The organism is Actinoplanes cyaneus (assembly GCF_016862095.1).
GTDB classification, from domain to species: domain Bacteria; phylum Actinomycetota; class Actinomycetes; order Mycobacteriales; family Micromonosporaceae; genus Actinoplanes; species Actinoplanes cyaneus.
In genome coordinates this window covers 1-57,671 of sequence record NZ_BOMH01000016.1, presented here as the reverse complement: position 1 = coordinate 57,671, position 57,671 = coordinate 1, and the positions used below count along the sequence as shown (strand labels likewise).

At 71.2% G+C, this 57,671-nt stretch carries 47 protein-coding genes (1 of these 47 running past the window's edge); 22 read left to right on the top strand and 25 right to left on the bottom strand.

Annotation, left to right across the window (positions count from 1 at the left end; all coding sequences use genetic code 11):
- From Acy02nite_RS10145 to eno, 5 genes are all read right to left on the bottom strand, one after another.
- A protein-coding gene (locus Acy02nite_RS10145; RefSeq protein ID WP_203739690.1) for a Ppx/GppA phosphatase family protein crosses the window boundary here: on the bottom strand, positions 1-188 show its beginning. It extends 727 nt beyond the left edge of the window; the window shows 188 of its 915 coding nt (coding positions 1-188); the start codon lies at positions 186-188; its stop codon lies beyond the left edge, outside the window.
- The gene (locus tag Acy02nite_RS10140; RefSeq protein ID WP_203739882.1) at positions 185-676 is read right to left on the bottom strand and encodes an amino-acid N-acetyltransferase; all 492 of its coding nucleotides are present in this window, start codon (positions 674-676) and stop codon (positions 185-187) included. Before Acy02nite_RS10140 ends, Acy02nite_RS10145 begins: the two co-directional genes overlap by 4 nt.
- The gene (locus Acy02nite_RS10135) at positions 676-1,173 is read right to left on the bottom strand and encodes a DUF501 domain-containing protein (RefSeq protein ID WP_203739689.1); all 498 of its coding nucleotides are present in this window, start codon (positions 1,171-1,173) and stop codon (positions 676-678) included. Before Acy02nite_RS10135 ends, Acy02nite_RS10140 begins: the two co-directional genes overlap by 1 nt.
- Positions 1,173-1,775 carry a septum formation initiator family protein gene (locus Acy02nite_RS10130; RefSeq protein WP_203739688.1) on the bottom strand — a complete coding sequence of 201 codons (603 nt, stop codon included), beginning with the start codon at positions 1,773-1,775 and terminating at the stop codon, positions 1,173-1,175. The genes Acy02nite_RS10135 and Acy02nite_RS10130 overlap by 1 nt, the downstream gene beginning before the upstream one ends.
- Before the next feature lie 83 nt (positions 1,776-1,858).
- The gene (eno, locus tag Acy02nite_RS10125; protein ID WP_203739687.1) at positions 1,859-3,142 is read right to left on the bottom strand and encodes a phosphopyruvate hydratase; all 1,284 of its coding nucleotides are present in this window, start codon (positions 3,140-3,142) and stop codon (positions 1,859-1,861) included.
- A gap of 172 nt (positions 3,143-3,314) precedes the next feature.
- Here eno and Acy02nite_RS10120 point away from each other — a divergent pair, with 172 nt between their 5' ends.
- Both Acy02nite_RS10120 and Acy02nite_RS10115 read left to right on the top strand, forming a co-directional pair.
- Positions 3,315-3,944: a hypothetical protein gene (locus Acy02nite_RS10120; RefSeq protein ID WP_203739686.1), complete on the top strand. Its 630-nt coding sequence runs from the start codon at positions 3,315-3,317 to the stop codon at positions 3,942-3,944.
- 74 nt (positions 3,945-4,018) lie between these two features.
- On the top strand, positions 4,019-4,621 hold the full coding sequence (locus Acy02nite_RS10115; RefSeq protein WP_203739685.1) for a hypothetical protein: 603 nt from the start codon (positions 4,019-4,021) through the stop codon (positions 4,619-4,621).
- Positions 4,622-4,655: 34 nt separating this feature from the next.
- On the opposite strand, the gene Acy02nite_RS10110 is transcribed toward Acy02nite_RS10115, so the two are convergent.
- Genes Acy02nite_RS10110 through mfd form a run of 4 tightly spaced genes read right to left on the bottom strand, consistent with a single transcriptional unit; the run spans position 4,656 to position 11,590 of the window.
- On the bottom strand, positions 4,656-6,272 hold the full coding sequence (locus Acy02nite_RS10110; protein WP_203739684.1) for a DUF885 domain-containing protein: 1,617 nt from the start codon (positions 6,270-6,272) through the stop codon (positions 4,656-4,658).
- Between the two features lie 10 nt (positions 6,273-6,282).
- Complete coding sequence (locus tag Acy02nite_RS10105; RefSeq protein WP_203739683.1) at positions 6,283-7,242, bottom strand: nucleoside triphosphate pyrophosphohydrolase; 960 nt, start codon at positions 7,240-7,242, stop codon at positions 6,283-6,285.
- Positions 7,239-7,949, bottom strand: a complete 711-nt coding sequence (locus Acy02nite_RS10100; RefSeq protein WP_203739682.1) for a hypothetical protein — start codon at positions 7,947-7,949, stop codon at positions 7,239-7,241. Before Acy02nite_RS10100 ends, Acy02nite_RS10105 begins: the two co-directional genes overlap by 4 nt.
- A gap of 32 nt (positions 7,950-7,981) precedes the next feature.
- Positions 7,982-11,590 (bottom strand): transcription-repair coupling factor, encoded by a 3,609-nt coding sequence (mfd, locus tag Acy02nite_RS10095; protein ID WP_203739681.1) that lies wholly within the window; start codon positions 11,588-11,590, stop codon positions 7,982-7,984.
- Between the two features lie 181 nt (positions 11,591-11,771).
- Here mfd and Acy02nite_RS10090 point away from each other — a divergent pair, with 181 nt between their 5' ends.
- The 3 genes from Acy02nite_RS10090 to ppc all read left to right on the top strand — a co-directional run bounded on the left by Acy02nite_RS10090 (position 11,772) and on the right by ppc (position 17,535).
- Positions 11,772-13,562: a hydrogenase maturation protein gene (locus Acy02nite_RS10090; protein WP_203739680.1), complete on the top strand. Its 1,791-nt coding sequence runs from the start codon at positions 11,772-11,774 to the stop codon at positions 13,560-13,562.
- A 6-nt stretch (positions 13,563-13,568) separates the two neighbouring features.
- The gene (locus tag Acy02nite_RS10085) at positions 13,569-14,609 is read left to right on the top strand and encodes a glycoside hydrolase family 6 protein (protein WP_203739679.1); all 1,041 of its coding nucleotides are present in this window, start codon (positions 13,569-13,571) and stop codon (positions 14,607-14,609) included.
- 127 nt (positions 14,610-14,736) lie between these two features.
- Complete coding sequence (gene ppc, locus Acy02nite_RS10080; RefSeq protein ID WP_203739678.1) at positions 14,737-17,535, top strand: phosphoenolpyruvate carboxylase; 2,799 nt, start codon at positions 14,737-14,739, stop codon at positions 17,533-17,535.
- 746 nt (positions 17,536-18,281) lie between these two features.
- On the opposite strand, the gene Acy02nite_RS10075 is transcribed toward ppc, so the two are convergent.
- The 6 genes from Acy02nite_RS10075 to Acy02nite_RS10050 all read right to left on the bottom strand — a co-directional run bounded on the left by Acy02nite_RS10075 (position 18,282) and on the right by Acy02nite_RS10050 (position 25,005).
- Positions 18,282-20,003, bottom strand: a complete 1,722-nt coding sequence (locus Acy02nite_RS10075) for an ATP-binding protein (RefSeq protein ID WP_203739677.1) — start codon at positions 20,001-20,003, stop codon at positions 18,282-18,284.
- 277 nt (positions 20,004-20,280) lie between these two features.
- Positions 20,281-20,991 (bottom strand): ABC transporter permease, encoded by a 711-nt coding sequence (locus Acy02nite_RS10070; protein ID WP_203739676.1) that lies wholly within the window; start codon positions 20,989-20,991, stop codon positions 20,281-20,283.
- Complete coding sequence (locus tag Acy02nite_RS10065; protein WP_203739675.1) at positions 20,991-21,953, bottom strand: ABC transporter ATP-binding protein; 963 nt, start codon at positions 21,951-21,953, stop codon at positions 20,991-20,993. Before Acy02nite_RS10065 ends, Acy02nite_RS10070 begins: the two co-directional genes overlap by 1 nt.
- Positions 21,950-22,810 (bottom strand): ABC transporter permease, encoded by an 861-nt coding sequence (locus Acy02nite_RS10060; RefSeq protein ID WP_203739674.1) that lies wholly within the window; start codon positions 22,808-22,810, stop codon positions 21,950-21,952. The genes Acy02nite_RS10065 and Acy02nite_RS10060 overlap by 4 nt, the downstream gene beginning before the upstream one ends.
- Positions 22,803-23,717, bottom strand: coding sequence for an ABC transporter ATP-binding protein (locus Acy02nite_RS10055; protein WP_203739673.1), 915 nt, complete (start codon positions 23,715-23,717; stop codon positions 22,803-22,805). Before Acy02nite_RS10055 ends, Acy02nite_RS10060 begins: the two co-directional genes overlap by 8 nt.
- Before the next feature lie 142 nt (positions 23,718-23,859).
- Complete coding sequence (locus Acy02nite_RS10050) at positions 23,860-25,005, bottom strand: glycosyl hydrolase (protein ID WP_239174531.1); 1,146 nt, start codon at positions 25,003-25,005, stop codon at positions 23,860-23,862.
- A gap of 177 nt (positions 25,006-25,182) precedes the next feature.
- On the opposite strand from Acy02nite_RS10050, the gene cysC reads away from it, so the two are divergent.
- From cysC to Acy02nite_RS10010, 8 genes are all read left to right on the top strand, one after another.
- Positions 25,183-26,703: an adenylyl-sulfate kinase gene (gene cysC / locus Acy02nite_RS10045; RefSeq protein ID WP_203739672.1), complete on the top strand. Its 1,521-nt coding sequence runs from the start codon at positions 25,183-25,185 to the stop codon at positions 26,701-26,703.
- An 83-nt stretch (positions 26,704-26,786) separates the two neighbouring features.
- Positions 26,787-28,505: a Wzz/FepE/Etk N-terminal domain-containing protein gene (locus tag Acy02nite_RS10040; protein ID WP_239174529.1), complete on the top strand. Its 1,719-nt coding sequence runs from the start codon at positions 26,787-26,789 to the stop codon at positions 28,503-28,505.
- Positions 28,502-29,872, top strand: coding sequence for an O-antigen ligase family protein (locus Acy02nite_RS10035; RefSeq protein WP_203739671.1), 1,371 nt, complete (start codon positions 28,502-28,504; stop codon positions 29,870-29,872). The genes Acy02nite_RS10040 and Acy02nite_RS10035 overlap by 4 nt, the downstream gene beginning before the upstream one ends.
- Positions 29,869-31,107 (top strand): hypothetical protein, encoded by a 1,239-nt coding sequence (locus tag Acy02nite_RS10030; RefSeq protein WP_203739670.1) that lies wholly within the window; start codon positions 29,869-29,871, stop codon positions 31,105-31,107. The genes Acy02nite_RS10035 and Acy02nite_RS10030 overlap by 4 nt, the downstream gene beginning before the upstream one ends.
- The gene (locus Acy02nite_RS10025) at positions 31,107-31,985 is read left to right on the top strand and encodes a sulfotransferase domain-containing protein (protein ID WP_203739669.1); all 879 of its coding nucleotides are present in this window, start codon (positions 31,107-31,109) and stop codon (positions 31,983-31,985) included. Before Acy02nite_RS10030 ends, Acy02nite_RS10025 begins: the two co-directional genes overlap by 1 nt.
- Entirely contained in the window at positions 31,982-33,511 is a 1,530-nt protein-coding gene (locus Acy02nite_RS10020; protein ID WP_203739668.1) for a lipopolysaccharide biosynthesis protein, read from the top strand. Before Acy02nite_RS10025 ends, Acy02nite_RS10020 begins: the two co-directional genes overlap by 4 nt.
- Positions 33,508-34,245: a methyltransferase domain-containing protein gene (locus Acy02nite_RS10015; protein WP_203739667.1), complete on the top strand. Its 738-nt coding sequence runs from the start codon at positions 33,508-33,510 to the stop codon at positions 34,243-34,245. Before Acy02nite_RS10020 ends, Acy02nite_RS10015 begins: the two co-directional genes overlap by 4 nt.
- The gene (locus Acy02nite_RS10010) at positions 34,238-35,236 is read left to right on the top strand and encodes a glycosyl hydrolase (protein ID WP_203739666.1); all 999 of its coding nucleotides are present in this window, start codon (positions 34,238-34,240) and stop codon (positions 35,234-35,236) included. The genes Acy02nite_RS10015 and Acy02nite_RS10010 overlap by 8 nt, the downstream gene beginning before the upstream one ends.
- A gap of 66 nt (positions 35,237-35,302) precedes the next feature.
- Here Acy02nite_RS10010 and Acy02nite_RS10005 read toward each other — a convergent pair whose 3' ends face one another.
- Positions 35,303-35,671 carry a VOC family protein gene (locus tag Acy02nite_RS10005; protein WP_203739665.1) on the bottom strand — a complete coding sequence of 123 codons (369 nt, stop codon included), beginning with the start codon at positions 35,669-35,671 and terminating at the stop codon, positions 35,303-35,305.
- A gap of 99 nt (positions 35,672-35,770) precedes the next feature.
- Here Acy02nite_RS10005 and Acy02nite_RS10000 point away from each other — a divergent pair, with 99 nt between their 5' ends.
- Entirely contained in the window at positions 35,771-36,313 is a 543-nt protein-coding gene (locus tag Acy02nite_RS10000) for a DUF4262 domain-containing protein (protein ID WP_203739664.1), read from the top strand.
- A gap of 69 nt (positions 36,314-36,382) precedes the next feature.
- Here Acy02nite_RS10000 and Acy02nite_RS46415 read toward each other — a convergent pair whose 3' ends face one another.
- Positions 36,383-37,378, bottom strand: a complete 996-nt coding sequence (locus tag Acy02nite_RS46415; protein WP_239174527.1) for a WecB/TagA/CpsF family glycosyltransferase — start codon at positions 37,376-37,378, stop codon at positions 36,383-36,385.
- A 62-nt stretch (positions 37,379-37,440) separates the two neighbouring features.
- On the opposite strand from Acy02nite_RS46415, the gene Acy02nite_RS09985 reads away from it, so the two are divergent.
- The 4 genes from Acy02nite_RS09985 (at position 37,441) to galT (ending at position 41,242) form a co-directional block, all read left to right on the top strand.
- Positions 37,441-38,373, top strand: coding sequence for a sulfotransferase family protein (locus Acy02nite_RS09985; RefSeq protein WP_203739663.1), 933 nt, complete (start codon positions 37,441-37,443; stop codon positions 38,371-38,373).
- Positions 38,370-39,284 (top strand): glycosyltransferase family 2 protein, encoded by a 915-nt coding sequence (locus Acy02nite_RS09980; protein ID WP_203739662.1) that lies wholly within the window; start codon positions 38,370-38,372, stop codon positions 39,282-39,284. The genes Acy02nite_RS09985 and Acy02nite_RS09980 overlap by 4 nt, the downstream gene beginning before the upstream one ends.
- A gap of 90 nt (positions 39,285-39,374) precedes the next feature.
- Positions 39,375-40,151 carry a DeoR/GlpR family DNA-binding transcription regulator gene (locus Acy02nite_RS09975; protein WP_203739661.1) on the top strand — a complete coding sequence of 259 codons (777 nt, stop codon included), beginning with the start codon at positions 39,375-39,377 and terminating at the stop codon, positions 40,149-40,151.
- Positions 40,148-41,242, top strand: coding sequence for a galactose-1-phosphate uridylyltransferase (gene galT / locus Acy02nite_RS09970; protein WP_203739660.1), 1,095 nt, complete (start codon positions 40,148-40,150; stop codon positions 41,240-41,242). The genes Acy02nite_RS09975 and galT overlap by 4 nt, the downstream gene beginning before the upstream one ends.
- Before the next feature lie 575 nt (positions 41,243-41,817).
- On the opposite strand, the gene Acy02nite_RS09965 is transcribed toward galT, so the two are convergent.
- From Acy02nite_RS09965 to icmB, 7 genes are all read right to left on the bottom strand, one after another.
- Positions 41,818-43,032 (bottom strand): NADP-dependent isocitrate dehydrogenase, encoded by a 1,215-nt coding sequence (locus tag Acy02nite_RS09965; protein ID WP_203739659.1) that lies wholly within the window; start codon positions 43,030-43,032, stop codon positions 41,818-41,820.
- A 285-nt stretch (positions 43,033-43,317) separates the two neighbouring features.
- On the bottom strand, positions 43,318-44,880 hold the full coding sequence (gene purH / locus Acy02nite_RS09960; protein WP_203739658.1) for a bifunctional phosphoribosylaminoimidazolecarboxamide formyltransferase/IMP cyclohydrolase: 1,563 nt from the start codon (positions 44,878-44,880) through the stop codon (positions 43,318-43,320).
- Positions 44,877-45,494, bottom strand: a complete 618-nt coding sequence (gene purN / locus Acy02nite_RS09955; protein ID WP_203739657.1) for a phosphoribosylglycinamide formyltransferase — start codon at positions 45,492-45,494, stop codon at positions 44,877-44,879. The genes purH and purN overlap by 4 nt, the downstream gene beginning before the upstream one ends.
- A gap of 45 nt (positions 45,495-45,539) precedes the next feature.
- Entirely contained in the window at positions 45,540-46,973 is a 1,434-nt protein-coding gene (locus Acy02nite_RS09950; RefSeq protein ID WP_203739656.1) for a cell division protein PerM, read from the bottom strand.
- Between the two features lie 113 nt (positions 46,974-47,086).
- The gene (gene sucD / locus Acy02nite_RS09945; protein WP_203739655.1) at positions 47,087-47,968 is read right to left on the bottom strand and encodes a succinate--CoA ligase subunit alpha; all 882 of its coding nucleotides are present in this window, start codon (positions 47,966-47,968) and stop codon (positions 47,087-47,089) included.
- 4 nt (positions 47,969-47,972) lie between these two features.
- The gene (gene sucC / locus Acy02nite_RS09940; protein WP_203739654.1) at positions 47,973-49,151 is read right to left on the bottom strand and encodes an ADP-forming succinate--CoA ligase subunit beta; all 1,179 of its coding nucleotides are present in this window, start codon (positions 49,149-49,151) and stop codon (positions 47,973-47,975) included.
- Between the two features lie 504 nt (positions 49,152-49,655).
- Positions 49,656-50,060 (bottom strand): coenzyme B12-dependent isobutyryl CoA mutase small subunit, encoded by a 405-nt coding sequence (gene icmB / locus Acy02nite_RS09935; RefSeq protein ID WP_203739653.1) that lies wholly within the window; start codon positions 50,058-50,060, stop codon positions 49,656-49,658.
- Positions 50,061-50,431: 371 nt separating this feature from the next.
- Between icmB and Acy02nite_RS09930 the strand changes: the two genes are divergently transcribed.
- Together Acy02nite_RS09930 and Acy02nite_RS09925 are read left to right on the top strand one after the other, a co-directional pair.
- Positions 50,432-51,190, top strand: coding sequence for a M23 family metallopeptidase (locus Acy02nite_RS09930; protein WP_203739652.1), 759 nt, complete (start codon positions 50,432-50,434; stop codon positions 51,188-51,190).
- Between the two features lie 122 nt (positions 51,191-51,312).
- Positions 51,313-52,122, top strand: a complete 810-nt coding sequence (locus tag Acy02nite_RS09925; protein WP_203739651.1) for a M23 family metallopeptidase — start codon at positions 51,313-51,315, stop codon at positions 52,120-52,122.
- 112 nt (positions 52,123-52,234) lie between these two features.
- Here the strand turns inward: Acy02nite_RS09925 and pcrA are convergent, their stop codons facing one another.
- Positions 52,235-54,679 carry a DNA helicase PcrA gene (gene pcrA / locus Acy02nite_RS09920; RefSeq protein ID WP_203739650.1) on the bottom strand — a complete coding sequence of 815 codons (2,445 nt, stop codon included), beginning with the start codon at positions 54,677-54,679 and terminating at the stop codon, positions 52,235-52,237.
- Between the two features lie 169 nt (positions 54,680-54,848).
- Here pcrA and Acy02nite_RS09915 point away from each other — a divergent pair, with 169 nt between their 5' ends.
- Both Acy02nite_RS09915 and Acy02nite_RS09910 read left to right on the top strand, forming a co-directional pair.
- Entirely contained in the window at positions 54,849-56,696 is a 1,848-nt protein-coding gene (locus tag Acy02nite_RS09915; protein ID WP_203739649.1) for a bifunctional metallophosphatase/5'-nucleotidase, read from the top strand.
- Positions 56,697-57,276: 580 nt separating this feature from the next.
- Entirely contained in the window at positions 57,277-57,585 is a 309-nt protein-coding gene (locus tag Acy02nite_RS09910) for a chorismate mutase (protein WP_203739880.1), read from the top strand.
- The last annotated feature ends 86 nt before the right edge of the window (positions 57,586-57,671 follow it).

Genomic DNA, 57,671 nt, shown 5'->3' with positions numbered 1-57,671 from the left:
GCGTAGCCGACCAGCGCGACCCGCGTGCGCTCGATCGCGGCCGGGGAGAGCATGCCGGTCCGGTCGACGCCCTCACCCAGGCGGACGATCTCCATGGTGCGCAGGACGTCGGTCAGCCGGTCGCCCTCGACGTCGGCGATCAGCAGGCGGACCGCATTGGTGCCGCAGTCGATGGCCGCGACTCTCACAGGTGGAGCAGCATTCTCGTGTTCCCCAGCGTGTTCGGCTTGACCCGTTCCAGGTCCAGGAATTCGGCGACACCCTCGTCGTACGACCGCAGCAGTTGCTCGTAGACACCGTGCGGCACCGGCGCGCCGTCGATCTCGGTGAACCCGAACGCACCGAAGAACCGGGTCTCGAACGTCAGGCAGAACACCCGGCGCACCCCGAGCTCACGGGCCTGGTCGAGAAGCGCGGTGACGATCTTGTGACCGATCTTGCGGCCGCGCTGGCTCGGATGGACCGCGACCGTGCGGATTTCCGCCAGGTCCTCCCACATGACGTGCAGGGCGCCGCAGCCGACGACAGCGCCGTCCTCCCCCACCGCGACCCAGAACTCCTGGACGGACTCGTAGAGGGTCACGGTCGCCTTGCTGAGCAGCCGCCGATCCGTCGTGTACGTGTCGACCAGGGCCCGGATCGCCTTCACGTCCCCGGTGCGGGCGCGACGGATCATCACTCGTCTCTGCTCACACACGGACCCCCGACCCACCACGGCTCGACGGCGTCACGGACCTCGTCGCCGAACGGGTTCACCCCGCGGCCCGCGGCCAGCGCGTGCCCGAGGTGCACGTGCAGGCACTTCACCCGGTCGGGCATGCCACCGGCGGACACGTTACGGATCTCTGGCACGTCGTCGATCGCCTGGCGGCGGTCCAGATAGTCCTGATGCGCCCGCGCGTAGTGCGCCGCGAGCTCGGGATCGGTGCTCAGCCGCTCCTGCATGTCCCGCATCACGCCGGCCGACTCCAGGCGGCTGCACGCGGCGGTGGCATGTGGACAGGTCAGGTAGTACATCGTGGGGAACGGCGTGCCGTCGTCGAGCCGGGGCGCGGTCTCCACCACGTCCGGGTTGCCGCACGGGCAGCGGTGCGCGACCGCCCGGGTGCCGCGGGGACGACGGCCGAGCTGGGCCGCCACGATGTCGAGATCGGCGGGGTCTGGTGCATCCATCAGTTCGAGGGCTCCGCGTCGGCGGCTCGGACGCTGTTCCACAGCGTGTCGTACCAGCGGTCCGGGACGGCCGCCGGGGTCTTCTGGTCGGCGTCACGGGGCGCGCCGGTCGAGCCGGTGATCACCAGCAACGGGGCTTCGCCACGCCGTACGTAATAGAGGTCTTTCCGGGCCTGGATCCGGATGTACTCCGGGTCGTTCCACTTCGCCAGCTCGGCGGCGGTCTTCTCGATCTCGCCGCTCTGCTCGGCCTGCGCGCGTTTCAGCTGCGCGATCTCCGACTCCTGCTGCAGGTAGACCCGGATCGGATAGGTGTAGGCCAGGGCCAGCACCACGAAGACCGCGAGCAGGATGGTGGCCCGGCTGGTCAGCGCGCGGGGCCGGGGAGCGTCGGTGCGCCGGGCGGCGGGACCCCCCGATTGAGACGTACGCCGGGAGCCGGCCGGCCGGGCGCTGCGCGAGGTCGGCACCCGGACCGTGGGGCGGGCCTCCACCCGGATCGATCCGGTGTTCCGGGTGCGGGACGACGCGCCGGGGCGGCCGCCGCTGCCACTCGATCGACGGGACGGACCCTGACCGCTCGGCATGCGACGCTGTGTCATCTCCACCCCTCCCCCACCACCGTCACGGATTGTGGCACCCGAGTGGGCCCGGGTGCCACTTCACCATGATGGCCGGTCGGGTATCAGGCGACCCGGTAACGCGGGAACGCGCCCGCACCGGCGTACCGCGCGGCGGTCTCCAGCTGCTCCTCGATGCGCAGGAGCTGGTTGTACTTCGCGACCCGGTCGGAACGAGCCGGCGCGCCGGTCTTGATCTGGCCGGAGCCGACCGCGACGGCCAGGTCGGCGATCGTGGTGTCCTCGGTCTCACCGGAGCGGTGCGACATCATCGTCTTGAAGCCGGCCCGGTGGGCCAGGTCCACGGCGTCCAGCGTCTCGGTCAGCGAACCGATCTGGTTCACCTTGACCAGCACCGCGTTGCCGGCCGCCTCGGCGATGCCCCGGGCGATGCGCTGCGGGTTGGTGACGAACAGGTCGTCGCCGACGATCTGGATCTTGTTGCCGAGCTGCTCGGTCAGCGCGCTCCAGCCGGCCCAGTCGTCCTCGGCCAGCGGGTCCTCGATGGAGACGATCGGGTAGTCGGCGGCGAGCTTCGCGTAGTAGGCGATCATCTCGTCGGTCGACTTCGGGGCGCCCTCGAAGACGTACGACCCGTCCTTGTAGAACTCGGTCGCGGCGACGTCCATGGCCAGCACGATGTCGCTGCCCAGGGAGAAGCCGGCGGCCTGGACGGCCTCGGCGATCAGGTCCAGCGCGGCGGCGTTGGCCGGCAGGTTCGGCGCGAAGCCGCCCTCGTCGCCCAGACCGGTCGACAGGCCCTTCTTCTTCAGCACCGACTTCAGCGCGTGGTAGACCTCGGCGCCGGTGCGCAGCGCCTCGCGGAACGTCGGAGCGCCGATCGGGGCGATCATGAACTCCTGCACGTCGACGTTGGAGTCGGCGTGCGCGCCACCGTTGACGATGTTCATCATCGGAACCGGCAGAACAGCGGCGTTCGGGCCACCGACGTAACGGAACAGCGGGAGCTCGGCGGAGAGCGCGGCGGCCTTGGCGACGGCGAGGGAGACACCCAGGATCGCGTTGGCGCCCAGCTCCGACTTGGTGTCGGTGCCGTCCAGGTCGAGCATCTTCTGGTCGATCAGGCGCTGCTCGCTCGCCTCGTAACCGATCAGCTCGTCGGCGATCTTGTCCTCGATGTTGGCGACGGCCTTCTCGACGCCCTTGCCGAGGTAACGGCCCTTGTCGCCGTCCCGCAGCTCGTGCGCCTCGAACGCGCCGGTGGAGGCGCCGGACGGAACCGCGGCGCGGCCGACGGTGCCGTCGTCCAGGCCGACCTCGACCTCGACGGTCGGGTTGCCACGGGAATCCAGGATCTCGCGGGCGACGATCGCTTCAATGGTGGCCATTTGTGGTGTCGCTCCCTAAGCGTTGTACGAATACCGTTTCGGTCCGCGACCCTGCGGGCCGACCACGCCAGTGAGCGTATCGAGCCGACCGGCCGCGCGTTCGGCCGCCCGGCCAACTTCACCGCCCGGTATGCCTCAAAACCACGGCCCGCCTGCCGAAACAGGGGGCACTATGAGCAGCAGCCTGTTTCCCGAGGACGGCTCACGCGTCGAGATGGAGGCCGGGGGCGACATCCGCCCCGGCGTCCGGGTCGTGGCCGCCACCGACGCGGCCGTGACCGTCTCGCTCCCCCGCGCCCATGTGCCGCGCGAGGGCTCCGAGGTGATCCTGCGCTGGTCCGCCGCACCCCGCGGCCGGTACGTGGTCTCCGCCACCGTCGCCACCACCGACGAGAACCGCGCCGAGCTGCGGCTGGCCGGCGCGCCGGAGATCGTCCAGAACCGGCTCTACGTGCGCGGAGGCGGCGGTGAGCCGATCGTGATGACCCGCTCGGGGCACCCCGACGCGATCGGCTGGATCCACGACATCAGCGAACGCTCGGTGCGGGCACACTTCACCGACGTCGAGGTGCGGCCCGGTCACGAGGTGTCGCTGCGGACGCAGCTCGGCGGCGACGTGGTCGAGTTCGTGGCGACCGTGACGAAGGCCAGCGCGATGCGGCAGCAGGTGCCGATCCGGGGGCCGTTGTCGGTGGAGATGGTCGCCCTCTACGACCCGCCCGAGTCGGAGGCGAAGGTCATTCGCCGTTATGTCATGCGCTATCAACTCATGCAGCGCGCCAAAGCCGCCGAGTCCGCCTGAACGGCAATTCCGGCCTTCTATCGATCGGCATATATCGTTTGCACGCGACTGAGCTCTCGACCAGGGTGGGAATCATGGCCGGCCGACGATTCCCGAATGCTTTCCTGGCCGTCGGGGCGCTACTCGCGGTGACCTCCTGCACCGATCTGGACCAGGCCAGCGCGGCCGGGGTGGGTCCGGCGGACGCGGTCGCGCAGATCGCCGGCCAGCTCTCGGACTCGGCCGGGCTGACCTACACGGCGACCTACCGCCTGGCCGGTGGGGGCACGGCGAAGATCGTTCAGGCCCCTTCCCGTACGGCGTATCGCTGGCCCGGCGGTTCGCTGATCGTCACGCCCACGGCCACCACGCGGTGCGGCACGACCTGCGTGGTCTCCGCCCCGGACGCGGCCGAGCCGGCACCGGCCACCGGCATGATCACGCCGGGCGCCGTGGAGGCGAAGCTGCGGGTGGCCGCCGCCGACCCGGCCCTGGCGATCACCGAGCGGGACACGACCATCGCCGGGCGGCATGCCGCGTGCGTGAAGCTCACCGGGGACTTCGAGGCGTGCGTGACCGGGGACGGGACGCTGGCCGCCTTCACCGGGGTCCTGGCCGGCACCGAGCTGGACATGACGCTCACCGACCTCACCGCCACCGTCGACGAGGCCGACTTCCAGCCCCGCCCGGCCCGCTGAGGCCGACCGGGCGGGCACGCCTTGCCGGGGGCGGTCAGACGCCGAGGAGGGTTCGCAGGTGGCGCGGCGGCGGGGAACCGTGCGCGAGCATCGCGTCGTGCCAGGCTCTCGGGGTGGCGCCGAACGGACGGGCCGCCGCGATCGCCGCCACCTCCGTGTACCCCACGAAGTAGGTCGAGAGCTGGGTCGACGTGAGCAGCGCCCGCCGCCACTTGCCGGCCGCCTCGCCCTCCTCCTGGAAGCCGCGGCCGGTCATCAGCGCCATCGCCTCGGCCTCGGGCAGCTCGTCGCAGTGCACCAGCTGGTCGATGATCGCATTCAGGCTCATCCGCAACTGCATCTTGAGCTGCTGCAACCGCACGGCCGGGCCACCGAAGCCGAGACCGGCCATCATCTCCTCGGCGTAGACCGCCCACCCCTCGACGAACGGCCCGGACGAGCCCAGCGCGCGGACCGGGCTGCTGCCCCGGAACCGGCGGGCGTGCGCGAGCTGCAGGAAGTGACCCGGCATCGCCTCGTGGACGGTGAGATTCCGGATCATCTCGTTGTTGTACTCCCGGTAGAAGCTGCGGACCCGCTCGGCCGGCCAGTCCGAGGGCGCCGGGGCGATGCAGTAGAACGTCGGCACGTCCGCGGTCTCCAGCGGGCCCGGCGGGTCGCAATAGGCCACCGCGACGCCGCGGGCGAACTCCGGCATCTCCTCGATGACGCACGGGTCGTCCACCAGGGACACCACGTCGTGGGCTCGGACGAACTCGGTCGCCTCGTCCATCGTGCCCTTGGCCAGGCCGACGATCGTGGTGTTGTCCGGATGCTGCCCGGCGATGGTGTCCAGGGCGCGGCGCACAGTGTCGTCGTCGGCCGGGCCACCGACCAGCTCGGCGGCGAGCGTGCGCAACTCGGCGCCGACCCGGTCCAGATTCGCCCGGGCGCGGCTGAGCACCTCGGACGCGGGAAGCTCGGTGTCCAGCGTGTGCCAGAGCCGCGCCTCCCACAGGTGCCGGCCGAGCCGGGGGTCGCGGCCGGGCTCGCCGCTCTCCAGCCGCTGCCGCAGCCACCCGCCGAACTCGGCGAGCGCCGCCAGCGACGCCTGGGCGACCGGCTCGACCGTGGCCCGCAGGCCCGGCTCCTGCGCGAGGAGCACCGGCACCTCGTCGCGGATCAGCCCGGCCGTGCCGGCGAACTGGCCGGCCGCGGTCTCGGCGTGGACGCGAGGCACGTCGCGCAGCACGGCACGGGCCGTGGCCAGTGCGTCCGGCAGGGCGGCGAGCCGGCCGCGCAGGCTCTCCAGCCGCTGGGCGGGTGGGGCGAACGGGCGGGACAGCAGGCCGTGCAGGAGCGGACCGGGGTTGTGCTCCAACGGGTTCCACTCGTGCTCGCGCACATCGGTCAGCTCGAACAGCCGCCGCTCGACCTGGGCGCTGAGGATGGCGTGGTCGGCCTGATCCTCGGCGTCGAGCCCGTCGGCGTCGATGCCGCTGAGCGCGTCGGCGGCGTCCCGCAGCATGGCGATCCGGCCCTCGACCGCGGTGGCGGACAGGTCGGGCAGGCGGTCGTCGAAGCGATGGTCCCCCGCGTAGAGGGCCGTCACGGGGTCGCTCTCCAGCAGAGCGTCGGCGATGCGCTCGGCGAGCGGTACGAACTCCGGCATGCCGAGAAAACTACTCGGGAGGTCGGACTTTTTCCGCCGCTCGCACTGCTTCGGCGTACGCCAAAGTGGCTTTTCGCAGTTGAGCCTCCGGGTCGAGACCTGCCTCACGTGCCTCGGCGACCAGGCGCAACAGCCCCGAGCCGAGGTCGTCATCGCCCGGGAGCGCAACGTCGACACCGCCCCGGGCTGCCCGCTGCAGGATCTTCGCGGCCAGCGCGAGGGCCGGCTGGCTCAGCGCCACGCCGTCCAGAACGGAATCGCGCGACTTCTCCTCGCGTTTGATCCGGTCCCAGTTGGCGGTGATCTCCTCGATGTCCTCGACGCTCTCCCCGGCGAAGACGTGCGGGTTGCGGCGGATCATCTTCTCCACCAGCGTCCCGGCGACGTCGTCGACGTTCCAGGCCCGGCCGTCCGGCAGCTCCTCGGCGAGGCGGGCGTGCAGCACGATCTGCAGCAGCACGTCGCCGAGCTCCTCACGCAGCTCGTCGAGGTCGTCGCGCTCGATGGCGTCGTACGCCTCGTAGCTTTCCTCCAGCAGATAAGGCGCGAGCGTACGGTGGCTCTGCGCCCGCTTCCACGGATCGCCCCCGGGCGAGACAAGACGGTCCATGACGGCGACCGCGTCCAGCAGGCGCGCGCCGGGCGGGTCCCAGCTGCCGTACATCAGCTCGAGCTCGGCCAGCCCGGGCTCGCGAGCCAGTCGCAGCCCGAGCTGGCGGGCGAAGGGCTGATCGCCGTGCGCCCCGGCCAGCCAGACCGCGAGCGGCGCGTCCCCGATCGCGTCGAGCAGGCCCTGCGCGTCGGTGTCGAGCACGGTCACCGGCACCCCGGCCGCGCGCAGCGCCACCGCCTGCTCGGACTCGGCGGCGGCGAAGACCGGGCCGGACCGGACGGTGTCCCACGCCTCAGCGGTGAGCAGCCCCGCCGGCAGCCGCGGCGAGGTGACGAGCAGGACGATCCGGGCGCTCAAGAGACGTCGGAGACCGGGACCGAGGCGTCGCCGCCGACCTGCGCCGCGACGATCTGGTAGATCGCCTTGGTCTGCTGGTTCTGGATGCCGTAGACGCCCAGCTCGATCGGCTGGTAGCGGGGGTTGACGGTGACCTTCAGCGGGTCGGCGACCTCGTGCACCTCGTTGCGCAGCGCGACCGCGGCCTGCAGGTCCTTCGTGACGTCGGCCGGCACTGTGCCCTTGAACGCGTCGAAGGTGGTGCCCGGCTGGAGCGCGTTGTTCGCGGTGAGCCGCTGGAAGACGTCCTTCAGGTCGTCCTCGGTGAGCGCGGTGGTGCTGGTGATCGACTGCTCGACGGTGTACTGCAGGGCGTTGTACTGCGCGTACAGCCGCACATACTCCGTCGTGGCGGGCAGCCGGACCAGGGCGGCGAACTGGTCGTAGGACAGGTCGGCCGGCACCTGCACGTTGTGCCGCTGCGCGACCCGGTCGATCAGATCCCGGCTGACCAGCACGTTGACGATGTCGGTGCGGGTGATCGGCATGGGAGCGGCGTCGCCCAGCGCGGCGCGGGCGTCGTCCCACACCTGCTGGACACGCTTCTCGGTGATCCGGGAATCACCGATGTACGCGGCCACGGCCGGCTCGGACCGGCAGGCGGAGAGGCCGGCCACCGCGAGGGACGCGACGACGGCCATGGATGCGAATCGACGGCTACGCTGCATGGGCATCACCTTCTCACGATCAATGTGATCCGTCACACCCGGGCCGCGACCGGCGCGTCGCCGAGGACGTCCTTGAGGAGCTGGGCGCACCACTGCAGCAGGGCCTGGTCGCGCAGCGGCTCGCCGCCCACCCGGCGGGTCGCCGGGCGCGGGACGCTGACCTGGTCGTTCGCTGTCTTGTAGACCGAGTCCGGGTGGTAACGCTTGAGCCGCATCTGCTTCGAGTCGGGCAGGCTCAGCGGGGCGAAGCGCAGGTGCTTGCCCTGCATGGAGACGTCGGTGAGGCCGTAGGCGCGGGCCAGCTGGCGGAAACGGGCCACCGCGATCAGGTTGACCACCGGGGCGGGCGGCTCGCCGTAGCGGTCGGTCATCTCGGCGATGACCTCCTCCAGGCGGGTGTCGTCGCGGGCCTCGGCCAGCTTGCGGTACATCTCCAGGCGCAGCCGCTCGACCGCGATGTACTCGGTGGGCAGGTGCGCGTCGATCGGCAGATCGATCTTGACCTCGGGCTCCTCCTCGGGGCGCTCGCCCTTGAACGCGCTGACCGCCTCGCCGACCATCCGCACGTACAGGTCGAAGCCGACGCCCTCGATGTGGCCGGACTGCTCACCACCGAGCAGGTTGCCGGCGCCGCGGATCTCCAGGTCCTTCATCGCCACGTACATGCCGGCGCCCAGCTCGGTGTGCTGGGCGATGGTGGCCAGGCGCTCGTGGGCGTGCTCGGTGAGCGGCTTCTCGCGGGGGTAGAGGAAGTACGCATACGCCCTCTCCCGGCCCCGGCCGACCCGGCCGCGGATCTGGTGCAGCTGGGCCAGGCCGAGCAGGTCGGCGCGCTCGACGATCAGGGTGTTGGCGTTCGGGATGTCGATGCCGGACTCGACGATGGTGGTGCAGACCAGGACGTCGAACTCCTTCTCCCAGAAGCCGACCATCACCCTTTCGAGCTGCTCCTCGCTCATCTGGCCGTGCGCCACCGCGACCCGCGCCTCGGGCACCAGCTCGCGCAGCCGGCGGGCCGCCCGGTCGATCGACTCGACCCGGTTGTGCAGGTAGAAGACCTGGCCGTCGCGGAGCAGCTCACGGTGGATGGAGGCGGCCACCTGCTTGTCGTCCTGGGCGCCGACATACGTCAGGACGGGGTGCCGCTCCTCCGGCGGAGTCGCGATGGTGGACATCTCGCGGATGCCGGTGATCGCCATCTCCAGGGTCCGCGGGATCGGGGTGGCCGACATGGTCAGCACGTCCACCGACGCGCGCAACGCCTTGAGCTGCTCCTTGTGCTCGACGCCGAACCGCTGCTCCTCGTCCACGATGATCAGGCCCAGGTTCTTGAACCGGGTCGACTTGGCGAGCAGCCGGTGCGTGCCGATCACGATGTCGGCGGTGCCGTCGGCGGCGTGCTCCAGGGTGAGCGCGGCCTCCTTCGGCGTCTGGAACCGGGACAGCTGCTTGATCTGCACCGGGAACTGGCTCATCCGCTCGGTGAACGTGTTGAAGTGCTGCTGAGCCAGGAGCGTGGTCGGCACGAGCACGGCCACCTGCTTGCCGTCCTGCACCGCCTTGAACGCGGCGCGGACCGCGATCTCGGTCTTGCCGTAACCGACGTCGCCGCAGATCAGCCTGTCCATCGGGGTCTGCAGTTCCATGTCGTGCTTGACCTCGACGATCGCGGCCATCTGGTCGGGCGTCTCGGTGTAGGGGAACGCGTCCTCCAGCTCACGCTGCCACGGCGTGTCCGGGCCGAACGAGTGACCCTTGGAGGCCTGGCGTGCCGCGTACAGCTGGATGAGCTGCGCGGCGATCTCCTTGACCGCCTTCTTGGCCCGGGCCTTGCTCTTCTGCCAGTCGGAGCCGCCCATCTTGTGCAGCGTGGGCTGCTCGCCGCCGACGTAGCGGGAGAGCTGGTCGAGCTGGTCGGTGGGGACGTAGAGCCGGTCACCGGGCTGGCCGCGCTTGGACGCGGCATACTCGATCACCAGGTACTCCCGGTCGGCGCCGTTGACCGTGCGCTGCACCAGCTCGATGTAGCGGCCGATGCCGTGCTGCTCGTGCACCACGAAGTCGCCCATCTTCAGCTCGAGCGGGTCGATCGTGTTGCGCCGCCGGGCCGGCATCTTGCGCATGTCCTTGGTGGACGCGCCGCGGCCGCCGGAGATGTCGTTGCCGGTGATCACCGCGAGCCGGGACGCCTCGTCGACGAACCCGTGGTTCAGCCCGCCGCAGGTGACCAGCAGCTGGCCGTCGGCGATCGGCTCGGCGATCGAGTCGACCGGAGTGACGCCGAGGCCGGCGTCGCGCAGCAGCTCGGTGGCCCGCTGCGCGGTGCCCTTGCCCTCGAAGACCAGCGCGATCGCCCAGCCCGCGGCGGCCCACCCGGACAGGTCGCCGGCGAGCTTGGCGGTGTCCCCGTGATAGAGCGGGACCGGCTGGGCGGCGAGGGCGATGGCGTCGCCGGTGTCCGGCGCGACCTCGACCTCGGGCGCGTTCTCCCAGGGCAGCGCCTCCCCCGGCTCGGTGACGGCCAGGCCGAACGGCGAGATCGTCCACCACGGCCGGCTCAGCGTCGCGGCGTGCGCGCGGACGTCCGCGAGACTGCGGAAGGCGACCGCGCCGACGTCGATCGGCGCCTGCCCGCCCACGGCGGCAGCGGCCCAGGACGCCTCCAGGAACTCGTCCGAGGTACGGGTGAGGTCGTGCGCCCGCGTCCGGATCCGCTCCGGGTCGCAGAGCAGCACGTGGGTCCCGTCCGGCATGCAGTCCAGCAGGAGCTCCATGTTGTCCGCCCCGTCGAGCAGGGCCGGCGCCAGCGACTCCATGCCCTCGACCGGGATGCCACCGGCCAGCTTGTCCAGGATCTCGGCGAGCTCGGGGTGCTGCGCGGCCAGCAGCGCCGCTTTCTCCCGCACGGCCGGGGTGAGCAGCAGCTCCCGGCACGGCGGCGCCCAGAGCCGCTCGACCTGCTCGATCGTGCGCTGGTCGGCGACGGCGAAGGTGCGGATCTCCTCCACCTCGTCGCCCCAGAACTCGACCCGGGACGGGTGCTCGTCGGTGGGCGGGAAGACGTCCAGGATGCCGCCGCGGACGGCGAACTCGCCGCGCTTGGTGACCAGGTCGACCCGTGCGTACGCCATGTCGGAGAGCCGCCGGGCGACCTGCTCCAGCTCGGCCTCGCGCCCGGTGACCAGCTCCACCGGCTCCAGGTCGCCGAGGCCCTTGAGCTGCGGCTGGAGCAGGGACCGGACCGGCGCCACGACGACCTGCAACGGCTGGTCGCCGGGGTGGGCCAGGCGGCGCAGGACGGCCAGGCGCTTGCCGACCGTGTCCGACCGGGGCGACAGCCGCTCGTGGGGCAGCGTCTCCCACGACGGGTAGACCGCCACCCGCCCGGGGTCGATCAGGCAGCCGAGGGCGTCGGCCAGGTCGTCGGCCTCGCGGGAGGTCGCGGTGACCGCCAGCACCGGGCGCTGGGCGCCGCCGACGTCGGTGGGACCGGCCACGGCGGCCACCACGAACGGGCGCAGCGAGACGGGCGCGGTGAGATCCATCGAGTCGGAGTCGACGAAGCTCTTCGCCGCCAGGTCGCGGGCCCGGGCGAGGCCACGGTCGCGCAGGGCGGCCGGGATCAGACCGGCGAGTTGCATGGCGAGGACCCCCCGAGGGCACGACGAACGACCCCGGTCGAGGAAGGGCCGGGGGTATGCCCAACAGCTTAGTCCGACCGTCTGACAGTCCCGACCACGTGCGCTCCATCGCACAACATGTCCGACATGCGGGAGAAGCGGTATTGAAGAGTGCCCCCTGGAACAAGGGGGAGGCACCACCATGCGCATCTTGCTGCTCGTCAGCGCTTTCAACGGCTTGAGCCAGCGGGTCTGGTGCGCGCTGCGCGACGCCGGGCACGAGGTCGGGGTGCTGCTCGCGAGCGGCGAGCGGGAGATCGTGGACGGGGTGCGCGCCGCCGCGCCCGAGCTCATCCTCTGCCCGTACCTCAAGGATCGGGTTCCGGCCGTCGTCTGGCAGCGCTTCCGGACGGTGATCCTGCACCCCGGCCCGGTCGGCGACCGCGGGGCCTCCTCGCTGGACTGGGCGATCGCGGACGGCGCCCGGACCTGGGGCGTCACCGCCCTGCAGGCGGTCGAGGAGTTCGACGCCGGGCCGATCTGGGCCGGCCGCACGTTCGCGGTGCCGGCCACCGCCCCGCGCAAGTCGGCGCTCTACACCGGCCCGGTCTCGGACGCCGCGCTGGAATGCGCGCTGGAGGTGGTCACCAAGGCCGCCGACCCGTCGTTCACACCGGTGCCGGCGGAGAACGCGCCGGCCAGGGCACCCGGCGCCGGTCCGCGACCGCTGATGCGGCAGGCCGACCGGGCCTTCGACTGGGCCGAGCCGACCGGGACGATCATGCGGCGGATCCGGGCCGCCGACGGTTCGCCGGGGGTGCTCAGCGAGGTGGGCGGGCTCGCCGCGTACGTCTACGACGCGCACCCCGGCCCGGCCCGCACGGCGCGCCCCGGCACGCTGCTGGGTCGCCGCCAGGGCGCTGTCCTGGTCGCGACCGGCGACGGCAGCCTGTGGCTGGGACATCTGCGCCCCGCGGCCGCCGGCGGGATCAAGCTGCCGGCGACCAGCGCGCTCGGCGCCCGGCTGCACGGCGTACGCGACTCGCCCGTGCAGGCGTACGCGGAACCGGAGACGCCGGACGCGTACCGCCAGATCCGGTACCGGCGCGACGGCGCGATCGGCTGGCTGCACTTCGACTTCTACAACGGCGCGATGGCGCCCGGGCACTGCCGGCGGCTGCTGGCCGCGCTGCGGCACGCGATCGCCCAGGACACCCGGGTGCTGGTGCTGCGCGGCGGGACCGAGGCGTTCAGCAACGGCATCCACCTGAACGTGATCGAGGCGGCGCCGGACCCGGCCACCGCGGCGTGGGCCAACATCCGGGCGATCAACGCGGTCTGCCGCGAGATCGTGACGTGCACGCGGCAGGTGGTGGTCGCGGCGTACGCGGGCAGCGCCGGCGCCGGTGGCGTGATGCTCGGGCTGGGCGCCGACGTGGTCGCGGCCCGGGACGGGATCGTGCTGAACCCGTACTACGACATCGGCCTGTACGGCTCGGAGCTGCACACCTACACGCTGCCCCGGCGCGTCGGCGCGGACCGCGCCCAGCGCCTGATCGCCGACAAGCTGCCGGTCAGCCCCGCGCAGGCGGTCCGGATGGGACTGATCGACGAGATCGGGCCGCGGCACCCGGAGGCGTACGCCCAGTGGCTGAACCTGCTCGCCGAGCGCCACAGCGACGCGCGGGCGGCGCGCAAGCGGCGGGCCGCGAAGGCGCGGCGACTCGCGGCCGAGCGGATCCCGCTGGACGTCTACGAGATCCGTGAGCTGGCCGAGATGAGCCAGGACATCTTCGCCGACCGGTCCGGTTTCGCCGCGGCCCGGGGCGCGTTCGTCAGGAAGACCCGGCCGGCCGCCACGCCCCGGCAACTGCTGCTGGCCGGCAACACCGGGCCGGTGCTCACCGCCCGCCAGCGCCCCGGCAACGCCGGCCCGGGCACCGAGCGACGGGCGCCGGTCACGGTCCGCCCCGCCGTGCCGGCGGTCGCCTGAGCTCCCATGGCCAGACATCTCTACACCGGCGACCGCCGGCGACGGTGGGCGCTGCTCGCCGCCGCGCTCACGATCACCGCCGCGATCCCGTTGCTGCTGCGCGATCACGGACCGGCGCCGGCCGTCCTGCAGGTCCCGGAGGCCGCGGGCCCGGAGAAGCCGGTGTTCTACGTCGATCCGCAGGGCACGGCCGCCGCCGCGGTCCGCGATCTGGACCGCCGGGGACGGCACGACGAGGCGGCGGTGCTGCGGCGGATCGCCGGGCAGCCGGTCGCGAGCTGGCTCACCGACTCCGGGGCGGCGACGCTGGACCGGGCGCGGAAACTGGTCGGCGACGCGGCGCGGGCCGGGCGGGTGCCGCTGCTCGTGCTCTACGACATCCCGCACCGGGACTGCTCGGGACGGTCGGCGGGTGGCGCGCGGGACGCCACGACGTACCGCAAATGGGTCCTTGACCTGGCTCTGATCCTGCGCGGACATCGCGCCGTGGTGATCCTGGAGCCGGACGCCGTCGCCCAGGCGGTCACCGGATGCCTGACGGCGGTGCGGGTCACGGAGCGTTATGAGCTGCTCGCCGCGGCGGTGGAGAGCCTGCGGGCGCTGCCCGGTGTCCGCGTCTACCTCGACGCCGGCAATCCGGCCTGGGTGCCGGCCACGGAGATCGCGCCGGCGCTGCGCCGGGCCGGAGCGCTGCGGGCCCACGGTCTCGCTCTCAACGTCGCGGGCTTCGAGACCACCGAAGACAATGTGGCGTACGGCGGTGAGCTGTCCCGCCTCCTCGGCGACGCCCACTTCGTGATCGACACGAGCCGCAACGGCAACGGGCCCGCGCGGCACGGCACGGGCAACCCCGATCCCGGGCGGGAGCAGTGGTGCAACCCGCCCGGCCGGCGGCTCGGCACGCCGCCCACGCTGCGGACCGGGAACCGGCTCGCCGACGCGTACCTCTGGATCAAACGGCCGGGCGAGTCCGACGGTGCCTGCGGTGCCGGCGCGCCACCTGCCGGTCGCTGGTATCCGGCGTACGCGCTGGCCTTGGCCGGGTGATGGTTTTCTTCCTGAACGACCGTGAGACTCTTGACTCAATTCACCCCCTCGACGGGGGACGCCGATACGATCGGCGAAGTCGGGACAGCGCCGTCCTGGAGCCATCCGAGGAGAAGGAGCGCCCCCGATGACTGAGCTGTCCGCCCATCTCGACGAGCCGGAGGGGCCCGACGCCGCGCTGCGTGCCGACATCCGCCGGATCAGCACGTTGCTGGGGCAGACCCTGGCCCGCCAGGAGGGCCGTCCGCTGCTCGACCTGGTCGAGGAGATCCGGCACCTGGTCCGCCAGGACGTGCAGGCCGCCGCCGAGCGGCTCGCCGCGATGGACATCACCACCGGCACCAAGCTGGCCCGGGCCTTCTCCACCTACTTCCACCTGGCGAACATCACCGAGCAGGTGCACCGCGCCCGGGACCTGCGCCGCCGCCGCGCCAAGGAGGGCGGCTGGCTCGACCAGGCCGCCAAGCGCATCGCCGAGGCCGGCGTCCCGGCCGACGAGATCGCCTCCGCCGCCCGCCGGCTCGCGGTCCGCCCGGTCTTCACCGCGCACCCGACCGAGGCCTCCCGCCGCTCGATCCTGTCGAAGCTGCGCCAGGTCGCCGACTCGCTGGACGCCGAGTCCGCCGCCGCGGTCCTCTACGGCGACAACGACACCACGGTCTCCACCAAGCGGTTCGCCGAGCTGATCGACCTGCTCTGGCAGACCGACGAGCTGCGGCTCGACCGGCCGGACCCGCTGGACGAGGCGCGCAACGCGGTCTACTACCTCAAGGACCTCTACGCCGAGGCCGCCCCGCAGGTGCTCGACGACCTCGCCGAGACGCTGCGCCGGCTGGGCGTGGAGACCGCGCCGACCTCCCGGCCGCTCACCTTCGGCTCGTGGATCGGCGGCGACCGCGACGGCAACCCGTTCGTCACCCCGGCCGTCACCCGCGACGTGCTGCTCATCCAGCACGAGCACGGCATCCAGGCCACCGAGAAGGTGATGGACAAGCTGATCGACGAGCTGTCCGTCTCCCGCCGGCTGCGCGGGGTGTCCCTCGACCTGTCCGCCAGCATCGCGCAGGACCTGGACAACCTGCCCGAGGTCCAGGAACGGTTCCGCCGGGTCAACGCCGAGGAGCCGTACCGGCTGAAGGTCCGCGCGATCAAGGCGAAGCTGGCCAACACCCGGGCCCGGCTGCGCAGCGGCACCCCGCACGTGTCCGGCCGCGACTACCTGGGCAGCGACGAGCTGATCGCCGACCTGGAGCTGATGCGCGCGTCGCTGGCCCGCAACTCCGGCCAGCTCTCCGCGATCGGCGTGGTCGCCACCGCGATCCGGCAGGCCTCCGCGTTCGGCCTGCAGCTGGCCACGCTCGACGTGCGCGAGCACGCCGAGAAGCACCACGAGGTGCTGGAGCAGATGTACGCCCAGGTCGGCGAGGTCGACGACTACGCCACCCTGGACCGGGCCGACCGCACCAAGCTGCTCGCCGCCGAGCTGACCGGCCGGCGGCCGCTGAGCAGCGCGGACACTCCGCTGACCGACTCGGCGCGCAAGACGTTCGACGTGTTCCACACGATCCGCGACGCGCAGGACAAGTTCGGCATGGACGTCGTCGAGTCGTACATCATCTCGATGACCCTCGGCGTCGACGACGTGCTCGCCGCGGCGGTGCTCGCCCGCGAGGCCGGGCTCGTCGACATCCAGACCGGGCGGGCCCGGGTCGGCATCGTGCCACTCCTGGAGACCCCGGCCGAGCTGGACGCCGGTGGTGACCTGCTCGACGAGATGCTGTCCCTGCCGGCCTACCGGGAGATCGTCCGCGCCCGCGGCGACCTGCAGGAGGTCATGCTCGGCTACTCGGACTCCAACAAGGAGGCCGGCATCACCACCAGCCAGTGGCGGATCCACAAGGCGCAGCGCTCGCTGCGTGACGTGGCCGCCCGGCACGGCGTGCGCCTGCGGCTGTTCCACGGCCGTGGCGGCACCGTCGGCCGTGGTGGTGGCCCGACCCACGAGGCGATCCTGGCCCAGCCGTACGGGACGCTCGACGGCGCGATCAAGGTGACCGAACAGGGCGAGGTCATCTCCGACAAGTACACGGTGCCCGCGCTGGCCCGGGAGAACCTGGAGCTGACCACGGCCGCGGTGCTGCAGGCGACCCTGCTGCACACCACGCTGTCGGTCGACCCGGTCCGGCTCGAGGTGTGGGACGCGACGATGGACACCGCGTCGGACGCGGCGTTCGCGCGCTACCGCGAGCTGGTGGAGAACCCGGACCTGCCCGCCTACTTCTGGGCGGCCACCCCGACCGAGCTGCTCGGCGCGCTCAACATCGGCTCCCGCCCGGCCAAGCGCCCCAACGCGGACGCCGGCCTCGGTGGCCTGCGCGCCATTCCGTGGGTGTTCGGCTGGACCCAGACCCGGCAGATCGTCCCCGGCTGGTTCGGGGTCGGCACCGGTCTCGCCGCGGCCCGCGAGTCCGGCGCCGGCGCGGTCCTCGACGAGATGCACGAGAACTGGCAGTTCTTCCGCACGTTCCTCTCCAACGTGGCGATGATGCTGGCCAAGACCGACCTGTCGATCGCCCGGCGCTACGTCGAGACGCTCGTCCCGGCCGAGCTGCACCCGATCTTCGCCACCATCGAGGCGGAGTACGAGCTGACCGTCCGTGAGGTCCTCGCCATCACCGGCGAGTCCCAGATCCTGTCCGCGCAGCCGGAGCTGTCCCGCACGCTGGGGGTCCGCGACACGTACCTGGAGCCGCTGCACCACCTGCAGGTCGCCCTGCTCCGCCAGTACCGCGACCTGGGTGAGGCCGGCCGCCAGATGCCGACCGCGCCGGGTGCGCGGCGCGGGCCTTCGGACTCGACCGCTCTGGAGCGAGCGCTCCTGACCACGGTCAACGGCATCGCCGCCGGCATGCGCAACACCGGCTGATCCAGCTCGGCGACAGAACGGCCCGGGCGCTCACCAGCGCCCGGGCCGTTTCACATCCGGTCCTCCGGGCTGTGTCGGCGGCATCCAGCCGGCCGCTGTACCACCAGGCGGCCGCTGTACTACCAGCCGCCTGCGGTACCACAGGCCAGCCGCGGGACCACAGGCCAGCTGCGGTATCACCGGGCCAAGGTCGGCGGAGGGCCGCGGTCGTCGAGCAGCGGGCTGGAGGCCGCACGGCCGTGGGGTGGCGGGTGTCCCAGCATGCGGCGGGCGCGTCCGACAGGTGGAACGGTCACGGCCCGGCTGGCGCTGAGGGTTGTTTGCCGGCCGGGATACGACCGCCAGCACCAGCTCGAGCCCGGCGGCTGGTGCTCACGGCTGGTTTCCGGCTCCAAAACAACCGTCAGCACCAGCCGGGCCCAGCGAGCCGGCCAGGCCGGGTGGCAGTGATGGCTGGGCCGGACCAACGCCTCCGCCGGACGAATCGCATACGGCTTCGCCACGGCTGGGGAACGGCCCGCGGTCCGGAAAGCGGACAGGCCCGCAGGCTCCGAGGATCGTGCGGGCCTGTCGAGGTGCGGCGGGTCAGCTGGTCTCGCCGGCCAGGCTGAACGAGCCGAGCCGGTTGATCGCGACAACCGTGCTGATCACGACGAAGGGGGCCGGGCAGGCGGCGAACCCAGCGGCGTGCCGGCGCCGTTCCGCACCCCACCGGTAAATCGCCCGAGCTCGATGCTCTGGTTCTTTCAACCCGGCTGGACCACGCTCCAGAGCGCGGTACGAGACCTCGGTTTGCCGAGAAGCGTGACAAGTTCTCTCTGCCGCAGACCCTGAAGAGCGTGCTGGACTTGATCCTTGCTCAACCCGGTGGCACGTTCGAGTGCCGCGCGGGAGGTCGGTTCGATCCGCAGTGCCGCCAGGACTTGATGCTCGTTGGGGCTCAGCCGTTCATGACTGGCGCCCGTCGGAGGCACCTCGGGCCGCACCACCTGATAGGTGGTCGAGCCTCGGGTTCCCGCCTGCTCGACCACGCCCGCATCCACCAGTTCCTTCAGCTCACGGGTCGCTGTTCGGCTGTCCCGTACGCCGGTCGACGTGCGGTAACTACTGTTGGTCAGGATTGCCCCGTTACGCATCAGGACCAGCGCAGTCATCTGCGATCGGGTCAACGGTGGCAGGTCGAGCGAGGTCAGCCAGGCAAGCGCGTCCTCGTCGAGGAGAGTGTGGTTGGGGAACTCGACGGTGAAGGACGAGATCTCGTCGGTGAATCGCGGCGGTTCCATGCCCGCCTCGCCCAGCGCGACCAGCATCCGCGCGATCCCGGTGCCCCGGTTCTCGCAGACCATCTGGCCGTCGCCGTACGGCGTGTCCTCAAGGATTTTGAGCAGCGACCGGTTGCGCGACGACGTAACAGTGCTCGTGCCGAGCGAGCCAACCTCGACCGGGCCGTAAAGACCGCCCGGATTCCGGATCACCAGCCGATCCGGGTACATCTCCACCTGGACCTGCATACCGCGTGCAGACTCCGAGTAGTCGCGATGCACGAGCGCGTTGACCAGCGCCTCGCGAAGCACCTCTTCCGGGTACTCCCACTCGTCCACCCGGAAGATCCCGGAGACGATGCTGCGGCGCCGCATGTTCCGCTTCAGGACCCGGATGCATTCGGCGACCATCAGCGGCACAGGGCCGTCGATCGAGCGGTTTTCGATGAACCGTTCACCGAACTTCCCCAGGACACCCGCTTCCGTCGCCGGGTATGCGACGACGGTCAGATCCAGCTGTGGCTCGAACGACTGCGGATAGAGCCCGAACACGAGAAGACCGGCGAGTGTCGGCACAAGCCGCTCACCGTCGCGCGTCAGCACGTTCAGCATCACCAGCGCACGATGGTCGTCGACGCGGCGGAAGATGTCGCCCTTGGTGTCCCGGATGCGCCGCAGAAAGGCCGCCAGCAGATCGGAATCAAGGTCGTCGACCGCTGCCGCCGGGACGGGCGCCACGTCGTACCTCGGCTCGCTGCGGTTAGCCAGCAGCACGGCGACCTCGTAGTCGGTCAACCTCCTGTCCCCGTCGGCGACACGAATACGTGAACCGGCGTGCGGCCCGATCGACCGCCGATGGCATGGCCGCTGATCGCGAGGTATCGGTGGGATTACACAGAGCACGACGGCCTTGCCCTCGAAGCGGATCGTGCTGATCTCTGCCCGCACCGGGGGCTCCAGTTCGGCACAGATCGCACCGACCTGTGCCTCCATCGCCGCCGGGTCGTCAACACCGGTGACCACGAATCCACTCTTCTCGTCGACTCCGAGAACGATGTCGCCGCCCGCGGCATTCGAGAAGGCGCTGATCGACTCCCACAAGGTCGCGGGAATCCCGCCCTTCGCCCTCTTCACCTCGCACGTGAAATGGTCTGCCCCGTGAGCACGCAGACCGGCCAGCAACTCGCTGAATGACCGCTCGTCCACATCAACCCCCGGGAACGTAACCCACTGCGCACCACACAGATCCTCATGTGTACCACACAGAGTCACATGCGTACCACACAGGCAGATCCGAGTACCACACAGGCCACGTTGACACCGCAACGGGCTCCGGCGGAACAAAGGAGCGATAGTGCCCGGGTAGCTAGCTCTGGACCTGCGCCTCCGACTCCGCCGGTGCGAGCCAGGATTCGGGTAAGTCCGGAAAGCGGACAGGCCCGCAGGATCCGAGGATCGTGCGGGCCTGTCGAGGTACGACGGGTCAGCTGGTCTCGCCGGCCAGGCTGAACGAGCCGAGCCGGTTGATCGCGACAACCGTGCTGACCACCACGAACAGCGCGCTCATCACCACCGCCGTCGTCACGCTCACCTGGCCGGTGAGCATGGTCGTCGGATGGATCTTGTCGGCGATCGTGATGACGTACTGCTCGATGGAGAGGACCCGGGTCCCGCTCACCCAGCGCCCGAGCAGCCCTTCCCAGATCAGGATGTAGACCAGCCCGAGCAGCACCGGGCGCCGGGTCAGGAGGCTGAGCAGGACGAACAGGGCGGTGTACGCGAACGAGCCGACGACCGCCGCGATCGCCAGCGCGCCGGCGAAGGCGGCCGATCCGGTGAGCAGGCCGACGACGTACAGCGGGATGCTCGTGGTGATGGCCGTGACGACCGCGGCGACCAGGTACTTGGCGAGGATGATGTCGCGGCGCGGCAGGGGTTTGGTGAGGATGTGCACGAGCGTGCCGTCGTCGATCTCGGAGCCGAGCACGCCGGTGCCGACGATCAGGGCGATCACCGGGAGCACCACGGCGAAGCCGAGCGCCTCGATGACGGGCTGGCCCCAGTTGGTGGGTTCCACGTCGAAGCTCTTGCAGAGCGCGGCGAGGCCGATCAGCAGCAGGGGCAGTGGGAGGAGCATGAGCGCCCGGCGCCGGCCGAAGAGGCCACGCGCCGTGATCATGGCGACGGTAGACATCAGGCCTCCAGCAGGTAGGAGAAGACGCTCTCCAGGGATTCGTCGGACGGCACCAGCTGGTGCAGCCGGATGCCCTGGTCGAGGGCGATGCGGGGCAGGACGCGGGTGAAGTCGCCGTAGTCCGACGCCCGTACCGTCATGCCGGTGGTCTCGATCTCGATGCCGCTCACCGATTTCTCGCCGATGAGCGCCACCGCGAGGCGACGGTCGTCGGAGCTGCGGACGGCGAACACGTGCGGCCGGGTCGTCATCAACCGGCGGATCTTGCGGTAGTCACCGGACGCGGCGAGGCGCCCCGCCACGATCACCTGGACCAGGCCGGCGACCTGCTCGACCTCTTCCAGGATGTGTGAGCTGAACAGAATGGTGTGCCCGTTGTCGCCGAGGCGGTGCAGCAGCTCCATCATGTGCATCCGCTGCCGCGGGTCCATGCCGTTGAACGGCTCGTCGAGCAGCAGCACCTTCGGCTCGTGGACGAGCGCGGCGGCCACCCGGGTGCGCTGCCGCATGCCCTTGGAGAAGGTGCCGATCCGCCGGTCCGCCGCGTCGGTCATCTCGACCAGTTCCAGCGCGCGGCGGGCGGCGCCGGCCGGGTCCTTGAGTTTCTGCATCTTCGCGCAGGCCAGCACGAACTGCTCGGCGGTGAGGAACGCGTGCACCGCCTCACGTTCGGTGACCAGGCCGAGGTCGCGGTAGACGGCCGGGTTGCGCCAGGCCGGCTTGCCGTGGATGGTGACCTCGCCCTTGGACGGGGCCAGGAATCCGGCCATCATGTGCAGGACCGTGGTCTTGCCGGCGCCGTTGGGGCCGAGCAGGCCGGTCACGCCGGCGTTCAGCGACATGGTGATGTCGTTGACCGCGACGACGTTGCCGTACCAGCGGGACACGTTCTGCAGGTCGATGACGCCGGCCGGGGTCTGCGCCGGGGCCGTGGTCGGGGTGGTTTCGACTGAGGTGGTCACAGCGCGGACACCTTCCGGTACCGGGCGAGCAGGAGCAGGAGGCAGGCGACGATCAGGCAGAACGCCTCGATGGCGTAGATCGGCCCGTACCGCCCGATGTCGAAGCCGATCGAACCGTCCAGCGCCCACGAGCCGACCCCGTTGATCAGGGTGATCGGGCTGGTCAGGCCGGCCAGGTGGTTGGCGGTGGTGGACGGCAGCTGGGCGAGCACGGCGACGACCGGGGTGGTCATCAGGAAGACCGCCACGATGCCACCGGCGGCGAACGCCTGCTTGCCGGTGAGCGACGCGATCAGCAGGCCGATGCTGGTGAACAGCAACGCCCACAGCAGGCTGTAGCCCCAGGCGGGGACCAGGTCCTGGATCTCGTGCCAGACGCCCTTGAAGCCGGTCTTGGTGGTGAACGCGGCGCCCAGGAACATGATGAACTGCGGGACGCCGAGCAGCAGCCAGACCGCGGTGACCATGGCGAGGAACTTGGCGGCCACGTAGTCGGCGGCGCGCAGCGGCCGGCTGAAGTAGAGCGGCAGCGTGTTGGAGCGCAGGTCCCGGGAGACCAGGGTCGGCGCCAGGATCGCCACGAAGAAGATGATCATCCAGCTCAGCTGGTCGTCGAGGTCGACGTAGCTGAAGGTGAACTCGCTGAACTGCGACTTGATCGCGGCGACGATCACCGCGACCAGCAGCGCGACCGAGGCGACCAGCCACGGGAAGATCTTGGCCTTGGCGGAGCGGCCCAGCCCGAACGCGGCGCGCAGGCCGTGCACGTAGAGCGCGCCGATCCCGGCGCCGCGGCCCAGGCGTGGCCCGGTGTACCGCTGATAGCCGATGTCATGGATGACGCCGGTCTCAGACATCGACGGTCTCCTTCGCGGTGAAGAGCTCGGCGACACGGTGCCGGCGCTGGTCCAGGCGGTGCAGGTGGAGTTCGAGCTCGGTCACGGCGCGCAGGATCCGGTCGTACGCGTCGTCGGAGTCCATCGGCACGAGCAGCATCCGATGGTCCCGGGTGACCGCGAGGCCCATCTCGGTGAGGCGGACGGCGAGCTCGTCGGCGCCGTCGCTGACCTCGACCGCGAGCACGTCGGACGCGGTGGTCATCGAGGAGATCCGGTCGGCGCGCAGCAGCCGGCCGCCCTGGATCGCGATCAGCGAGTCGCAGATCCGCTCGACCTCGCCGAGCAGGTGCGAGCAGACCACGACGGAGATGCCGAACTCGGCGCCGATCCGGTGGATCAGGGCGAGCATGGCGTCGCGGCCGGCCGGGTCGAGGCCGTTCGTTGGCTCGTCGAGCAGCAGCAGGTCGGGGTCGTGCACCAGGGCCTGGGCGAGCTTGACGCGCTGCTTCATGCCGGTCGAGTAGCCACCGATCTGCCGGTACCGCTCCTCGTAGAGGCCGACGTGCCGGAGCGTCTCCGAGGCACGCTCGCGGGCGGCGGTGCGTGGCAGGCCGCTGATCCGGCCGAGGTGGGTGACGAATTCGGCGGCCGACACGTCCGGCGGAAGGCAGTCGTTCTCAGGCATGTACCCGACCCGCGCCCTTACCTTGTCGGTCTCGGTGACCGGGTCGATGTCGAAGACCCGCACCGAGCCCGAGCTGGGGGCGATGAGGCCGAGCATGATCTTGATGAACGTGCTCTTGCCGGCGCCGTTCGCGCCGACAAGGCCGATGACGCCTGCTTCGACCTGCACGGTGAGATCGGAGAGGGCGGTCACCCCGCCCCCGTACGTCTTCGTGAGCGCCTGAGTAGCGATGATGTTCACGGCCTCAGCCTAGGAAGCCACCGCACGTCGCTGAATCCGGAAGGACCCTGAGGCCCTCTCAGGGTCCCTCAGCGTTCTCACAGCTTTGCGAAGAAGATCAAGAACGCTTTTCCCGTACGGCGGTGAGCCGCCCGTGCGCACCTCACCGCAACGTGACCTGGAAGACTGGGAGTTTCCCCAGGCGGCGGTACTCCCGCAGAGCCGCCGGCGTGCTGTCCACCGACGAGTCCTGCCCCTTCTGGTTGGCCGGCGTCTCGAAGTGCACCATCGCCTTGATCGCCGGGAAGTGCCCGATCTGCCTGCCCACCTCGCGGTAGAACGCGGCCATGTGCCCGGGGTTGCGTCTGCTGAACCACACGCCCCACTCCGCCACCATCAGGGGCTTGCGGGGGTGGTGTGCGCGCACCCAGTTGTAGAAGCCGGGCCAGCGCGGTTTCATCGCCGAGCGCCGGTTGAGCAGCTCGGCGAAGTCGCCGTGACCGTAACCGGGATCGCTGTAGGAGTACGTGTCGAAGCCGATCCAGTCGACCACGTCGTCGCCCGGGTACATGTCGCTGAACCAGCTCTTGGTGGTGTGCGGGACGTACGCCATGTGCACCAGCACGGTGACCAGGTTCCCCGCGCCGTGCGCCCGCAGCCGGTTCACCACGTGCCGGAACATCGCCGCGTAGTCGCGCGCCGTGTACCCCGACCCGCGTCGCTCGCGCACCTGGTCCTCGGCCTCGTGGTGGATCGCGAAGAAGAACGGCTCCCGGAAGTTGCGGTGGATGTGCCCGGCCAGCCGGTCCAGGAAGGCGTCGGTGCGCCGGTCACCACGGGCGATCCGGGCCCAGGAGGCGCTCTCCGGCTTCCAGTTGAGCAGCAGCACCCGCTTCTTCCCGGGCTGCCTGGCGATCGCCATCTCCTGCGGCGTCGGGAACAGCTGCCGGGTCCCGTGGTGGTACGCGTGATAGATCGCCTGGTGCCGCCCGGTCTTGCGCTCGAAGTCGGCGAGCGCCTCGAAGCCGTGGTCCTCGGTGCGCGCGCCGGGCGCCACGCCCCACAGGATGCCGCAGGTGGGGACGAGCTTGTAGCCGGTGACGCAGCGCCGGGCGCGCGGCGCGGCGGCCCGGGCGGCGACGACGCGGCCCAGCGCGGGCTCGGCGTCTCTCACCAGCGGGGCGGAGTCGGAGGTGATCGCGACAGGGGCGGTCCGGTCGGCGTCGCCGGTCCACGCCCAGGTCACGGTGGCCGCGACGGCCATCGTGAGGGCGGTGCCGAGCGCTGCGACATGGAAGATCTGTCTCACAATCGCCCTATATTAAGGGGATTGCCCGCAATTGTCCAAGAAAGCGCGGACCTCCTGGGGAGTCCGGCAAACGGACGATTTTCGGACCGGGACGGCAAGATCGCGAGCCCGCCTCGACCGACGGGAAGCGGGCTGCGAAACTGTCACCCAAGTCGGCCGGGGCAAGGGGATACAAAGGTGAGTGGCTCGGTTTTGCCGGAAGACGTCCTGCGGGACGCGCCGTCGTACGCCCCGCGCCCATTTGAGCTAGCAGATCTCGAGCTGTTGCTCTCCGGGGCCTATGCGCCGCTGACCGGGTTCCTGGCGCGCGGCGACCTGGTCGCGCTGGCCCGCACCGGCCGGCTCGCCAACGGCACGCCCTGGCCGGTCCCGGTCACCCTGGAGATCCCGCAGGAGCTGGCCGAGCGGCTGAACCCGGCCGACCCCGCCCGGCGGACCGTGGTGCTGACCGACCTGGAGGGCGCGCCCATCGCCGCCGTCGAGGCCCTCGACGTCTGGCGGGCCGGCGACAACCGGTACGGCGTCGGCGGCCCGGTGCGCAAGATGGGCGACGGCGGGCACGGCCCGTTCCAGCGTCTGCGGCGCACCCCGGAGGAGGTCCGGTCGCTGCTGCCGCCCGGCCGGGTCCTCGGCGTGATCGCCGACCGGCCGCTGCACCGGCCGCAGCTGGCACAGATCGCGCACGCCGCCCGCACGCTCGGGGCGCACCTGCTCATCCTGATCCCGATCAGCGGTCACGGGCCGGACGGGCTGCCCCCGGAAGCGCTGGTCCGGGCGGTCTTCGCGGCCCGCGACCGGATGCCCCCGGCCACCATCGTCGCGGTGCCGGTCTCCCCGCACGGCGACGAGATGCGGGACGCGCTGCTGCGCTCCCGGGTCGCCGCGTCGTACGGCGTCACCCACATCCTTTCCACCAGCGAGACCCTCTCCGGGGCGGGGCTGCGGGTGCTGGTGCCGCGGGAGCTCGCCTACGACAACCGGGACGGCCAGTGGCGCTGGCGCGACGACATCCCGCCGCGCAACCGCCGCTTGGCGATGCTCCCGGAGGAGATCGAGGACCTGCTGGACCGGGGTTTCCCGCTGCCCGAGTGGCACACCCCGCCGGCCGTGGCCAAGGAGCTGTCCCGGGTGCGGCCACCGCGCCGGCACCGCGGCCTGGTGGTCTTCTTCACCGGCCTGTCCGGCTCCGGCAAGTCGACGATCGCGCGGAACCTCGCCGACACGCTGCGGGAGACCGGCGAGCGGACCGTCACGCTGCTCGACGGTGACGTGGTGCGCCGCGAGCTGACCGCCGGGCTGGGCTTCAGCAAGGCGGACCGGGACCGCAACGTGCGCCGGATCGGCTGGGTCGCGGCCGAGGTGGGCCGGCATCGCGGCATGGCGGTGGCCTGCCCGATCGCGCCGTACGAGGCGGCTCGCTCCGCGGTGCGCCGGATGGCGGTGGAGGCCGGCGCCGGGTTCGTGCTGGTGCACGTGGCGACCCCGCTGGAGGTGTGCGAGGCGCGGGACCGCAAGGGCCTCTACGCCCGGGCGCGCGCGGGCCAGCTGCGCGGGATGACCGGTATCGACGACCCGTACGAGGAGCCGCTCGACGCGGAATTGACCCTCGACACCACCACGATGTCGGTGACCGAGGCCGTCGAGGCCGTCCTCGGTTACCTGGTCGAGAACGGCTGGGTGGAGCCCAAACTGGCGTAACCCATCACTCGCGGCGGGAGTGGGGCGTTGGACCCCTTGGGGCGAAACGCCCAAAACTCCTGCTCGAAAGGCCGCGGAAACCGATGGAAGCGTCTCGCCCACCGTCCTCCGATGTCGCGCACTACCTGGGCGCGGTTCGCCGGCACTGGTGGATCGCCCTGGCCGCGACGGCCGCAGGGCTGGGCGTCGGCGCCGCGGTGACCCACTCGCTGCCCCGGGTCTACGAGTCCTCCTCGTCGGTCCTGGTGCAGGCGGTCGACCAGGACGTCAACGCCCAGGGCGGCCGCACCAAGGGCGCGGTCAACCTGGACACCGAGGCCCAGCTGGTCGGCTCCGGCGCGGTCGCCGCGAAGGCCGCCGCGCTCCTGCGCACCGACGTCCCGCCGGTCGAGCTGGCCCACTCGGTGTCGGTGCAGGTCCCGGCGAACACCACGGTCCTGGTGATCACGTTCCAGGCGGACAGCCCGCTGAAGGCGCAGGCCGGCTCGCACGCGTTCGCCGAGGCGTACCTGCGCAACCGCGAGGAGTCCGCCCGCTCGGTGCTGGACAAGCAGATCGCCTCGCTCAATCTGAAGGTCAAGCAGCTCACCACCTCGCTCACCGGGATCAACGCCAAGCTGGCGCAGGCCAAGCGGGGCAGCTCGATCGAGAGCAACCTGCTGAGCCTGCGCAGCAACTCGCAGAACCAGCTGAACAGCCTGACCGGGCGCCTCAACGAGCTGACCACGACCCAGGTCGGCGCCGGCGCGATCATCAGCGACGCCCGCCTGCCGGACGCCCCGTCGAGCCCGAACACGCTGCTGGACATCGCGACCGGTGGCATGATCGGGCTGCTGCTCGGGCTGGCGCTGGCCTACCTGCGGGAGCGTTTCGACAGGCGTCTGGTCACCGCCATGGACGTCCGCGACCGGGGGCGGGTGCCGGTACTGGCCACCCTGGACGAGCGGACCACCCCGCACTTCGACGACGTCCTGCAGCCGTACGGGCCCGGTGGCCGTGTCTTCAACCGGCTGCGCAACGAGGTGCTGGCCAGCCTGGACGCCGGCGATCGCGTGATCGTGGTGACCGGCAGCAGCCGGGGCTCGGCGAGCACGCTGGTCGCGGCGAACCTGGCGGCGGCGCTCGCCCGTACCGGAAGCGACGTGGTCCTGATCGGAGCCCACCTGCCGGACAGCGTCGTGGACGCGGCGCCGCTGGCCCGGATGCTCGGCGTGGCCGCCGTGCCGGGCCTGTCCGAGCTGCTCGGCGGCCGGGTCGGGCTCAGCCGGGTGCTGCAGCGCGCCCCGCGCATCCCGTCGCTGCGGGTGATCACCACCGGCGGCTCGGCGACCGCGGCCGGCCTGATGCAGTCGCAGCGGTTGCGCGACACCCTGGACGCGCTGCGCAGGCAGGGCGGGTACGTCGTGATCGAGGCCCCGTCCACGAGCAGCAGCGCCGACGCGCAGAGCCTGGCGAGCTTCGCCGACGCCGCGATCCTGGCGGTCGAGCTGCGCCGCACCAACCGCCCGGCCCTGGTGGACGCCACCGAGCAGCTGCAGCGGGTCGGCACCCGGCTGCTCGGCGCGGTGGTGCTGCCCCGGCTCGCCGCCCGGCGTGCCGGAACCGTCGCCGAGCCGGCCGTGGCCCTGCCGCCACCCGGGCAGGAGCCGGTGATCGACGAGGCCACCCAGCAGTTCACCCCGCTGCCCGATCGTGGTGAGCCGGTCCCGGCGGCGGCCCGGCGGCGACCGGCCGACGGCGGCGCCGCGCCGGCCTCGCGCGAGACGTCCGGCCCTGCCACCACGGACGGCGACGAGAAGTGACCACGGTCGTCCCGGCGGAGTTGTCCGCCGGCCCGGCGCGTGGTTCTGCCGTCAAGGACCTGACGCTGCCGGCTTGGCCGGTCTCCGGGATCCTGCTGCTCTATCCGCTCTGGTGGGCGCTCGGCCTGGGCGTGCTGATCTTCCCGCTGATGGCCGCGCCGATGCTGTTCCTGCTGGTCCGGCGACGGGCCGCGGGACGGCCGCTGCGCCTGCCGCCGGGTTTCGCCTGGTGGCTGATCTTCCTGGTCGCGGCGGTGGTGAGCATCGCCGCGCTGGGCGCGGACCCGGCCGGGACGGTGGTCGAGCGGGCTGCCGGGCGACTGCCCGCCGTCGCTTACAAACTGGCGATGTACGTCTCGATCACCGTGCTCCTGCTCTACGCCGGGAACCTGACCGAGCGTGAGCTGTCCCGGCGCCGGTTGGTCCGGCTGCTGGCCGGCATGTTCGTGCTGACCGTGCTGGGTGGGCTGCTCGGCATGGTCGCCGGGAACTTCGAGTTCACCTCGCCGGTGGAGTGGCTGCTGCCGCAGGGGATCCGGTCCAAGGGGTTCGTGCGGTCGCTGGTGCATCCGTACGCCGCGCAGATCATGGACCTCGTCGGCGGCGAGGCCCCCCGGCCGGCAGCGCCGTGGGGTTACACCAACACCTGGGGCAACAACTTCTGCCTGCTGGTCAGCTGGCTGCTGGTGGCCGCGGCGGCGACCACGAGCGGGCGCAAGAGGGCACTGGCCTGGCTCTGCCTGCTGGTCTCGATCGCCCCGGCCGTGGTCTCGCTCAACCGGGGCCTGTGGATCGGGCTGGGGGTCGTCCTGCTGTACGTCGCGGCCCGTTACGTCCTGGCCGGCAAGGTCTGGGTTCTCGGCGCCGTGGCGCTGACCGCCGCGGCGATCGCGCTCGCGCTGACCGCCACCCCGCTCGGCTCGACGGTGCAGGCGCGACTGGACAACGGCAAGTCGAACGGCGTACGCGCGTTCCTGACCGAGAAGGCGCTGGACGGTTTCGCCGAGTCACCGGTGATCGGTTACGGCGGCACCCGCAACACGCTCGGCGGGCGCAACTCGATCACGGTCGGCGAGAGCTCGGAGTGCGAGCGCTGCGGCAACTTCACGATCGGCGGGAACGGGCAGCTGTGGCAGTTGCTCTACTCGCACGGCGCGGTGGGCACCGTGGGGTATCTGGGCTTCTTCGCGTACGGCCTGTGGCGTTTCCGCTCCGACCGCAGCGCGATCGGGGTGGCCGGCAGCGCCGCGCTGGTCAGCTCGTTCTCCGCGATGCTCTGGTACAACTCCCTGGTCACCCCTCTGGCCTTCATGGTTCTGGCGTACGCGCTCCTGTGGCGCAACTGGATCGAGGGGAAACAGATGTGAGTCCGGTCAAGACCGCGCCCGCCGAGTTGACCGCGGGCGACGCCGCGCTACGTACCCAGTATCTGACCGAGGTCCTGGCGCTGCTCTATCCGCCGCCGTGCCGGACCGCCCGCGAGGACGACGGCGAGCACAACCGCATCGCCGAGTACCTCGTGGTGCCGAACGCGCACCGTCCCCGCCTGCTGGTTCCGAACGCCTCGCCGGCGGTCGCCGCGGCGGCCGTCCGACGGTACGCCGAGCCGCAGTCCCGGATGGCCAGGCTCAAGCGCAACGCGGTGGTCGCCGCCGTGCACGCCCGCGCGGAACGCCTGGTGTTCCGGGACCGGATCGTGGTCACCGGCCCGGTCTCGGCCAGCATCGACGGGTATCTGAGCGACGCACTCCGGCGCGATTTGTCCGTAAGTGTCCATATCGGTCCGGCCCGCGCCAACCGCAAGCCGGTCCTCCAGCTGCTCACCCCCGAGGGCGACACGTTCGCGTTCGGCAAGATCGGCACCGGGCCGCTCACCCAGCGCCTGGTCCGCGCCGAGACCGCCGCGCTGAACGCGCTCGGCACGAGCGGGCTGACCAAGCTGACAGTGCCGCGGGTCCTGCACGCCGGTCAGTGGCGCGGCATGCAGGTGCTGGTCCAGTCGGCGCTGCCGGTCTGGCTGCCCCGGGCGCCGCTGACCCCGCGCCGGCTCACCGCCGCCATGCTCGACATCGCCGGCTGCTGCGGCTACACGACCGGGCCACTGAACCAGAGCGCGTACTGGCACGAGCTGCGCGCCCGGCTGGCCGCGGTCGGCGAACGCCCGGAAGGGGCCGCGCTGCTCGCCGCCGTGGACGTGCTCGCCGTGCACGCCGGGGAGACCACGCTGCGGTACGGCGCGTGGCACGGCGACTGGGCGCCCTGGAACATGGCGAACCTCGCCGACGCGCTGCTCGTCTGGGACTGGGAGCGGTTCGCCACCGGGGTGCCCCTCGGCTTCGACGCGGTCCACCACGAGCTGCAGCGACGCATCCAGTCCAGCGGCGACGCCCGGGGCGCCGTGGAGGCGACGGTGCGCCGGGCCGACGAGTTGCTCGCCCCGTTCGGGGTGGCGCCGGTGGCCCGCGAGACGACCGCCCTGCTCTACCTGGTCGACCTGGCCGTGCGCTATCTGACCGACCGGCAGGCCGAGGCCGGCGCCCGGCTCGGTGTGCTCGGCACCTGGCTGCTGCCGGTGCTCATCCGGCGTGTTGAGGAGCTTTGATGAACGTCCGCAAACTGCCCGCCCCGATGAAGCGGGTGGTGCACCTGGGCTCACGCTCCTACGGCCGGCTCACCTCCGAGCACCGGATGCTCCCGTCGTTCCTGATCTGCGGCGGCCAGCGGTGCGGCACGACGTCGCTCTACCGGGCGCTCGCGGCGCATCCGGTGGTGCTCAAGGCCGTCCTGCACAAGGGCGTGCACTACTTCGACACGTCGTATCACCGCGGCATCGACTGGTACCGGGCGCACTTCCCGGGCCGGCGCACGGGCGAGAGGATCGCCGGGAAGTACGGCGTGCCGGCCCAGACGTTCGAGTCCAGCCCGTACTACATGTACCACCCGCAGGCCGTCGCCCGGATCGCGCGCGACCTGCCGTACGCCAAGATCGTGGTTCTCGTCCGGGACCCGGTGGAACGCGCCTACTCCCAGCATCACCACGAGGTGGCCAGGGGTTTCGAGACCGAGCGCGACTTCGGCGCGGCGGTCGCGCTGGAGCCGGCCCGGCTGCACCGGCAGGAGGAGCGACTCGCCGCCGACCCGGAGTACTACAGCTTCGCCCACCAGCACCACGCCTACCGCGCCCGCGGCGAGTACGCCCGCTACCTCAGCGTGATGGCTCAGCACGTCGGCCGCGAACGCATCCACGTGGTGGAGAGCGAGCGTTTCTTCAGCGACCCGGAGCCGGTCTACGACGAGGTCTGCGCGTTCCTCGGGCTGCCGCCGAACCTGGAACGCCCCGTCTTCGAGCAGCACAACGCCCGCCCGCGGCAGGCCGACATGGATCCGCTGCTGCGGCGCGACCTGCACGCCTACTACCAGTCGCACGACGAGGCGCTGGCCGGATGGCTGGGGCACACGCCGATCTGGCGCCGCCGATGACTCTGGGAGGGACGCTCGCCACGGGTTCCGGCGCCAGGGAAACTCGCGGCGTGGCCCGCGGCGGGCTGGCCAACGTGGCCGGTTCGGCCCTGGCCGGCGGCACCGGCGTCGTGGTGACCTGGATCGTCGCGCGCAGCCTGGGCCAGGCCGAGGCCGGCGCGTTCTTCTCCGCCACCGCCGCGTTCGTGCTGGCCGGCGGTCTGGCCAAGCTAGGCACCGGCACCGGCCTGGTCTACTGGCCGGCCCGGCTGCGCGCCACCGGCCGCAGTCACCTGCTCGGCGCGTGCCTGCGCACCGGGCTCACCCCGGTCGTCGTGTTCTCCCTGGCCCTGGCCGTGGCGATGTGGATCGCGGCGCCGGAGATCGCCCACGGTGTGCGGGGCGTAGCCGACGCCCTGCGTGTGCTGGCCCTGTTCATCCCGTTGCAGGCGCTCACCGACGTGCTGCTCACGGTGACCCGCGGGTACCGCTCGATGCGCCCGACGGTGCTGATCGATCGGGTCCTGCGCAGCTGCCTGCAGATCCTCGCGGTCGGCGCCATCGGCCTCTTCGCCGCCTCTTCGCTGCCCGCCTTCGCGATGGCCTGGGCGGTTCCCTACCTTCCGGTCACGATCCTTTCCGCGTACGCGGCCCGCAGCGCCTACCTCGCCGGCCGCCCCGCCGACGCGACCAGCCCGCGGGCCGAACGACGTCAGCTGCGCCGCGAGTTCTGGCTGTTCACCGGCCCGCGCGCGCTCGCCGCCGTGGCACAGCTCGCGCTGCAGCGGGTGGACGTGCTGCTCGTCGCGGCGCTCAGCGGGCTCGGCGCGGCCGCCGTCTACGCGGTCGCCGGCCGGTTCGTGATCCTCATCCAGTTCGCCAACCAGGGCATCTCCCAGTCCGTGCAACCCCGGCTGGCCGAGGCGCTGAGCACCGGCGACCGGGACGCCGCGAACCGGCTCTACCAGGTCGCGACCGGCTGGCTCGTGCTGATCACCTGGCCGGTGAACCTGCTGGTGATCCTGTTCGCGCCGCACTACCTGCGGTTCTTCGGCGACGAGTACACCAGCGGCACGCCCGTGGTCCGCCTGCTCGCCGCGGCCATGCTCGTCGCGACCGGCTGCGGCATGGTGGACATGGTCCTGTCGATGGCCGGGCGCACCTCGCTCAACCTCGGCAACGTCCTCGTCGCCCTGGCCGTCACGATCGGCCTGGACGTGCTGTTGATCCCCCGGTGGGGCGCGATCGGCGCGGCCGCGGGACTGGCCGGCGCGATGCTCGCCAACAACCTGCTGCCGCTGATCCAGGTGTTCCGCGGCGCCCGGCTGCACCCGTTCGGCCCGGGCACCCGGGCCGCCGCGCTGCTCTCGGCCGGCTGCTTCGGCGTGCTGCCCCGGGCCGTGACCGCCCTCACCGGCGACGGCCCGGCCGGCCTGGCGCTGGCCGCCACCGCCGCGATCGCGACCTTCGGCGCCGGCGCGTGGCTGCTGCGCGAGCGGCTCGAACTCGGCGCGTTCACCCGACGAAACCCCCAGGAGGCGAGTTGACCAGCGACTACACCGAGGTGTTCCAGGACGCCGAGGCGGTCGAGAAGTACGAGTCGGTGACGTACGCGCCGGACAGCTACGCGACCAGGATCAACGAACGGCAGCGTGACTACCTGCGCGCGCTGGTCCGCCGCGAGTTCGAGGGCCAGCATCCTCCGGTGCAGCACGACTTCGCGTGTGGCACCGGGCGGGCCATCCGCACCCTGCACGGCCTGGTCCGGGAGGCGCACGGCTACGACACGTCGGCCGAGATGATGGCGAAAGCGGCCGAGGTCGGGTCGCGCGCCTACTGGCACCAGGTCCCGTTGGACGGGCCCGTGCCGGCGCCCGTCGCGGCCGGCTTCCCGGCCATCGTGACGATCTTCCGGCTGCTGCTCAACGTGCACGACACGATCCGCGACCGGGCGCTCGCCTTCGCCGCGAAAGCGCTGCCGCACCGCGGCTCGGGAGTGCTCGTCGTCGAGAACCACGGCAACGCCGGCTCGCTGCGGCACCTGCGGGCACGACGGCACCGGGGCGAGCGCTGGTTCGCCGAGCTGTCCCACGAGGAGGTGGCGGCGCTGCTCGACCGGCACGGCTTCGAGATCGTCGAGCGCCGCGGGTTCTCCATGCTCACCCCGTCCCTGCACGACAATCGGCTGGCCCGGGTCGCGGACGCCGCCGCGCGGCGCATCCCCGGAGTCGACGGGTACGCGGTGAACGTGCTCTACACGGCTCGGCGCGTCCATGCGTAGGGCGGCGGCGGGCGTGCTCATCGCCGTACTGGCAATCCTGTCGGCCTGTGGCCATGACAAGCGCGAGAATCCGAGCCCACCGCCCGCACCGGATCTGTCCGGCCGGCCGCCGGCCGTCGCCGTGCGGGGCGGCCCGTTCGCCGCCGGGCCGTTCACGCCCCCGGAGAAGGGCGCGTACGTCGGAGCGTGGATCAAGCCCGACGAACTGACCCACATCGGCCGGCTCGAAGCGGTCGGCTCGCTGGAGACCTCCCTGGGCCGGCGGCTGGACATCCTGAACACGTACCGCCGATTCGAGCAGCTCGTCGGGACCGAATCCGACAAGGAGTTCCTGGCCCAGGGGCAGTCCCTGATGGTCAGCTGGGCCACCGGCGACAACCGCTCCATCCTCGACGGCGAGCACGACCGGCTGATCCGGCAACAGGCCCGCGCGATCCGCCAGGTGAAGCGGCCGGTGCTGCTGCGGATGCGCTGGGAGATGGACCGGCCCAACCTCCGCGCGACCATGTGGTCCGGAGCCGACTACATCGCGGCCTGGAAGTATGTGCGGGCGATCTTCAAGAAGGAGCACGCCGACAACGTGTCCTGGGTGTGGTGCCCGACCGCCGAGGGCTTCCAGCGCGGCGAGGCCGCCGACTTCTACCCCGGCGACGATCAGGTCGACTGGACGTGCGTGGACGTCTACGCCGGAGCCACCTTCCAGCCGATCGGCGAGCTGATGGGGCCGTTCCTGCAGTGGGCGGCGCAACGACCGAAACCGATCATCATCGGCGAGTTCGGCGTGGCGAAGGCGTGGGGCTCGGCGAACCGGGCCGCGTGGCTGAAGGACGCGGAACGCACGTTCAAGGCGAACAAGCAGATCAAGGCCATCGCCTACTTCGAGTCCGACCCGGAGGGCAACGGGCCCAACCAGCAGTTCCAGCTCAGCGGGGACCGGCAGGCGTTCGGCGCCTTCCACTCGCTGGCCAGGGACCCCTACTTCAACCCGTGAGAGCTCGGGTGAACGGTGCGCCGGAGGGCCGGTGGACGCCGCCCTCCGGCCGTTCCCGGGCACGCCTCAGGCTCTGACCGGCTCGAGGAACTCCAGGCGGTTGCCGTGGGGGTCGGCCGAGTAGAGGCGGCGATGACCCGGGAAGTGCGGGTCCCACTCGACCGGCCGGCCGGCCGCCTCCAGGATCGCGGCCAGCCCGTCCAGGTCCTCGACCAGGACGCCGGGGTGGGCCTTCGCCGCGGGGGTGAAGCCGGGCGCCGGCGCGAGGTGGATCTCCCAGCCGCCGGCGCGGAACCAGCAGCCGCCGCGCGCGGCCAGGGCCGGGGGTTTGACGATCTCGGCCATCCCGAGGACGCCGCTGTAGAAGGCGCGCGACGCGGCCTCCCCGCCGGGTGGGATCAGCAGTTGGACATGGTGCAGATCGACGATGCGCATGACAGAACTCTAACAGTACGTACGTACGGTTTGGTAAGACGGAAAAGTGTCGTACACGTGTTCCATAGTGGGGCTCAGTCCGTCTTCCCAGGGGGTTCCATGTCTGACTTCTTCGCCGAGCAGACCGAGATCATCCAGCAGTTCGGCTGGGCGGTGGTGCACGTGCTGCCCTCCGACGAGGATCCGGCCGACACGGTCCCGTTCGCCTACACCGTCGGCCTGACCGCCGCCGCCCGGCCCGAGCTGATCATCGCCGGCCTGCCGCCGGATCTTGCCCACCAGCTGCTCAACGAGGTGGCCGGGCGGGTCCACGACGAGGGCGCCCACTTCCATCACGGCCGCCACGTCACCGACCTGATCGTCGACCAGGACGTCGTGATCCTCACCGGCGCTCCGACGCCCGACCTGTGGCCGGGCGCCGCGCTCGCTCGGTACGGCAGGGGCAGCCTCCGCCTGCAGCAGCTGGTCTGGCCCGATCCGGAGAATCGGTTCCCCTGGCAGGCCGGCTATCCGTCGGAGGAGTTCCACCAGCCGCTGATCGACGCGCCGTCGGTGGCGCTGGCCCGCTGCCGGGCGCCACGCAGCCTGGCCGGGCCGCGGATCCGCCGGATGGGCACGCGCCGCGGCCACGAGACCTCCTGAGCCCGCCGCGTCGCGCCCGCGCGACCTGCCTGAACCGCCCGCGAGACCTGCCTGAGTTCGCCGCGCCCGTCAGCCGGCGGTGATCCCGGCCGGCTGGGCGGGGCGCGAGCGAGCGCGCGGGGCCCAGGCGAGCAGGCGCAGGGCGTAAGGCGCGTCGTGGCGCAGGTAACGGCCGGCCAGCCTGCGGGGTTCGGTGCCCAGTCGGTGGGCCCATTCCAGGCCGGTGCGCTGCATCCAGCGCGGGGCACGGTGGACGTCACCGGCGACGAAGTTGACCGCCGCCCCGCAGCCGACGAACCAGGTGGACGGCAGGTCCCGGCGGAGACGTTCGATCACCGACTCCTGCTTGGGGAAGCCGAGCCCGACGAAGACGAGGCCGGGCTCCGCGTCGATGACGCGTGCGCAGACGTCGGCGTACATCCGCTCGTCCTCCTCGAAGCCGAACGGGGGACTGATCGCGCCGGCGATGCGCAGTCCCGGGCTGGCGGCGGCGAGCCGGGCCGCGGCGCGGACGGCGCCGCACGGGCGTGCCGCGATGGCCGCGGGCGGCCGGTGACGCGCAAGCCCGCGCCCGCCGGCCGGGCTCGCCCTGATGGACGCCGGCTGCTCTGCCGACGGCGACTCCGACAACGACCCCGACGACGACCCCGACAGCGACAGCGACTCCAACGGCGCCTCCAGGAGATCGCGCAGGCCGGGGCCGAGGATGCGCGGCGCGGGAGTCCCGCCGACGATGAAGATCGAGCGTCCGTCGCGGCCCAGCCCTTCGGACAGCGACCAGATCAAACTGCTGCCGGCGACGCGTTCCGGCAGGGGTGCCCCGCGCAGGCGGCTGGCCCAGATCAACGGCATGCCGTCGGCGACGATCAGGTCGGCGTCGTCGAGGTGGCGGCGGGCCGCCGGGTCGGCCGACGCGCGGCGCAGGATGTCGACGTTCGGGGTGATGATGCGGCCGCCCCGCCCCCAGGAGAGGGCGTCGCGGACCACGGCGACGACCTCGTCCTCGGTGATCCGGTCGATGCCGGTCCCGTCCAGGTGCACGCGGTCGAAAGCCTCGATAACCACCTGACGCCTCCTTCTGCCTGCTTCACTCGTTACCAGAGCGAAACGAGTGAAGGCGGGCCAAAGTGGCACAAGTGCTATTTCTGGGCGGATTAGGGCGAAGCGGCACGACGCTCGTCGAACGACTGCTCGGCGAGCTGCCCGGGGTCTGCGCGCTCGGCGAGGTCGTCCATCTCTGGCAGCGCGATCTGCGCGACGACGAGCGCTGCGGCTGCGGGGAGCGGTTCTCCGCGTGCGAGTTCTGGCAGCGCGTCGGCAAGAGCGCCTTCGACGGCTGGGAGAACGTCGACGTCGACCGGGTGCACGCCCTGCGTGACGCGGTCGAGCGGACCCGCCACATCCCCCGGCTCGCGTCGGCCGTCAAACCCGCCGCGGACGTCCGCGAGTATGCGTCTTTCTACGCGCGGGTCTATGCCGCGGCGGCCGAGGTGTCCGGCGCGAAGCTGGTCGTCGACTCCTCGAAGCATTCCGCGCTGGCCCACGTGCTGCGCGCGGCCGGCGACCTCGACCTGCGGGTGGTGCACGTGGTGCGGGACGCGCGCGGCGTGGCCTACTCGTGGACCAAGCGGGTGGCCCGCCCGGAGACCGACGGCGCCGACGAGATGACCCGTTACTCCCCCGGCCGCTCGGCGCTGCTGTGGAACGCGCACAATGCCGCGTTCGGCCTGCTCGCCCGCCGGGGCGTGCCGGTCCGCCGGATCCGCTACGAGGAGTTCCTGGCCGATCCGAGGGCCGGGCTGAGGCGGCTCGCCGACTTCGCCGGTCTCCCGTTGCAGCCGGCCGACCTGGACTTCCTCCAGCCCGGTTCGGCCGAGCTGCGGGCCGGGCACAGCGCGGCCGGCAATCCGATGCGCTTCACCGTGGGCCGCCTGCCGTTGCGGCACGACGACGACTGGACGCGCGCGCTGCCGGCGGCCCAGCGCAGGCTGGTCGGCGCGGTGTGCGGGCCGATGCTGCGTGCCTACGGCTACCCGCTGAACCCTGAGGAGACCCGATGAACTGGCCGTCGGTCGGGGTCGTCATCCCCACCCGGAACCGCCCCGAGCTGGTCCGCCACTCGATCGCCGCGGTCCGCGAGCAGCGCTACCCGGGTGAGCTGCGGATCGTCGTGGTCTACGACCAGACCGAGCCGGATTTCTCGCTGGCCCGCACCGAGGACGTGCCGGTGCTGGTGCTGACGAACTGGCGCGCGACCGGGCTGGCCGGCGCCCGCAACACCGGCGTGCTGGCGCTGGACACCGAGCTGGTGGCGTTCTGCGACGACGACGACCGCTGGCTGCCGGACAAGCTGCGCCGCCAGGTGGCCGCGCTGCTGGCCGAGCCGGACGCGGAGTTCGCCACGTGCGCGATCGAGGTGGAGTTCGAGGGGCACACCACGCCGCGGCTGGCCGGGCAGAGCCGGGTCACGGTCGCCGACCTGGCCCGGTCGCGGATGTCGATGCTGCACTCGTCGTCGTTCCTGATCCGGCGTGAGGCGCTGGCCCCCGACGCCATGGGGCTGGTCGCCGAGGACGCCCCGGGCAGCCAGAACGAGGATTGGGACCTTCTGCTCAGGGCGGCCCGCCGCGCGCCGATCGTGCACTTGGACGAGCCGCTGGTGCAGGTGCTCTGGGGCCGCAGTTCGCACTACGCCTACGAGTACGCCACCAAGATCTCCTCCCTGCGCTGGATGATGCAGCGGCACCCGGAGATCAGTGGCTGCCGCCCCGGCGCCGCCCGGGTGTACGGGCAGCTCGCCTGCTGGTCGGCCGCGACCGGGAACCGCAGCCAGGCGTGGCAGTTCAGCAAGCAGGCGGTCCGGGCAAACTGGAAGGAGCCGCGTACCGCGATCGCGCTCGCCGCGATGACCGGCGCGGTGAAGGTGGAGAATGTGCTTTCAGCGCTGCACAAACGGGGGCGCGGTATCTGAAGTCACTCTTTCGCGCACACCCGATCAGCGGTACTGTTCAAGTGTGTTCGAAATAGTGCGGAAAGTCTGGCCGAAGTTGGTGGATTCCTGATGCTCGCCCAGCAGCGACAGGCAGCGATCCTCGACCGGGTCCGCGCCACCGGAGGCGTCCGGGTCAGCGAGCTCGCCGCGGAATACAGCGTCTCGGACATGACGATCCGGCGTGACCTCGAGTCGCTGGCCGACCGTGGGCTGCTCGCGAAGGTACACGGTGGCGCCACCACGGTCAGCCCCGGTTCCGCACACGAGCCCGGCTTCGCCGCCAAGTCCGTGCGCCAGCGCGACGAGAAGACCGCGATCGCGGCCCGCGCGGCCGCCCTCGTCTCGCCCGGCGACGCCATCGCGCTGTCGGCCGGCACCACGACCGCCGAGCTGGCCCAGCGGCTGGTCGACGTTCCCTCGCTGACCGTGGTGACCAACTCGATCCCGGTCGCCGACGTCTTCTACCGCGCCGGCCGGCCCGATCAGACGGTCGTGCTCACCGGCGGCACGCGTACCCCTTCCGATGCCCTGGTCGGCCCGGTGGCAGTGGCCGCGATCGGCACCCTGCACCTGGACATGCTGTTCCTCGGCGTGCACGGGATGAGCGAGCGCGCCGGCTACACCACGCCCAACCTGATGGAGGCGGATGTCAACCGTGCCCTGGTCGAGGCCGCGGAACGCCTGGTCGTGCTCGCCGACAGCACCAAGTGGGGCACTGTCGGCATCTCCTCGATCGTGCCGTTGGAGCGGGCCGACGTGCTGATCACCGATGACGGCCTGGACGCCACCGCGCGCTCCCTGCTCACCGAAACCGTCCCTGAACTCGTGGTGGTGAACCCCCAGTGACACCCATCCGCTCGACCGTCAAGCTCTCCGACGGGCGCGAGCTCATCTACTTCGACGAGGAGCCGGACTCCGGCCGATCGGCGTTCGCGGACAAGCGCGAGCTGCCCCCGCCGCCACCGGCGTCGCAGCTGCGTTACGACCCGCTGGTCGACGAGTGGATCGCGGTCGCCGCGCACCGTCAGACCCGGACGTTCCTGCCGCCGTCCGACGCGTGCCCGCTCTGCCCGACCAACTCGCACTTCGCGAGCGAGATCCCGGCGCCGAGTTACGACGTGGTGGTCTTCGAGAACCAGTTCCCGTCCTTCAGCTACCGCGAGGTGCCGGGCGGCGACATCACCGAGCTGACCGACATGGTGCCGGTCAAGCCGGGCCTCGGCCGCTGCGAGGTGGTCTGCTTCACCAGCGATCACAACAGCTCGTTCGGCGCGCTGACGCCGTCGCGGGTGCGCACCGTCATCGACGCGCTGGCCGACCGGACCGCGGAGATGTCGCAGCTCCCGGGCGTGGCGCAGGTCTTCCCGTTCGAGAACCGGGGCGTCGAGATCGGCGTGACGCTGCACCACCCGCACGGGCAGATCTACGCCTACCCGATGGTGCCGCCGCGCACCGCCGCGATGCTGCGGGCGTCTCGTCAGCACGCCGGGAGGACCGGCGGGCGCAACCTGTACGCGGACGTGCTCGCCGCGGAGCAGGAGGCGAAGGTGCGCATCATCGGCGCCAACGAGCACTGGACGGCCTATGTGCCGGCCGCCGCCCGCTGGCCGTTCGAGGTGCAGATCGCGCCGCACCGTCAGGTGCTCGACCTGCCCGGACTCACCGACGACGAGCGGGACGCGTTCGGCCCGCTCTACCTCGACGTGCTGCACCGGTTCGACGGGCTGTTCGGCAAGCCGATGCCGTACATCTCGGCGTGGCACCAGGCGGTCGTCGGCGAGGGCCGTGACCTGGGCTATCTGCACCTGCAGGTGTTCAGCATCCGGCGCGCCGCCGACAAGCTGAAGTACCTGGCGGGCTCCGAGTCCGCGATGGGCGCCTTCGTCAGCGACGTCGTCCCGGAGAAGGCCGCCCAGCTGCTGCGCGACGCCATCTGACCATTCCGTCATACCGAACGGCCTCGCCCCCTGCGGCGGGGCCGTTTCACATGGTGCGTGAAGTGGCGCAGCCGATCGATCCCGGGAGAGCCGGGCCGGGGCGCGGGCGGCGGAAAGGGACCAGCGGGGGCCCGGGACAAGGCCCCCGCTGAAGGGGACGGCGAGCGGCGTACCCGAGCCCGCCACCCGCACCACTCGGACAAACGAGTCCCTGTACCCGCCGGTTACGACCCAAAAAATCCCCTTTGAGACGATCGGCCGTCACTCGCGGCAGCCGCAGATCAACCCCTTCTTGCGCGTACGCCGTGAGCCCGCGCCCGTCGTCGAGCCTCCGCCAGGCCGCCCCGCCACGGCCCCGGCCGCGCCTCCCGCTCCGGGCTGGTTCTCACGGTGGTTGGCGGGGCCCGGCAACCACCGTGAGAACCAGCCGGGAACCGGTGGCGCGCCGCGGCCGGGACCGGCGGCGAGGTCGCGTGGCGGCGGTGAACGGGCGTGAACTCACGACGTACGCGCAAAGGGCTTTGAACAGCGAGAAGCCCGCCGGCCTGGACCGACGGGCTTCTCCTTTCGAGGTGTCAGGCGAGCTTGCGCGCCAGGTTCTCGTCGAGCGCGTTCATGAACTCGTCAGTGGTCAGCCACGGCGCGTCCTTGCTGATCAGCAGCGCCAGGTCCTTCGTCATCTGACCGCCCTCGACGGTCTCGATGCAGACCCGCTCCAGCGTCTCGGCGAACTGGGTGACCTCCGGCGTCCCATCCAGCTTGCCGCGGTGCTTGAGCCCGCCCGTCCACGCGAAGATCGACGCGATCGGGTTGGTCGAGGTCTTCTCGCCCTTCTGCCACTGCCGGTAGTGCCGGGTGACAGTGCCGTGCGCGGCCTCGGCCTCGACGGTCTGCCCGTCCGGCGTCATCAGGACCGAGGTCATCAGGCCGAGCGAGCCGAAGCCCTGCGCGACGGTGTCGGACTGCACGTCACCATCGTAGTTCTTGCAGGCCCAGACGTAGCCGCCCTCCCACTTGAGCGCGGCGGCGACCATGTCGTCGATCAGCCGGTGCTCGTAGGTGATGCCGGCGGCCTTGAACTGGTCCGCGAACTCGGTCTCGAAGATCTCCGCGAACAGGTCCTTGAAACGGCCGTCGTAGGCCTTCAGGATCGTGTTCTTGGTCGACAGGTAGACCGGGTAGTTGCGGGCCAGACCGTACCGGAACGAGGCGCGCGCGAAGTCACGGATCGACTCGTCGAAGTTGTACATCGCCATGCCGACGCCACCGGCCGGGAAGTCGGCCACGTGCATCTCGATCGGCGCGGAACCGTCCTCCGGGGTGAAGGTGACGGTCATCTTGCCCTTGCCCGGCGCGACGAAGTCGGACGCCTTGTACTGGTCACCGTGGGCGTGACGGCCGATGATGATCGGCTTCGTCCAGCTCGGCACCAGGCGCGGGACGTTGCTCAGGATGATCGGCTCGCGGAAGACGACGCCGCCGAGGATGTTGCGGATCGTGCCGTTCGGCGACCGCCACATCTTCTTCAGGCCGAACTCCTGCACCCGCGCCTCGTCCGGCGTGATGGTCGCGCACTTGACGCCCACACCGTGCCGCTTGATGGCGTTGGCGGAGTCGATCGTCACCTGGTCGTCGGTCTCGTCCCGGTGCTGAATGCCCAGGTCGTAGTACTCGAGGTTGACGTCGAGGTAGGGCAGGATCAGCTGCTCACGGATCTGCTTCCAGATGATCCGGGTCATCTCGTCGCCGTCGATCTCCACGACCGGGTTCTTGACCTTGATTTTCGCCATCGGCCGGCGCTCCTCTCCCGAAACACACGCTTAGCAGTACGAGCGTACTGCCCGCCCGCTGAAGATCGCCGGGCGGCCCCGAACTGGTGATCCCCTCTACCTTCCCAGTGATGAGGACCGGGCGTGCCGATAAGCGCCACGAGGCCCCGCACCTCACAAAACGCCGCCGCTGAGGAGGCAGGTGATTCTTCGACGCCCGCGGGGTGTGCGGGTGGCGGAGAATCAGCTGCCTCCTCAGCGGTTACAAGGCGTTTTGTGCGCGGAGCGAAGCGGAGCCAAGCCAGCTCAGTGGTAGAAGTGGCGGGTTCCGGTGAAGTAGACCGTGAGGCCGGCCTTCTCCGCGGCCTCGATCACCAGGTTGTCGCGGATCGAGCCGCCCGGCTGCACGACGGCCTTGACGCCGGCCTCGATCAGCACCTCCAGCCCGTCCGGGAACGGGAAGAACGCGTCCGAGGCGGCCACGCTGCCGGCGGCCCGGTCGGCACCGGCCCGGGAGACCGCCAGTTTCGCCGAGTCGACCCGGTTGACCTGGCCCATTCCGACGCCGACCGTGGCGCCGTCGCTGGCCAGCAGGATCGCGTTGCTCTTGACGCTGCGGATGGCCCGCCAGGCGAAGGCGAGGTCACGCAGGACGTCCTCGGAGGCCGGGGCGCCGGTGGCGAGCGTCCAGTTCGCCGGGTCGTCGCCGTCGGCGTCGATCCGGTCGGAGAGCTGCACGAGCACGCCGCCGCCGACCTGCCGGATCTCCGCGGGCGGCGGGTTCCACGCCGGGGCCACGAGCACGCGCAGGTTCTTCTTCTCGCGCAGCACTTCCAGGGCCTCGGGCGCGAAGGACGGCGCCACGATCACCTCGGTGAAGATCTCCGCGACCTGCTTCGCGAGCTCGAGCGTGACCTCCTGGTTGACGGCGATCACGCCGCCGAACGCGGAGACCGAGTCACACTCGTGCGCCTTGCGGTGCGCCTCGGCGACGTCAGCGCCGATCGCCACCCCGCACGGGTTGGCGTGCTTGATGATCGCCACGGCCGGGTCGGTGAAGTCGTTCGCGGTGCGCCAGGCGGCGTCAGCGTCGACGTAGTTGTTGTACGACATCTCCTTGCCGTTGAGCTGCTCGGCCTGCGCGAGCCCGGCGGGAGCGTTCGGGTCCAGGTACAGAGCGGCCCGCTGGTGCGGGTTCTCGCCGTACCGCAGGGTGTTCTGCTTTTGCAGGGCGAGGCCGGCGAAGTCGGGCCACTCGACGTCGCCGACGAGGGCCGAGGCGGTCCAGTTGGCGACCGCGACGTCATACTCCGCGATGTTGATGAAGGCCCGGGAGGCGAGCACCTTGCGCTGGGCGAGCGTGAAGCCGCCGTTCTTCAGCGCGTCGAGGATCAGCGGGTAACCCTGCGTCGACACGACCACCGCGACCGAGGCGTGGTTCTTCGCCGCCGCGCGCACCATCGCCGGCCCGCCGATGTCGATCTTGGCGATGCACTCCTCCTCGCTCGCCCCGGAGGCGACCGTCTCGGAGAACGGGTAGAGGCTGCTGACGAGCAGGTCGAACGGCTCGATGCCGTGCTCGGCGAGCTCCCGCACGTGGCTGTCGAGCCGCAGGTCGGCGAGCAGACCGGCGTGCACCTTCGGGTGCAGGGTCTTCACCCGGTCGCTGAGGATCTCCGGGAAGCCGGTCAGCTCCTCCACCCGGGTCACCGGCACACCGGATTTCTCCACGGTGCTCGCGGTGGAGCCGGTCGAGACGATCTCCACCCCGGCGGCGTGCAGGGCCTGGGCGAGCTCGACGATGCCCGCCTTGTCCCACACGCTCAGCAGCGCCCGCTTGATCGGACGCAGACCCTCATCGGTGCTCACGGAATGCGTACCTTCCTGTTCTCGATGGTCCAGCCGTCACGGACCAGGCGGCCGACGAACTCGACCAGCTGGGCCCGCTCGGCCACCTTGATCCGCTCGGTCAGCGTCTCCTCCGTGTCGTCGTCGAGCACGGGAACGCTGACCTGGGCGATGATCGGGCCGGTGTCGACGCCCGCGTCGACGAAGAAGAGCGTCGCGCCGGCGAGCTTCACGCCGTAGGCGAGCGCGTCGCGCGGCCCGTGGATGCCGGGGAACGACGGCAGCAGCGCGTTGTGCGTGTTGATGTAGCGGTCGCCGAACGCATCCAGGAACTGCTTGCCGGCCAGCTTCAGGAAGCCGGCCGAGATGACCAGGTCAGGCCGGTGGGCGGCGACGTGCGCGGTGAGCGCGGCATCCCAGTCGTCACGGGTCTCGTAGGCCTTCACCGAGTCCACGAAGGTGGGGACGCCGGCCGCGGCGGCGATCTCGAGACCGGCGATGCCGTCCCGGTCCGCCCCGACGGCGACGACCTCGGCGCCATACGCCGGATCCTTCGCCGCTTCGAGAAGAGCTTGCAGGTTGCTGCCCGATCCGGAGATCAGGACGACCAGGCGGGCGGGCGCGGGGTCAGTCACCTCAGCACCCTATCCGGGCCGCCCAGGTCAACCGAAATCGGGCGGTTACCTGCGGCCCTTGGTCCCGGCCGGGCGGCGCGGGGTGCTGAAGACCCGGGCGGCCGACGCTCCGAGGAGCACCGAGATCGCACCGACGGCCATGGCGACCAGGCCGGCCTGACCGGCCGCCGGCCCGATCTCGGCGAGCCGCCCACTGCCCACCGGCCCGCCGGAGCACCACGCGAGGATCCCCACCACCAGCCCGGCCACCGGACCGGCCAGCAGGCCCGCGCCGATCAGCAGCGGCCATGCCGGCTCCGGGCCGTCCACGCCGGAGCCGCGGGCCGGGCCCCAGGCGTGCGCTCGTCCGTACCGCAGCCGCTGGGTCAGCCCCCAGCCGGCCACCGCGCCGGCGAGCACCGGAAGCGTCAGCAGCAGCGCACCACCGGCGCCGGCCGGGCCGTTCGGCAGGCCCGCGAGCAGGGGCAACGTGGGCAGGTCACCGACCGAGACCTCGGTCACCGAGACGATCGACCCGGCGCCGAGCGCGAATCCCGGCCCGAGCAGGTAGGCGGTGGCCCAGATCGCGGCGTTCACCGCGTAGGCCACGCTGATCAGCGTGATCCCGGCCTGACCGGCAGTCCCGGTGTGATAGGCGGCGATGATCTTCGTGGCGTCGCCGCCGCTGAGCGCCACCGACAGCCCGCCGACCGCCGCGCCCGCCCCGAGCATCAGGAACGCCGCGACCAGACCGGTCCGGAGGCCGTGGCGCAGCGCCGGCGGGACGCGCCGGGCCAGCGTGGTGACGGCGTCACTGCCCCGCAGCGCGCCGATCAGCGACCCGAGCAGCCCGAGCAGCAGAAAATCCGACGCGGCCCGCGCGGTGGAGACCTCGGTGCCGCGACCATCCGTCAGGTGGGCGGTCAAGGCACCGATGGCGGCGTACGTCGCCCCGACGCACACGGCCACGAGAAGCGCCGAGGAGATCGAGCCGGAGCGCCGCGCCCCGATCGCCCTGGTCACGTGCAGCCCGGCCCGGTTCAGCCGCCACAGCACGAGAGCGGTGAGCAGCAGCGGCGCCAGCCCGAGCGGGCCGATCGACGTGCCGATCGGCACCCCGTGGCCGAGCAGCCAGGCGGCCGCCCCGGCGTGTGCCGCCCCGGTCACGCCGCCCTGCCCCTCCAGGGTGCGGGCCAGCCCCATCGCCGCGGCGACGGGCAGATAGGTGAGCAGCGCGGCCCAGATCGTGGCGAACGCGACCGCGACCGGCAGCGGCGCGCCCCTCAGCCGTTCCGCGGGGCGGCGCTGGGCCGGCACCCGGACCGTCTCGCGGCGGCCGAGCACCTCGTCGTCCACGACGACGGTGTCCCGGGTCTCCGGCTCCGCATCGGGCCGGCGGCCGGCCGGAACGGCCTCGGTGTCCCGCACCACGGACTGCAGCGCCTCGGCGACCGCGAACGGGTCCTCCGAGCCGCCGGGACGGTCGGTTGTGCTGGGCATCGCGACCTACCTTGTCACGCCGGAGCACTTACGGCGATGCAGATACGACGGCGCGCCGCCGATCGGGTCGTGTCGACCCGGCCCGCGGCGCGCCGTTCGTACCAGATAGATGGTCAGCTCATGATCTCGCGCATGAGCCGCGCGGTCTCGCTCGGCGTCTTGCCGACCTTGACACCGGCCGCCTCCAGCGCCGCCTTCTTCGCGTCGGCGGTGCCGGCCGAGCCGGAGATGATCGCGCCGGCGTGGCCCATGGTCTTGCCGGGCGGGGCGGTGAAGCCGGCGATGTAGCCGACGACCGGCTTGGTCACGTTCGCCTTGATGAACTCGGCGGCCCGCTCCTCGGCGTCGCCACCGATCTCACCGATCATGACGATCGCGTCGGTGTCCGGGTCCTCCTGGAAGGCCTTCAGCGCGTCGATGTGCGTGGTCCCGATGATCGGGTCGCCACCGATGCCGACGGCCGTGGAGAAGCCGAACTCCCGCAGCTCGTACATGAGCTGGTAGGTCAGCGTGCCGCTCTTGCTGACCAGGCCGATCCGGCCCTGGGGGGTGATGTCGGCCGGGATGATGCCGGCGTTCGACGCGCCCGGCGAGGCGATGCCCGGGCAGTTCGGGCCGATGATCCGGGTCTTCTCACCCTTGGCGACGTTGTACGACCAGAAGGACGCCGAGTCCTGCACCGGCACGCCCTCGGTGATCACGATGGCGAGCGGGATCTCGGCGTCGATCGCCTCGAGGACCGCGGCCTTGGTGAACGCCGGCGGGACGAAGATGACCGACACGTCGGCGCCGGTCTCCTTGATCGCCTCGGCGACCGTGGCGAACACCGGAAGCTCGGTGCCGTCGAAGTCGACCTTGGTGCCGGCCTTGCGCGGGTTCACGCCACCGACGACGTTGGTGCCCGCGGCGAGCATCCGCTTGGTGTGCTTGGAGCCCTCGCCACCGGTGATGCCCTGGACGATGACCTTGGAGTCCTTGGTGAGCCAGATAGCCATTAGTTCACTTCCCCGCAGCCGCGAGCTCGGCGGCCTTCTCTGCCGCTCCGTCCATCGTGTCGACCCGCGTGACGAGCGGGTTGTTGGCGCCGTCGAGGATGGCGCGGCCGGCCTCGGCGTTGTTGCCGTCGAGGCGTACGACGAGCGGCTTGGTGACCGTCTCGCCCCGCTCCGCGAGCAGCTCGAGGGCCTGGATGATGCCGTTGGCCACCGCGTCACAGGCGGTGATGCCGCCGAAGACGTTCACGAAGACCGACTTCACCGACGGGTCGCCGAGGACGATCTCGAGGCCGTTCGCCATCACCTGGGCGCTCGCGCCACCGCCGATGTCGAGGAAGTTCGCCGGCTTCACGTTGCCGTGCTTCTCACCGGCGTACGCGACCACGTCGAGCGTCGACATGACCAGGCCCGCGCCGTTGCCGATGATGCCGACCTCGCCGTCGAGCTTGACGTAGTTGAGGTTCTTGGCCTTGGCCGCCTGCTCGATCGGGTCGACCGCGGACTTGTCCTCGAGCGCCTCGTGGTCGGGGTGCCGGAAGCCGGCGTTCTCGTCCAGCGTGACCTTGGCGTCCAGCGCCAGCACCCGGCCGTCGCCGACCTTGGCCAGCGGGTTGACCTCGACCAGCAGGGCATCCTCGGCGACGAACGCCTGCCACAGCTTCACCGCGATGTCGACGACCTGGTCGGCGACGTCGGCCGGGAACTTGGCGAGGGTGACGATCTCCCGCGCCTTGGCCTCGTCCACGCCCTTGCTGGCGTCGATGGCGACCTTGGCGACCCGGTCCGGGTCGGTCTCGGCGACCGTCTCGATCTCCATACCACCGGCGACGCTGGCGATGCAGAGGAACGTGCGGTTGGCCCGGTCCAGCAGGTAGGAGAAGTAGTACTCCTCCTTGATGTCGGCCGTCTCGGCCAGCATCACCTTTCCGACCGTGTGGCCCTTGATGTCCATGCCCAGGATGTCGGTCGCGCGGGCTTCCGCCTCGTCCGCGCCGTCGGCCAGCTTGACGCCGCCGGCCTTACCACGGCCACCGACCTTGACCTGCGCCTTGACGACGACCTTGCCACCGAGGCGCTCGGCGATCGCCCGGGCCTCCTGCGGGGTCTCGGCGACGCCGCCGCCCAGCACGGGCAGCCCGTGCCGTTCGAACAGGTCGCGCCCCTGATACTCGAACAGGTCCACGTGTCTCCTTTCGCTCGCGACGCCAAGCGCCGGCAAGCCGCACCATTGCGTCCCGACCTGTTGTGTGCGCGGCGCGTCGCAGTGGCGCCGCCAGCGTGAGGATCGTCCGGCCATCCTTCGAATGGCCTTCATCCGCAGACTAGCGACCGAATCGGGCTCCGTGCCCCCGCGGGTACACGGTGTGCAAGACCACACACTGGAGGGACAAAATCGCAGCTCCGGGACGGTCGGGACGGCTGTGCGAGAAGTGCTTGCCGGGGCGTTCCCTCCCGATGGTCGAAAAAAGTCACGCGGACGCGCGTAACCCCCGTCAGAAGGGCGTCGTTGAGTGTGATGTCAGCGGCCTGCTACACGGGCCCGCGGATCAGAAAGCGGCCGATGCCCTGTCGGTCGAGGGGTGGCGGCGGGGCATCGTGCATAGAGGGGCCGGACGTGTGAGGGGTGCGTCCGGCCCCTCACTATGCCCGTGAGCATTTCCCGGTGCGGGAAGTCGGACGACCAGGGCTAGGCGACCTGGCTGCCGACATTGGCGCGTACCCATTCGATGATGGATGCCGTGGTCGCACCCGGCGTGAATACCTTCGCTACACCGAGTGATTCCAATTCCGTGATGTCGTCCTCCGGAATGATGCCGCCACCGAATACCACGATGTCGCCGGCCTCGCGTTCGGCCAGCAGTTCCAGCACCCGGCGGAACAGCGTCATGTGCGCGCCGGACAGGATGGACAGGCCGATGGCGTCGGCGTCCTCCTGAATCGCCGTCTCGACGATCTGCTCGGGCGTCTGGTGCAGCCCGGTGTAGACGACCTCCATGCCCGCGTCGCGCAACGCGCGGGCCACCACCTTGGCGCCCCGGTCGTGCCCGTCCAAGCCGGGCTTCGCCACGACGACCCTGATCCGTGCTTGCATGCCAACCCCTCTTCGGTGGTCCACCTGAACGAACGGTAACCCGCGGCGCCGGACCGCGGGTAGCACCCCCGACCAGGACACGGCAGGGGAATGGTTACTCCGGTCACATTACTTTCTGTTTTATGGGTGATCACACACCGTTGCTAATTTGCCCCTAAGGAAAGTAAGCCAATTCGGACAATAGCCGATCAATACCGGCGTGGAACTGTCACGAAAATGGCGCTGCGACTTGTGAGCAGGCGGTCGTTTCGTTACCGTGGCCACGGCTCTCGCACAGGTTCACCCCCAAGCGGGCGCCCGGCCAACACTCGTTAACCGCTTGACGCGGGGTGCGAGGGTGCCGCCGCAATGTCGTCGACGGAGGATTGTTCGTGCGCCAGCGCTTGTCGTCTGAGCCCGATCGCTATCGCGGCCGCCGCCGCGTTCCCACCCCTCCGCGCAGCCGCTACGCCGCGGTCGTCACCTCTGCCTTCGTCGGTGCCGGCGTGGTCGCCCTCGGCGCCGCCAACCTCTCCGACGCCAAGGCCGTCAGCCCCGACGTGCTGCAGAGCCTCGACCAGTCCCAGCAGTCGCAGGCCGCCACCGAGGCACTGGCCAACCGCTCCGACCCGAGCCGCGCCTCCCGCGGTGAGAACCGCGATGCGACCGCCAAGGCCGGCGCCGAGCTCACCGCCGACCAGGCCGCCGCCGAGCTCTACGTCCTGCCGCTCGACGACTACGAGTTCACCGCGCCGTTCGGGGTCCGGTTCGGCAAGCTGCACGCCGGAATCGACCTGGCCGCCCCGGAGGGCACGCCGTACATGGCGGTGCACGGCGGCACCGTCACCGCGGCCGGCTACAACGGCGGCTACGGCAACTCGATCACCATCCGGCAGGACGACGGCACCGAGGTCATCTACGCCCACTCCCGGCGGCTGCTGGTGAAGAAGGGCGACACGATCAAGGCCGGTCAGGTGATCGGTGAGGTCGGGAACACCGGTTACTCGTACGGGACGCACCTGCACCTCGAGATCCACGTCTCCGGCAAGCCGGTCGACCCGATCACGTTCCTCAAGGCGCGCGGGGTCGACGTCCAGCTCCAGATCGAGTCGATCTACTCGATGCAGGCCAAGACCGACGCCGACTCCTGAACCACCGGCACCCTTTCGGTAGCAGCTCGGTTGAACCGGTAGGCCATCCCCTCAGCGCTCCCCGCACGGGGCCGACAGAACCGTGACAGCACAGATCACGGTCGTCGGGAGGAGAGTCTCGCGTGGGGCAGACAACGGTCGCGAACGGGCACGGACGGCACCGTCAGGAGCGCCTCCACCGCCACCGGGCCCCGGCGTTCCCGGCCCTGTTCGCCAGCCGCGGCCGATCCGCGATCTCGCTCACCGCGCTGACCGCCACCCTCGCCACCGGGATCGGCGCCGCCGGCGCGGCCGCCTCCGCCGCCACCCCGGGCCACCGCTCCACCCCCGGCGGGCACACCGCCGCGCACGCCACCGCGGCCTGGCCGATCGTTCCGCCGCCCGGTGACGACGCGCCCGCCAAGGCGTACCGGCCGCAGCCGGACACCGGAGACAGCGACGCCGTCGCCGGAGACCCGGTGAAGCACAAGGAGAAGCCCGCCCCGGAGACCGCCACCCGGGCCGTTCCCGCCGGGACCGGCGCCGCCTGGGTCAACCCGAACCCGGCCGCCCGGGTCACCTCCTGCTTCGGACCGCGCTGGGGACGCCTGCACGCCGGTGTCGACCTGGCCGCGCCGGACGGCAGCCCGATCGTCGCCGCCGGCGCGGGCGTCGTGGTCCGCGCCGGAGAGGCCGGGGGCTACGGCAACGCCGTGCTGATCGACCACGGCAACGGCTGGCTCACCCATTACGGCCACCTGTCGCACATCGCGGTGACCGTGGGCCAGGTCGTGCGGGCCGGCGAACAGATCGGCGACGAAGGCTCGACCGGGCACTCGACCGGCCCGCACCTGCACTTCGAGGTGCACGAGGGGCACTACAAGAACCCGGTCGAACCGACCGCCTGGATGCAGCAGCACGGCGTGGGCATCGCCGGCTGCGACACGCACTGAAGCCGGCGGCCGCCGCTCGCGCACGGCCGTGGCACTTCAGCACGGCCGGCGATCCCGCGCATGAGCCGGCGGCCGGGCGGCATCGAGAAACTCGGGCTCGGCTACGAGATGCCTAGATCTTCTCGATCGGGGCGTGCCGCATGATCAGCCACATGGTCTGGTCACCGAAGTCGATCTGCGCCCGGGCGCCCGGGCCGTGCCCCTCCACGGCGACGACCCGCCCCAGGCCGTAGCGCTGATGGTTGACCCGGTCGCCGGGCTCCACCTTCGGCGCCTGCTTGAGCTCGCTCGCGGTGGAGAGCCGGCTGGCGTCGATGCCGAGGCGCTCGGCGATGCGCTGCGCCTTCGGCGTGCCGCCGGAGAAGCCGCCACCCCGGCCACGGTCACCGCCGCCGCGGCCACCCACCCCGCCACCGGTGCCGGACCACGACGTGTACGACCCGCCGGTGCGCTCCCAGCGCACCAGCTCGGCCGGCAACTCGTCGGTGAACCGCGACGGCGGGTTGTACTGCGGCTGGCCCCACGCCGACCGGGTCACCGCCCGGGACAGGTAGAGCCGCTGGCGGGCGCGGGTGATCCCGACGTAGGCCAGGCGGCGCTCCTCCTCCAGCTCGGTGTTGTCCGACATGGCCCGCATGTGCGGGAAGACGCCGTCCTCCAGACCGGTCAGGAACACCACCGGGAACTCCAGTCCCTTCGCGGTGTGCAACGTCATCAGCGTGACCACGCCCTGATGGTCCGGGTCGTCGGAGGGGATCTGGTCGGCGTCCGCGACCAGCGCGACCTGCTCCAGGAACCCGGCCAGTGTGGCCGCCGGTGCCTCCGGGTTCTCCTCGTCGGCCTGGGACTCCACCCGCTCGGTGTACTCCCGGGCGACGCTCACCAGCTCCTGCAGGTTCTCCACACGGCCCTGATCCTGCGGGTCCAGGCTCTCCTCCAGCTCGCTGAGCAGGCCGGACCGCTGCAGGACAGCCTCCAGCACCTCCTCCGGCGGTGCCGTGGCGGCCAGCTCCCGCAGGTCGTCGAGGAGCTGCACGAAGTCGGCGATGCTGTTCGCCGCGCGGGTCGAGATGCCCGGCGCGTTCCGCGCGTGACGCAGCGCCTGACCGAAAGAGATCCGATCGCGGTTCGACAGCGCCTCGACGCACGCCTCGGCCCGGTCACCGATCCCCCGCTTCGGGGTGTTCAATACCCGGCGGGTGCTGACCGTGTCGTCCTCGTTCACCACCGCGCGCAGGTACGCCAGAGCGTCGCGCACCTCCTTGCGCTCGTAGAACCGCACCCCGCCGACCACCTTGTAGGGCAGGCCGACGCGGATGAACACCTCTTCGAACACGCGCGACTGGTTGTTCGTCCGGTAGAAGACGGCCACGTCACCCGGGCGGACGTCGTGGTTGTCGGTCAGCCGGTCGATCTCCCGGGCCACCCAGTCCGCCTCGGCGTGCTCGGTGTCGGCGACGTAACCCACGATCTGCTCGCCGGCGCCCTGATCGCTCCAGAGCCGCTTCGGCTTACGGGACGTGTTCCGGTCGATCACCGCGTTCGCCGCGGAGAGGATCGTCTGGGTGGAGCGGTAGTTCTGCTCCAGCAGGATGGTGCGGGCCGACGGATAGTCCCGCTCGAACTCCAGGATGTTGCGGATCGTCGCGCCCCGGAACGCGTAGATCGACTGGTCCGCGTCACCGACCACGCACAGCTCCGACGGGTCCTGATCGTCCTTGCCGACCAGCTCGCGGATCAGCGTGTACTGCGCGTGGTTGGTGTCCTGGTACTCGTCCACCAGCACGTGCCGGAAACGACGCCGGTACGCCTCGGCGACCAGCGGGTGCGACTGGAACAGGTGCACCGTGGCCATGATGATGTCGTCGAAGTCCAGCGCGTGCGCCTCGCGGAGACGGCGCTGATACAACTCATACGCCTCGGCGACGGCACGCTCGTTCGGCCCGTTCGCCCGGCCCTTGAACGTCTCCGGGTCGACCAGCTCGTTCTTCAGGTTCGACACCTGGGCGGCCAGGCCCCGCGCGGTGTAGCGCTTCGGGTCCAGATCCAGCTCCCGGGCGACCAGCGTCATCAGCCGGCGCGAGTCGTCCGCGTCGTAGATCGAGAACGTGCTCTTCAGCCCGGCGTGCTCGTGCTCGGCCCGCAGGATCCGGACACAGGCCGAGTGGAACGTCGACACCCACATCAAGCGGGCGCGCGGGCCGACCAGGTGGGCGACCCGCTCCTTCATCTCCCCGGCCGCCTTGTTCGTGAACGTGATCGCGATGATCTCGCCGGGATGCACGTCACGTGCGGCCAGCAGATAGGCGATCCGGTGGGTCAGCACCCGGGTCTTGCCCGAGCCGGCGCCGGCCACGATCAGCAGCGGCCCGCCCGCGTGGACCACGGCGTCGCGCTGCGGGCCGTTCAGCCCCTCGAGCAGCGCGGCCGGATCGGCCCGCCGGGACGGGCGGGGCGGCTGGGGCGGCACGGGGCGAACCGCCACCGGCGCCGGGGGCGCCGCCGCCGTGGGCAGCGGGAACAGGGCGTTGTCGGAAGGTTCTGAAGAAGGTCGCATCGCGGGAGCCAGTGTATGCCGACCCCCCGACAGGACATCGCGCCGTGGCGGCGCCGGCATCGGTGTCCGGCAATGTAGTTGTCACCTCGAAGCGGTGGCGCCGGACCCACCGATCGGCGAGTCTGATCCCGTTGCCTGATCGTCCACACAAGATTCGGGGATCGATGTCATGACTTCTCCGCTCCGGCGGCGCATCGGCGTTCCGGCCGTTGCGCTGGCCGTCGTCGGCGCCCTTTCCACGCTGCCGGCCGCGCAGTCCGCAGCGGCCGCGCCACCTGCCGAGTTCGCCCCGGTCACCGCCGCCTACGGGGGCGGCGGGCACGGCTCCGCGGTGGTCAAGGGGCAGATTCTCAGCTACAACGACTTCCACGGTGCGATCGACCCACCCACCGGCTCCGGCGCCGTGGTCAACGCCGGCGGCACGAGCACGCCGGCCGGCGGTGTGGAGTACCTCGCCACGTACCTCAAGAAGTTGCGTGCCGAGGCGAAGAAGGAGGGCCGGGAGACCATCACGGCCGGCGCCGGCGACCTGATCGGCGCGACACCACTGGTCAGCGCGGCGTTCCACGACGAGCCGACGATCGAGTTGATGAACACGATCGGGTTGCAGGTCAGCTCGGTGGGCAACCACGAGTTCGACGAGGGCGTGGACGAGCTCATCCGGATCCAGCGCGGCGGGTGCCACCCGGTCGACGGGTGCCAGGACGGTGACCCGTACCGCGGGGCGAAGTTCAGCTACCTCGCCGCGAACACCATCGACAACAAGACCGGGCTGCCGATCCTGCCGCCCATCGAGATCAAGTACGTCAAGGGCGTGCCGGTCGGCTTCATCGGCATGACGCTCGAGGGCACGGCCGGCATCGTGAACCCGGCCGGGATCAAGAACGTGCACTTCACCGACGAGATCGTGACCGCGAACAAGTGGAGCAACCTGCTCAAGCTGTTCGGGGTCAAGGCGCAGGTGCTGCTGCTGCACGAGGGCGGGGCACAGGGCTCGGCCACCCCCACGCCGGGCGTCTCGGACTGCGTGAACTTCTCCGGCCCGGTGGTCGACATCGTCAAGGGCCTGAACCCGGAGATCAGCATCGTGGCGTCCGGGCACACGCACCGCTTCTACACCTGCAAGCTACCGAACAAGGCCGGCAAGGACACCGTCGTGACCAGCGCGGGCACCAACGGTCAGCTGATCACCGACATCGATTACTCCCTGGACAAGCGGACCGGCAGGTTCACCGCGATCACCGCGAAGAACGTGATCGTCGAGAACGGCGTCCCCGACGGCAACGGCGGCTGGAAGAAGGACGCGGCCGGCGTGTACCTGAAGAACCCGGACACCGTCGACGCCGCGGCGAAGAAGGTGGCCGACAAGTACCGCACCGCCGTCGCGCCGCTGGCCAACAAGGTGATCGGCAGCATCTCCGGTGACATCAGCCGGACCAACAACGCGGCCGGCGAGAGCCCGCTCGGTGACGTGATCGCGGACGCGCAGCTGGCCTACACCTCCGGCAGCGGCGCGCAGATCGCCCTGATGAACCCGGGCGGCATCCGCGCCGACCTCGACGCCGACCAGTCCTCCGGCGGCGAGGCCTACGGCCAGGTCACCTACGGCGAGGCGTTCACCGTCCAGCCGTTCAACAACCTGGTCACCACCGAGCCGCTCACCGGCGCGCAGCTCAAGAGCGTGCTGGAGCAGCAATTCGCCGGTTACGCCGGGCAGACCACCACCAAGATCCTCCAGGTCTCGGCGGGCTTCACCTACACCTGGAGCGCCTCGGCCGCCCTCGGCTCGCGCGTCAGCAACCTCGCTCTGAACGGCACCCCGATCGACCCGGCCGCCACCTACCAGGTCACGATCAACAACTTCCTGGCCTCCGGCGGCGACGGCTTCACCAACCTGGTCGTGGACCCCGCCAAGGTAGTCACCGCCCCTGGCTTCGACGTCGACGCCCTCACCGCCTACCTCGCCAAGGGCCCTGTCGCGCCCGGCCTCGCCAACCGCATCAGCACCACCTCCTGACACCTCGCTCGCCCGGGCCCCCTGACCGGACGGTCAGGGGGCCTCTTCCGTCTGAGCGACTGAACGCGCCGGTCAGGACGCTGCGACACGGAGGGAGAGCGGCAGTTACGCGCCGGATCCCAACGTTCGGGCGGTTTCCTTGCGGGGCGGTCCGGGGGCGGGGCATACTCGGCTGCGTGATCCAGCAGGCGCGATTTTTTTACTACGGCACCGGAAGTCCGGCAGCCGTAGGTCGCCTCTGAACGACAGACCTACTTCAAGCCCCGGGCTTCCACAAGCCCGGGGCTTTGTTGCATCCCGGGCCGGGCTGTCCGGGGCGAATGAGCACCCGAGGAGCACGATCATGACCGCCGACGTGATGGATCAGTCCGCCGCCGACAAATCCGCCACCGACAAGTCCCCCGCTGCCACCGCCACCGACAAGTCCCCCGCTGCTGATGCCACCGACAAGTCCGCCGCCGCCGACAAGTCCCCCATTGCCGCCGCCGGCGAATCGCTCGCGAACCCGATCACGGCGACCGGCACATCGACCGCGAACCCGGTCACGGCGACCGGCAGATCGGCCGGGAACCCGGTGACGATGACCGACAAGTCCGTCGCCGCGGCCACCGCGCTGGACGCCTCGACCGGCGCGGGCCGCCCGCTTGCCGCCGACGAGATCCGCGCGATGCGGGAGCGGATCGACGAGATCGACCAGGCCATCATCGATCTCTGGCAGGAGCGGTCCCGCCTGTCGCAGGAGGTCGGCAAGACCCGCATGGCGTCCGGCGGCACCCGTCTCGTCCTGGCCCGGGAGCGCGAGATCGTCGACCGTTTCCGCGCCGCGCTCGGCCCGGACGGCACCCAGGTCGCCCTGCTCCTTCTCCGCTCCGGCCGCGGCCCGCTGTAACGGCTCCCGGCTGGTCCTCATGGTCGTTGTTCGCGCCTGACAACCATCATGAGGGCCAGCCGAGCACCCTGAGTGCCAGCCGAGCA

Excerpts from the sequence above, each read along its gene's own strand:
- Acy02nite_RS10090 (WP_203739680.1), top strand. The coding sequence starts at position 11,772 with ATGCGCATCTTGCTGCTCGTCAGCGCTTTCAACGGCTTGAGCCAGCGG.
- Acy02nite_RS10060 (WP_203739674.1), bottom strand. The coding sequence starts at position 22,810 with ATGTCTGAGACCGGCGTCATCCATGACATCGGCTATCAGCGGTACACC.
- sucD (WP_203739655.1), bottom strand. The coding sequence starts at position 47,968 with ATGGCTATCTGGCTCACCAAGGACTCCAAGGTCATCGTCCAGGGCATC.
- Acy02nite_RS10120 (WP_203739686.1), top strand. The coding sequence starts at position 3,315 with ATGAGCAGCAGCCTGTTTCCCGAGGACGGCTCACGCGTCGAGATGGAG.
- Acy02nite_RS09915 (WP_203739649.1), top strand. The coding sequence starts at position 54,849 with ATGACTTCTCCGCTCCGGCGGCGCATCGGCGTTCCGGCCGTTGCGCTG.
- mfd (WP_203739681.1), bottom strand. The coding sequence starts at position 11,590 with ATGCAACTCGCCGGTCTGATCCCGGCCGCCCTGCGCGACCGTGGCCTC.
- Acy02nite_RS09965 (WP_203739659.1), bottom strand. The coding sequence starts at position 43,032 with ATGGCGAAAATCAAGGTCAAGAACCCGGTCGTGGAGATCGACGGCGAC.
- Acy02nite_RS10010 (WP_203739666.1), top strand. The coding sequence starts at position 34,238 with ATGCGTAGGGCGGCGGCGGGCGTGCTCATCGCCGTACTGGCAATCCTG.
- Acy02nite_RS09980 (WP_203739662.1), top strand. The coding sequence starts at position 38,370 with ATGAACTGGCCGTCGGTCGGGGTCGTCATCCCCACCCGGAACCGCCCC.
- Acy02nite_RS10135 (WP_203739689.1), bottom strand. The coding sequence starts at position 1,173 with ATGGATGCACCAGACCCCGCCGATCTCGACATCGTGGCGGCCCAGCTC.
- Acy02nite_RS10000 (WP_203739664.1), top strand. The coding sequence starts at position 35,771 with ATGTCTGACTTCTTCGCCGAGCAGACCGAGATCATCCAGCAGTTCGGC.
- Acy02nite_RS09975 (WP_203739661.1), top strand. The coding sequence starts at position 39,375 with ATGCTCGCCCAGCAGCGACAGGCAGCGATCCTCGACCGGGTCCGCGCC.
- Acy02nite_RS10115 (WP_203739685.1), top strand. The coding sequence starts at position 4,019 with ATGGCCGGCCGACGATTCCCGAATGCTTTCCTGGCCGTCGGGGCGCTA.
- icmB (WP_203739653.1), bottom strand. The coding sequence starts at position 50,060 with ATGCAAGCACGGATCAGGGTCGTCGTGGCGAAGCCCGGCTTGGACGGG.
- Acy02nite_RS09910 (WP_203739880.1), top strand. The coding sequence starts at position 57,277 with ATGACCGACAAGTCCGTCGCCGCGGCCACCGCGCTGGACGCCTCGACC.
- Acy02nite_RS10025 (WP_203739669.1), top strand. The coding sequence starts at position 31,107 with ATGAACGTCCGCAAACTGCCCGCCCCGATGAAGCGGGTGGTGCACCTG.
- Acy02nite_RS10140 (WP_203739882.1), bottom strand. The coding sequence starts at position 676 with ATGATCCGTCGCGCCCGCACCGGGGACGTGAAGGCGATCCGGGCCCTG.
- ppc (WP_203739678.1), top strand. The coding sequence starts at position 14,737 with ATGACTGAGCTGTCCGCCCATCTCGACGAGCCGGAGGGGCCCGACGCC.
- Acy02nite_RS10040 (WP_239174529.1), top strand. The coding sequence starts at position 26,787 with ATGGAAGCGTCTCGCCCACCGTCCTCCGATGTCGCGCACTACCTGGGC.
- Acy02nite_RS10110 (WP_203739684.1), bottom strand. The coding sequence starts at position 6,272 with ATGCCGGAGTTCGTACCGCTCGCCGAGCGCATCGCCGACGCTCTGCTG.
- Acy02nite_RS10085 (WP_203739679.1), top strand. The coding sequence starts at position 13,569 with ATGGCCAGACATCTCTACACCGGCGACCGCCGGCGACGGTGGGCGCTG.
- Acy02nite_RS09950 (WP_203739656.1), bottom strand. The coding sequence starts at position 46,973 with ATGCCCAGCACAACCGACCGTCCCGGCGGCTCGGAGGACCCGTTCGCG.
- eno (WP_203739687.1), bottom strand. The coding sequence starts at position 3,142 with ATGGCCACCATTGAAGCGATCGTCGCCCGCGAGATCCTGGATTCCCGT.
- Acy02nite_RS10100 (WP_203739682.1), bottom strand. The coding sequence starts at position 7,949 with ATGCAGCGTAGCCGTCGATTCGCATCCATGGCCGTCGTCGCGTCCCTC.
- Acy02nite_RS10070 (WP_203739676.1), bottom strand. The coding sequence starts at position 20,991 with ATGTCTACCGTCGCCATGATCACGGCGCGTGGCCTCTTCGGCCGGCGC.
- pcrA (WP_203739650.1), bottom strand. The coding sequence starts at position 54,679 with ATGCGACCTTCTTCAGAACCTTCCGACAACGCCCTGTTCCCGCTGCCC.
- Acy02nite_RS10020 (WP_203739668.1), top strand. The coding sequence starts at position 31,982 with ATGACTCTGGGAGGGACGCTCGCCACGGGTTCCGGCGCCAGGGAAACT.
- Acy02nite_RS10005 (WP_203739665.1), bottom strand. The coding sequence starts at position 35,671 with ATGCGCATCGTCGATCTGCACCATGTCCAACTGCTGATCCCACCCGGC.
- Acy02nite_RS10130 (WP_203739688.1), bottom strand. The coding sequence starts at position 1,775 with ATGACACAGCGTCGCATGCCGAGCGGTCAGGGTCCGTCCCGTCGATCG.